The following is a 57,671-nucleotide window of genomic DNA, read 5'->3' as shown; positions in this document are numbered from 1 at the left end:
CGAGTCGCTCATCGAGCGGGAGCTGTTCGGCCACGTGAAGGGCGCCTTCTCGGGGGCGGGGACGGACCGGCCCGGACTCGTGGAGGCCGCGGATGGCGGCACGCTCTTCCTGGATGAGATCGGCGACATGCCGCTGCCGCTCCAGTCCCGCCTGTTGCGTGTGGTGCAGGAGCGCGAGGTGACCCGGCTGGGGGAGAACCATCCGCGCAAGGTGGACATGCGCGTGGTCTCGGCCACGCACCGTCCCCTCAAGATCCTGGTGGAGGAGGGCCGCTTCCGGGGAGATCTGCTCTACCGCCTGGACGAGGTTCGCGTGGAGGTGCCGCCCCTGCGCGAGCGCGGTGACGACGTGCTGCTCATCGCCCACCACGTGCTGAGCCGCGAGGGCGGGCGCGCGAAGGGCTTCACCCAGAAGGCCACGGAGGCCCTGCGCGGCCATCCCTTCCCCGGCAACGTGCGCGAGCTGGTGTCCCGGGTGCGGCGCGCGGCGATCCTCGCCACCGGAGAGCTCATCGGCCCCGAGGACCTGGAGCTGGGCGCGGACTCGGCACCGCTGGTGCCGCTGGAGGAGGCACGCGAGGCCTTCGTGCAGCGCTACGTGCGCGAGGCCATCGCCCGGAGCGGCGGCAGCAAGAAGGACGCGGCGCAGGCGCTCGGCATCGGGCTACGGTCGATCTTCCGCTACCTCGGCGAGGAGTCCTGAGCGAGCCCTGTCCTTTCGTGCGCGGCCTGGAGTATTGCTGAGCTCCGCATGCACCGACTCGTCCGACTCCTCGCGCCGCTCGCCCTGGTGACCGTGCTGGGATGCCCCCTCGACATCGAGGTCCGCGAGCAGGACAACCCCGATGCGGGGCCGCTGGCGTGCGTGAAGGACCAGGAGTGTCCGGAAGGACAGCGCTGCGGCGATGCCAGCCGGAACAACCACTGTGAGCCGGGCCCCCGGGTCACCCAACCGTGTAGCGGCTACGGCACGTGCTCCTACGCGGCCTTCTGCCAGGACGGCCTTTGCTCCCTGGACTGCGTGGGGGGCCCCTGCCGGCTCGGCTACCAGTGCGCTCCGGATTACGAGTGCGTCGAGGCCTGCACCGAAGGGCCTCCCACGAAGATCGGCGTCTTCTGTAACAGCTCCACCGAATGCGGCCGCTGTAGCGTCTGCGTGCCCTCGGGCAGCAGTGGCGAGAAGCGATGCCATCAACCGTGTAGCGCCGACGCCGAGTGCCCCGGAGCCGCACCGGGGGTGTGCGAGAAAGTACCGGGCAGGCCGGGGCGCGTCTGTCACCTGCCGTGACGCCGGAGTGATTGCCCGGGTAGGAGGGGCTCCCTAGGATGGGCGGCGATGACGGACGAATTGCTGGCCGGCCGCTACCAGTTGGAGCAGGAACTGGGACGAGGCGGCATGGCCACGGTCTTCCTGGCCCGGGACACACGGCTGGCGCGCCGGGTGGCGGTCAAGGTGATGCATCCGAGCGAGGATGGGCGCCGCGCCGAGCGCTTCCGCCGTGAGGCCGAGCTGGCCGCCTCCATCAAGCACCCCCACGTGCTGGAGATTCACGACTTCGGAGAGGACGCCCGCCGTGGGCCCTTCCTGGTGTGCGAGTGGGTGCAGGGCGAGGACCTGCGCGCGCTGGCCCGGCGGCTCGCGCCCGTGCCGCCCATGGTGGCGGCCGTGCTGGGCTGGACGCTGGCGCAGGCGCTGGGTGAGGCCCACGCGCACGGCGTGGTGCACCGGGACGTGAAGCCGGACAACGTGCTCGTGTCCCGGAGCGGGACGTTGAAGCTGGCGGACTTCGGCCTCGCCGCGCTGGCGGACGACGAGCGCCTGACGAGCACCGGTACCGTCACCGGTTCGCTCGCGTACACGGCCCCCGAGCGCCTGGATACGGGCGCCTTCTCCCCCGCTTCGGACGTCTACGCGCTGGGCGTGCTCGTCTTCGAGTTGTGCGCCGGGACGACACCGCACGCGGGCAAGGGCAGCGCGCAGCTGGTGACCGCGGTGATGACGCGGGACGCACCGCGGCTCGGGGAGGTGGTGCCCGGCACGCCCGAGCCGCTGAGCGAGCTGGTGGCCCGCTGCCTCGCCCGGGACGTGAGGGATCGGCCGAAGGACGGCGCTGAGCTGGCCGCGCTCCTGGAGGACGTGGTGGGCCGCATCGCCGGCTCTCCCGCCGAGGTCTCCCGGCGCTTCTTCCAGGAGCCGGAGGCGGAGACCGCGAGGTGGCGCGACCTCCACTTCCAACGGTTGCTCGAGGAAGGCGGCGCGTTGCTCGCCAGGGGACAGGGGGCACGGGCCGCGAAGCTGCTCAATGCCGCGCTGTTGCTCCGTCCGGACTCCACCGAGGTGCGCGAGTTGCTGCGCGCACGTCCGCCGGCGCATCGCACGAAGGCCCTCGTGGGAGGCACCGTGCTGGCGGCCCTTCTCGTGGCCCTGGGCGTCTGGGCCTGGGCGCGACACCCGGGAGCACCGGAGCCCGTGGCGACGGCTCCCGTCCTTCCGGCGAGCGCGCCCTCCGCGGCGCCTCCATCGCAGCCGGTTCCCGAGTCGAAGCCCGTTCCCGAGCCCGCCCCCAAGACGTCCGCGCCGGTGGCCACGAAGCCTGCCCTCCGCCATGTCCCGTCGAAGCGGACGGAGCCCCCTCCCCGGCCCAACAATCCACCTCCGGAGGAGCCGCGTCCCGTCGCCGAAGCGCCTGCGCCGCGGCCCCAGACGCCCGAGTCTCAGGTGCCCGAGTCCCGGGAGCCCGCGACGTTGCACGTGGTGGCGCGCCCCTGGGCCGAGGTGTTCGTGGACGGGCAGAGCCGGGGCTACACGCCCCGCGTGCGTGAGGTGCGCCTGTCGCCGGGCACGCACCGGCTGCGCTTCGACAACCCGATGTGTGAGCCCCTCGTGGAGGTCCTCCAGGTGGCCCCGGGCGAAGTGGTGTCGCGCGACATCACCCTGCGGGTGAGCAAAGCCGAGGTGCGCATCGTCGCGCTCGAGGGCTCGCCGGTCTTCGTCGATGGGACCCAGCTGGGCGTGGCGCCCCTGCCAGGACCGGTGATGGTGCAGCACGGAAGGCACGTGTTCTCGGCGCGGGTCCAGGGAGGAGGCTTCTTGCGGCGCGAGGTGAACGTGGAGGCGGGAGCAAGGACCGAGGTGGTGTTGAGGAGCTCGCCATGATGGAGCTCGTGGTGGCGCTGATGCTGTCGTCCTCGCCGGCGCTGGAGCCCGCTCGCGAGGCGTACCAGACCGGAGAGCTGGCGAAGGCCCGCGCCGAGCTGGAAGCGCTCCTCTACCCCCTGCGGCTGAGCGACGCCGCCGAGGAGGCCGAGGCCCACCTGCTGCTGGCCGCCACGTACCACGCCCAGGAGGATCCGGGCCGGGCGGAGCGCGAAGTGGTGGAGGGACTCGCGGCGAGCCCCGGTGCGAAGCTGGATCCCCTGCTGTATCCACCGGACTTCAGCGCCTTCGTGGAGCGGGTGCGCACCCAGGACGCGGCGAGCATCTCCGCGAAGGCCGAGCAGCGCCGCCGCCCCGTGCTCGTGCCTCGGGAGCCCCCCCCGCCCTCGGAGGTGAAGCTGGCGCTCCAGCCACGCCCCGAGCCCTCGCGAGGCTGGTACCTGGTGCCCTTTGGCGTGGGCCACTTCGTGCACCAGAGGAACACGAAGGGCACCGTGCTGGCGGTGACGCAGGGCACCACCTTCGTCGTGTCGGCGGCCTCGCTCGGCGCGGCGCTGGCGCTGCGAGGCCCCGACGGCAAATACACCCCCGAGGACGCGGTGACGGCTCGGGGGCTCAACGTCTCCTACCTGGTGGGGGCGTATGCCTTCGCGGCGCTCTACGCCTATGGCGTACTGGACGGGCTCGTCTTCACGCCCGGGGAGCAGGTGCCGCGAGGCGCCCCATGAAGCGCGCTACCGCCGGTTCCAGTTGAGGTGCCAGCCGCGCTCGTTCGCCAGGGAGGGCGTGAGGTTGCTGCCCGGGTAGCGGACGTAGATGCGGAAGCCCGTCGGCGTCGGCGAGTAGATGGAGGTCGCACCCATCAGCCCCCATTGCTCGCTCGTGCCTCCGATGGAGGTGACCGGCTCCCCCGTGGCCGCGCAGCCCGAGGTGCTCACGTCGACGTAGAGAGTGTCCGACAAGTACTGCTGCCAGTTGGTGGACCCCTGCGTGGTCCGCCCGGTGCAGTTCCAGGACTGCCGGAGGCCGTCCGGCTGGGCCCTCCAGTTGAGGTACCAGCCGAGCTGGTTCGCGAGCGCGGGGGTGAGGGAGTTGCCCCTGTACCAGACGTAGACGCGGAAGCCGGTCGCCGTGGGCAGGTAGATGGAGGTCGCGCCCGTGGTCTTCCAGTGATTGTCCAACCCGCCCAGGGACGTGAAGTACAGGGGCGCGGCGGAGTAGCCACAGGCCGTCGTGTCCACGTCGAGGTAGAGGCCATCCGAGCCGTACTGCTGCCAGCTCGTGGCCCCCGGCGCCGTCTGCCCGGTGCAGAGCGAAGGCTGCCGGACGCTGTTCGGCATGGCCTCCCAGTTGAGGTGCCAGCCGAACTGGCTCGCGAACGCGGGCGTCACGCTGCTCGGGGAGCGGACGATGACGCGGAAGCCCGTGGCCGTCGGCGAGATGATGGAGGTCGCACCGGTGGTCTGCCAGTGGTAGCCGGTGCCACCGATGGACGCGAAGTACAGCGGGGTCTCGGAGAAACCGCAGCTCGACGTGTCCACGTCGAGGGAGAGGCTATCGTAGGTGTACTGCTGCCAGTGGGCGCCCGGGGCCGTCTGGCCCTTGCAGACGGGAGCGTCGCGGTACTCGAGGTGGAGCGGGTCTCCCCCCGTCTGGTTGAAGGGGTTGTAGGCGGGAGCCCAGCTGTTCCAACCGCAGTAGCCGCCGCCCGTCAGGCTCACCACGCGCCCGTCGGCGCTGGAGGTGGTGGTGCCGGCCGGGCTGTTGCCGCCGAGCGAGAAGTCATTGGGGGCGACCGCGAAGGGCGTGCCGCTCAGGTCGATGCTGGCCATGCCCGAGGCCGTGCTATCGCAGGACATGGCCACGCCGTAGGGCATGGAGGTGACGAGCGTTCCGCCGTGATCCAACGAGCCGGTGGACTGGGCGAAGGTCTGATCGGCGACGGAGACCCGCAGGGTGACGGGATCGATGCGCACCTTCGCGTAATCCGTGCGCACGCTCGTGCCCGTGGCGTAGCCGCCCGCGGTGTATTGCGAGTAATTGGTCCCGCTCGGGAGCGAGAGGTACTCCCGGGGTGTGCCGGCCATGTCGTGGCACCACGCCGTCCAGGGCTTCTTCGCATCGCCCCCGACGTAGAGGGTGTACTCGCCATCGATGGCCGTGGGGTCGGCGGTTCGAATCTCCTGGCAGGTGGCCGCGAGCGAGGTGAGCCCCTGCCCCTTTGCGTCCGCGGGCCGGGCCTGGAGCGCGGTACCGGGCTCTCCGCAGCCCGTCGAGAGCGCGACGCCCAGCAGGAGCATTCCCAGGGGAGCACGGGAAGCACCCGTGTGGCGGACGGGCTGGAGAGTGTTCGAGACATCGTTGGACAAAGCAGTAGCGTCGAGGTTCTTCATGATTCCTCTGGAGACAGCATGGGGTGTACGGGTTGCCACGCATCGGCACTCGCCGCTGCGGACGGGAACACCCCAGGGCAAGCGAGGTGCCAGGAGCCCTAGCAGGGGGAATGCGCCCTGATTCCAGGGAGTTGCGCGCGAGGCGCTCCGGGAAGGCGCTCGAGGGCGGAGGGGAACGTGCCAGGGTTGGCACGCGCCTGCGCCTCCCCTGGGGTCACGCATGTCATAGCGGTGCCCGAACCCGCTCCATGCCAGAGGCCGCGGCCTTCACCGTCATCAGCGTCAAGCACCCACAGTCACCTGCAAGCCCACGCCCCTGCTGCCTGCCGCCTGGGTGGGCCTCTGGCTTATTTCTTTTGCGGCTGGGCGTTCAAGAAATCGTTGACCATGGGGACAATGACATCCGCTTTTTCCATCAACGTGACGTGTGTCGTGTTGGGCAGGATCGCGAGCCTCGAATCCGAGCGCGGCCGCATGTCGCCAAAAATCTCGTCGCCTTTCAAACGGAACATTTCCGAGATGTGGTCGAGCCGCACGCCATCGGCATCGCCGTGGATGAAGAGCATCGGCGCTTTCGTGGCTTTGAGTTTCCCGGCGCCGAAGTCGTATGGCTTGATATCCATCTGAATGACGCGCTTTACGAACGTGCCGAATTTGTCCGGTGTGGGACTCAACTTCTTGTACTCGGTCTCGAGCGGCGAACCCTTGAACATTCCGGCTTCCATCTTGGGGAACGCATCGAGGGCTTCTTTCACCCAGCCATCGTGGCGGAAGACAGCCGAGACGCTGACCACTTTCCTGACTTTTTCCGGATGGCGGATCGCAACCTGCATGGCGACGCCACCACCCATGCTGTACCCCAGCACGTCCGCTCGTTCGATTTTCAGGTAGTCGAGCAGGGCCGCTACGTCGTCGGCGAGATTCTCATAACTGAAATCGCGATTGATATCGGCGGTGCGACCATGCCCTTGCATCTCGACGGCGATGACTCGCCGGCTTTTTGCAAGCTGCGGCATCATGCCCGTCCAGTTGTTCGTGATGGTCATGAATGAACCGTGCAGCAGGACGATAGGGTCACCCTTGCCGTGAATTTCGTAATACATCTTCAGGCCGTTTACGGGCGCATAGCCCGTCGTCGGCGTTTGCGCCAACACCACGGCTGGCACCAAGAGGGTGAGGATCAACGCTATCGTCTCCATGTGTCGCGTCCCTTCTGTGCAACGGCGTTTCCGTGAGCCTCGACCAGGCAGGTCGATTGTAGCGGTCGAGTCGCGAACACACTGGCAGGCATCGGTTCAATGTCTCGTGTCGGCCATTGCCTGAATGGAGGCACGACCTCGCGAGTTGTCCCTCATGGGAGGTGCAGCATGAGCCATGGGTTCGCCACGGCCGTCTACACCGGGATGCGCTGGTGGAGGGCTACAACCCCGTCTGTCGGCGCAAGGGCTGCGGCTACAGGGCGAGGAAGCGTCACGGGGTGCCCGAGCCCTGCCCCCGCCGCGGCATGAAGCCGTGGCCACGGGCGCTCCCTCGCCCGCTGCGCTTCCACGACCTGCGGCACACCACGGCCACCCTGCTGCTCGAGGCAGGAGTCCCGCTGGCCACCGTGCAGCGCACTGCTCGTTTGCCGCTGGCCTCCTGGCCCCGGAAAGACGAAGGGCGCGGACCCGAGGATTTCTCCAAGGATTCCGCGCCCTTCTGATGGTCGGGGAGACAGGATTTGAACCTGCGACCCCTTGGTCCCGAACCAAGTGCTCTACCAGGCTGAGCCACTCCCCGATATGTCCCTTCGCCGGAACTGCTCTCGGGCCGTCGAAGTGGGCGGTCATGTACAAGAGCCGTCCGGCCTAGTCAACGTCCCTGGATCATCTTTTCATTCCTCGGCCTCCTCCCCCGGGTCCTCCATGACCCAGGAGGCCTGGAAAACCCGGGTTACATGCCTGTAACCCATGCATTTTCCGAGAGGTACCCATCAGGAACACTGCTTGCTTGGACTCCCATCGAACACCCAGCTCAGCCACCCCCGGGGTCCCATGCTCTCTCCGGTCGTCCTCATCTCCGATGATGAGCCGCTCGTCGTGTCCGCGCTCACCCGGGAGGCCCGCCGTTCCGGCCTCGCCTCGGTGGCGGACACCACGTCCCAGAAGGTCCTCGAGCTGGCTCGGAAGCACCGGCCAGCCGTCATCATCCTCGACATCCACCAGAGCCAGGATGGACGCGACCTGCTCGCCCGCCTCAAGCAGGACCCCGAGACGCGCGACTGCAAGGTCATCATCCTCAGTGGCGTGGAGGACCAGTTCACCCGCCACGTCTGCTTCGAGCTCGGCGCCGATGCCTACGAGGTGAAGCCCTTCGACCACACCTTCATGACCCGGGTGGCTCGCATGGCCGGGGTGAAGGAACTCCTCGACGCCTGACGGTGTGTCAGGGGCGCAGCGAGCGGATGGCCGCCGCGTAGTCCTTCGAGCCGAACACGTACGAGCCCGCCACCAGCACCGTGGCCCCGGCTTCCACCACCCGCCGGGCCGTCTCGGCGTTGATGCCCCCGTCCACCTGGATGTCCGTGGACAGCCCCCGCGCATCCATCATGGCGCGCAGCCGGCGCACCCTGTCCACCGTCCGCTCGATGAAGACCTGACCCCCGAAGCCGGGGTTCACGCTCATCAGCAGCACCATCTCCACCTCGTCCAACACCTCCTCCACCGCCGACAGCGGCGTGGCCGGGTTGAGCACCACCGCCGGCTTCGCCCCCGCGTGGCGGATCTGCTGCAGCACCCGGTGCAGGTGCGTACACGCCTCCACGTGCACCGTGAGGATGTCCGCCCCCGCCTCCGCGAACGCGTCCACGTACTTCTCGGGCTCGACGATCATCAGGTGCACGTCCAGCGGCCGGGTAGCCGAGCGTCTGATCGCCTGCACCACCACCGGACCCAGCGTGATGTTGGGCACGAAACGCCCGTCCATCACGTCCACGTGGATCCAATCCGCCCCAGCGGCCTCCACGGCCCGCACCTCCTCGGACAACCGGCCGAAATCAGAGGACAGCAGCGACGGAGAGACGAGCACGCGGCGATTCATGGGGCCGCTTCATACCCACTTCCGCCCGGGGGTGGTACCGCCTGATTGAGCGCAAGGCGGGCTTCCCGACTGTCGTCCTGTCCATGGACGCGGTCTCCGTGGACCCCCCTGGGGGCGGCGCCTCCACCTCCCGTGCTAAGAAGATGCCTCCCAGCCGTGCGCCGTACATCGACGGAGCCACTCCCGGTGCTTCCACAGACCCAGCTGTCCGAACCTCCAGACCTCAACCGGCGCCTCAAGAAGCTCACGTCCATCCTGGACGTCACCAAGGCCATGAGCGCCGAGCGCGACCTGGACCTGCTGCTGCCCCTCATCCTCTACGAGGCCAGCAAGGTGGTGGAGGCGGACCGCTGCTCCCTCTTCGTCCTCGACCGCGAGCGCAACGAGCTGTGGAGCAAGGTGGCCCAGGGCTCCAAGAGTGAGATCCGTCTCCCCGTGGGCAGCGGCATCGCCGGACAGGTCGCCCAGACCGGTGAGGTCATCAACCTCCCGGACGCCTACGCCGACGAGCGCTTCAACCGCACCTTCGACACCCTCAGCGGCTACCGCACCCAGAGCGTCCTGTGCGTCCCCATGCGCGACGCCAACGGCGATGTCACCGGCGTCATCCAGGCCCTCAACAAGCTGAGCGGAAACCCCTTCGACTCCGAGGACGAGGAGCTGCTCCTCGCCCTGGGCGCCCAGGCCGCCGGCGCCATCGAGAACGCCCTCCTCCACGAGGAGATCAACAAGCTCTTCGAGGGCTTCGTCTCCGCCTCCGTGGTGGCCATCGAGTCGAGAGATCCCTCCACCGCCGGTCACTCCGGCCGCGTGGCCGACCTCACCGTGGCCATGGCCCGCGCCCTCGAGCACGTGCACACCGGCCTGTACGCCCACACCCGCTTCAGCGCCACCGAGATGCAGGAGCTGCGCTACGCCTCGCTCCTGCACGACTTCGGCAAGGTGGGCGTCCGCGAGCCCGTGCTCGTCAAGGCCGAGAAGCTCTACCCCCATGAGATGGAGGGACTCCGCGCCCGCTTCCAGCTGGCTCGCAAGGACCTGCAGCTCCAGAGCTACCGCCGCCGCCTCGCCGCCGCGAAGCTGCGCGGCACCCACCACCTGGCGGAGATCGACGCCGAGGAGGACGAGCGGCTCGCCCGGGAGCTCAAGCAGCTCGACGAGGTGCTGGAGTTCGTCCTCACCTGCAACCGCCCCACCGTGCTCGCCCAGGGGAACTTCGAACGGCTCCACGAGCTGCGGCATCTGCGCTTCCAGGACTCCTTCGACCAGGAGCGCCCCCTGCTGCTCGACCGGGAGATTCAATCCCTCTCCATCGCCAAGGGCACCCTCTCCGAGGAGGAGCGCCGGGAGATCGAGAGCCACGTCGAGCACACCTACCGCTTCCTCTCCCAGATTCCGTGGACGCGCACCCTCCGTCGTGTCCCGGAGATCGCCTACGCCCACCACGAGAAGCTCGACGGCACTGGATACCCCCGCGCCATCCCCGAGCCCACCATCCCCGTGCAGTCCCGGATGATGTCCATCGCGGATATCTACGACGCGCTCACCGCCAGCGATCGGCCCTACAAGAAGGCCGTGCCGCATCAGCTCGCGCTCGACATCCTCAAGCGCGAGGCGCTGAGCGGCCAGCTCGATGTCGAGCTGTACCGCATCTTCGTCGAGGCCGAGATTCCCAAGCGCGCCCTGCCGGACTTCCGCGGGTAGGAGCGCGGTAGACCCTCACCCTAGCCCTCTCCCAGAGGGAGAGGGGACCTACACAGTCAGGAACCAGGTCTGGCCCTCTCCCTCTGGGAGAGGGTCGGGGTGAGGGTTTTCCTCCTGTTCCTCAGCCGCCGATGATGTGCAGCCGCAGGCTGTTGATCTTGCCCGGCTGTCCCACCGGCGCTCCGTACACGATGACCACACGGTCACCCTTGCGCGCCAGGCCCCTCGACACCAGCTCCTCTTCCACGCGGTGCACCATCGCCTCCGTCTCCTGGATGGGCTCCAGCACCCGCGGCACCACGCCCCACAGCAGCGCCAGCCGGCGGCGCACCTCCTGGTTCGGGCTGAACGCCACGATCGGCACCGGCGGCCGGTAGTGCGCCAACAGCCGCGCCGTCACGCCCGACAGCGTGAACGCGGCAATCAGTGATGCCCCCGCCTGCTTCGCCGCGTAGCACGCGCTCGCGGCGATCACGTCCGGGAAGTGTGTCGGCAAACCCACCGGCGACTGCTGCGGCGCCAGCAGACCCTGCGCCCTCGCCGTGGACTCGGCCGCCAGCACGATGCGCTCCATCATCTGCACCGACTCGATGGGGAACTTGCCGCTCGCCGTCTCGCCCGACAGCATCACCGCGTCCGCCCCGTCGAACACCGCGTTGGCCACGTCGCTGGCCTCCGCTCGCGTGGGCCGCGGGTTGTCGATCATCGAGTTGAGCATCTGCGTCGCCACGATGACCGGCAGGCCCCTCATGTTGCACCGGCGCACGATGTCCTTCTGCACCGACGGCACCTCCTCGGGCGGAATCTCCACGCCCAGGTCGCCGCGCGCCACCATCACGCCGTCCGTCTTGTCCAGGATGGCGTCCAGCCGGGCAATCGCCTCCGGCTTCTCCAGCTTCGCGATGATGGGCACCGTCCGGCCCACCTCCGCCATCGCCGCGCGCGCCATGTCCAGGTCCGCCGGCTGGCGCACGAAGGACAGGGCGATGAAGTCCACCCCCGCCTTGATGCCGAACACCAGGTCCTCCCGGTCCTTCGGCGTCAGCGCGTCCGCGCGCACCGCCACTCCCGGCAGGTTGATGCCCTTGTTGTTCTTCAGGATGCCGCCGTGGATGACCTTCGTGCGGATCAGCTGCTTCTTGTCCGTCTCCAGGACCCGCAGCTCCAGCAGGCCGTCATCCAGGAGGATCCGGTCCCCCGGGTTCACGTCCGCCGCCAGGTGCGGGTACGTGGTGGACACGATCTCATCCGTGCCCTTCACGCTCTCGTCCGTGGTGATGTGGAACTCGCCACCTTCCTTCAGATCCGTGCTGCCGGTGATGAAGCGGCCGGTGCGGATCTTCGGGCCCTGGAGGTCTCCCAGGATACCCACCGCCTTGCGGACCTTCAGCGAGGCCGCTCGCAGTTTGGCGATGTTCTCGGCGTGCTGCTCGTGGCTGCCGTGAGAGAAGTTGAGCCGGGCCACATCCATCCCGGCTTCGATCAGGGCCTCCAGCATTTCCTGGCTCTGACTGGCCGGACCAAGGGTGCAAACAATCTTCGCGCGTCGCATGGGCAAAGGAGAATTGGGTCGAGGCACGCGCAGGGTCAAGCAACGTCCGCACGAGGCCGTCGATCGGTAAATTGGTAAAGCAGCGGGCAGCGGGCCGAACTCAGCCTCGCAGCAACAGGTTCAGGTTCTCGCGCTCCCAACGCAGTGCGGCAGCGTAGAGCGGAAAGGCCTTCTCCCGGTCTCGGAATGCCCTCGGGTGGTGCACACGGCGGCCGTTGCCATTCGAGCTGGGGAAGAGCTGGTGGAGCATCTCGTGAAAGATGATGAACTCCACGAAGTAGGAAGGAACTTCCGGCCTGTCCAACCCGGGGTGGATGCGGATCTCCCTCGTCTGGTGATCGTAGACCCCCAAACGAATGGACTTGCGCCGCCGCCGGGGAGGCATGCGGCCCCAGCCGATGCGCGCCTGGATGCCCCCCTGAAAGTAGATGCGGTTGATCTGATCGAAGAGGACCTGCAGGTCGAAGCAGCGGCCCCGGGGCTCGAGGTCCGCCTCCGCCGCGTGGCGCTCCTGGCGGATGCGCGGCTGCTGGCCCCGGATGTAGTCGTCCAGCACTCCGCCCGCCAGGCGGTTCCCCCGCCCCGCGTAGTCCGCCACCGCGCGCACCACCGGCTCCGGCGCGTCGAGGAACATGTGGTGCAACCGCAGCTGCAGCACGTTGGCGCTGCGCCGGAAGGACACCATGGTGGAGCGGTTGTCCGTCACCGCCAGACGAACCGGCAGCCGGAGCTCCGCCGACAGCCGGAAGGCGAGCGCCTCGGCGCGGGCCCACAGCTCCTCCCGGGTCGCCACCGAGACGTGGGAGTGCATGTCCCGCGCGGCGGCATCCTGGTGGAAGTTCTCCGCGACCGGTACCTCCTCCTCACGGAGGGCGGTGGACAGGCGGTTGGAGGACTCCGGCACCCGGCTGCGCACGGGCAGGGAGGCAGCACCCTCGCGAGTGGGCGCGCGAGGGAACAGGTAGAGCTGATGTGACGGAAGGGACGGCACGCGGGGGGCATCGTACCCGCCAGCCCGGGGGACTCAAGGCCGGCGGAACCCGCTCGCCTGCCCACCGTCTGCCCGTCAACCCCGACCGTGAGCCCTCGCCTCCTCCGCCAGCTGATCCCCGAGCCGCTCCACCGTCTCCCGGTTCGTCCCGAAGGCCACCAGCACCTCCTCCATCCCCTCGGACTCCTCCACCGCGAGACACGCCCCTCCGCCCGCCCGGGCCTCGGCCAGGTCACCGTAACGTCCCATCTGCACGCTCCAGTTCCCGTCGGGCCAGCGCTCGAAGGGGTAGAGCCGGCAGGCCACCGGCCGCACGTCCGCGGGCAGGCCACACCCCCGGCCCTTCTCGTGGAAGACGCACGCCCCCGCGCGTGTGGCCAGCGTCAGCCGCACCGGGCTCCGGCGGAAGTAACCACGGTATAGAGGACGGCGCGCCTCGTAGTCCGCCGCTTCTCCCTCGGTGAGGTACTCCTCGGCCAGGAAGCGCCGGGGCGCGAGCCCCGTGTGCTCGGCGATGCGCTCCGCGTCCGCCCGGGTGAGGGTGGCCAGGTGCTCGCCCTCCTTCACCTCGCAGCACGAGGTGCCCAGCACCACCGGACAGCGGGCACACACCGGGCCCTGGGGGGACGGTCCACTCATGTGCCGGGCGGCGCCTCGCCCCCACGCGTCTTCAACAGCCGCTCCAACCGCTCCGGCTCCACGCGCACCACCAGCGTCTTCTCCCGGGTGTAGAGCACCTGGCCGTGCGCCCCACCCTTCACCTTCTTCACGAACTTCACCGGCACCCAGCTCACCTCGCCGCGCGGCTCGCCCTTGGCTCCCGAGTGGTGCAGCGCCAGGTGCGCCGCGTCCAATAGCACCTCCTGCGCCACCTCCGCGCCCTTCTCCAGGGGAACCACCACATGGCTGCCCGGCAGCCCCCGCGCGTGCAGCCACAGGTGGTAGGGCCTCGCCACCTTGAAGGTGAGCGTGTCGTTGTCCTCGCCCCCCTTCCCCACCCAGATGCGGTGGCCCCCATGCCCCACGTACTCCTTGAAGGGCCGGGCCTCCGGCGGGCCCTCCTCTCCGGCCGCCAGGTGCAGCACCTCCGCCTGCGCCAGCAGCGAGGCCTCGTCCAACGCCTCGAGCTGCTTCAGCGCCGCCTCCGCGTGCCCCACCTCCCGCGCCAGCTCCGCCTCGCGCTGCCTCGCGTGCTCCACACCCCTCAGCAGGCGCCGGTACTGGTGGAAGTGCCAGTCCGCCTCCTCCTTCGGCGTCCGCTTCGGGTCCAGCTTCACCTGAACCTCCTCCATGCCCGACTCGGTGTACGCGGTGAGCGTCACCTCGGTGGCGCCCCGCTTCAGGCGGTAGAGGTTCTGGGTGAGCAGCTCGCCCAGCTGCCGGTGCTTCTCGGCCTCCGGGCCCCGCGCCGCCTCCGCGCGCACCTTCTCCAGCGTGCGCCCCGAGCGCTTGAGGCGTGCCCGGTACGGCAGCGCCAGCCTCCGGCGGATGGCCTCCGCGCGGCTCGTCTTGTCCTTCGGTCCCAGGACGCGCTCGGCGGCCTCCGCGTAGGGAGCGAAGTCGCTGGGAAGGGGCGAGAGGCGCGAGGGAGCGGCCTTCGCCCGGAGGAGCGCTTCGGCGGGTAGCGGCTCCGGCGGCGCCCACTGCGCCCCCGGGTGCAGCGATCGCCGCTGCGCCAGCCCCTCGCCGGAGAGCATCAGCACCCGGCCGTTCTCCGTCAGCAGCAGGAGCCCCCCCGGCGCGCCCAGCTCCAGCACCAGCCGCCGCCGGGTGTCCTCGCTCTGGAAGTCCAGAGCCACCACGCGCTCCGCCTCCGCCCACGAGGCGCCGGCCAGCTTCAGGCCCACCAGTTCCTGCCGCAGCCAGCGCTGGAAGGGCGCCGGCTCTCCGGGCGTGGGGAAGCGCTCCTCGGCCACCGAGAGCCGGGCGAGTTCCCCCTCCGCGCACAGGCACAGGAGGAAGGATCTCCCGGGCACCCGCATCTCCAGGTAGGCGAGGCGCGGCAACGGGCACCAGGCCTTCTGCACCACCGCGCCCGCCAGCCGCGAGCCCACCTCCGCCACCACCTGCTCCAACTCCGAGGGACGCAGAGACACGCTGTCCTCCTGGACGAAAAAAAGAAAACGGCCCGGCGGAAGTCCGCCGAGCCGTTCAAACTGCTCGAAGTTCCAGGCTTACGTCTAGCCCTCGGTGGGGGCGGCCTCGGAGGTCTTCGCCGCGCTCTTGCGACGGCTGGTCTTCTTGGCGGCGGTCTTCTTGCCAGCGGCCTTCTTCGCCGTGGCCTTCTTCGCCGTCCGAGGAGCAGCGGCCTTGCGGGTGGTCTTCTTCGCAGCGGTCTTCTTCGTCGCGGCCTTCTTCGCGGTCTTCTTCTTCGCGGCCATCTAAAGCCTCCGTTGGTTCGACTCCACCACCACTCCATCCGAGTGGGGCCTGCACTCGCATGAGGAGTGCTTGTCATGAATGGTAGAGATGCCGTGCCAGTGTGTCAACGCATGGTGATGTAGTGCAACGCGTGGCGCGCCGATTTTTCGGCATCGCGCGCGTTCGGCACCGCGAAAACGCACCCCACTCGCACCTCAGCAGCCACCTGACCACCATGCGCGGAGGCCGATTTTCCGGCCTCCGCCGCGTTTCCACCGTTCGGATGCGGGCGCGATTGTCGGCTCGCGCGCACTCGACACCCGCCCGGCACACGCACGGAGCGCTTTGCGCGCGCCACCTCAGCGCCTACCTTGCGCGCCCGCGATGAGTGCTCACGAGACGACCTTCCCGCCGGACTTCACCTTCGGGGTGGCCACGGCCGCGTACCAGGTGGAGGGTGGCATCGAGAACGACTGGGCCGAGTGGGAGCGCGCGGGGAAGCTGAAGGACCCGCACATGCGCTGCGCCCGGGCGGTGGACCACTGGAACCGCTACGAGGAGGACTACGGCCTGGCGCTGGACGTGGGGGCCACCGCCTTCCGCATGTCGCTCGAGTGGGCGCGCATCGAGCCGGAGCGAGGGCGCGTGGACGGCGCGGTGCTCGAGGCCTACCGCGAGCGGCTGCTGCGGATGAAGGCGCGCGGCCTGCGCCCCGTGGTGACGCTGCACCACTTCACCCACCCCACCTGGTTCCACCGCGACACGCCCTGGCACCGGCCCGGGAGCGTGGAGGCCTTCCGCGCCTACGTGCGTGCCTGCGCCCCTCTTCTCAAGGGGTTGGATGCACTCGTCATCTCCCTGAACGAGCCCATGGTGCTGCTGCTGGGCGGCTACCTCCAGGGCCTCATTCCCCCCGGAATCGCGGACGGACCGAAGACGATGGCCGCCATGGAGAACCTGGTGCGTGCCCACGTGGCCGCGCGCGAGGAGCTGCTCGCGGTGCTCGGCCGGGTGGAGCTGGGCATCTCGCAGAACATGCTGGCCTTCGCGCCAGACCGGTGGTGGCACCCGCTGGACCGGGCGCTCGCACGTCTGGGTGCCCAGGCCTACAACCACGCCTTCCACGAGGCCCTGGTGTCCGGCCGGCTCCGGGTGAACATGCCTGGCATCGGCTCCACCCGGGTGGACGTCCCCGGCGCGCGCGACTCGTGCGAGTTCATCGGGATGAACTATTACACCCGCGCCCACCTGCGCTTCATCCCGCGCCCCCCCTTCATCGACTTCAAGTACCGGGACACGCGGGGCCGGGGCCTCACCGACATCGGCTGGGAGCTGTGGCCCGAGGGCTTCGGCCAGATTCTCGGCGAGCTCGGGCGCTACGGGCTGCCCATCTGGGTGACGGAGAACGGCGTCGACGACCGCGACGGGCAGCGGAGGCCCGCCTACGTCCACACCCACCTGCAACAGGTGCTCGCCGCGCGGGCCCGGGGCCTGGACGTGCGCGGCTACCTCTATTGGAGCCTCCTGGACAACTTCGAGTGGCTGGAGGGCTGGGGGCCGCGCTTCGGCCTCTACCACGTCGACTTCGAGACCCTGGAGCGCCGCCCCACTCCGGCCTGCCGCTACTTCAAGGAGATCGCCACCACCCGGCGGCTCGTCCCACCCGAGGCCGTGCTCTCCGGCCCCGAGGCCCCACCCCCACCCGCCGTGGCTCAGCCGAGCGCCGCGCGGTAGTCGACATCCTGCTCCTCCTCCGGGGCATTCGGGTCGAACCCGGCGGAGACGAAGAAGCGCCGCACCGAGTCGCGCACCGCCTCGGGGGAGTCGAGCAGGTTGACCTCGGAGCGGAAGGTGGCGGCCCCGCGCAGGCCGTGGGCGTACCAGGCCAGGTGCTTGCGGAAGGAGCGCACCGCGCCGAGCGCATCGCCCACGAACTCCATGTGCGCGGCGAGGTGCTCGAGCACCAGCTCGCAGCGCTCCTCTGGAGTGGGGGGCGGACCCCCGTGCAGCTCGCGGAAGATCCACGGGTTGCCCAGCGCGCCGCGGCCGATCATCACGAAGTCGCACCCGGTGGTCTCCAGCATCCGGCGCGCGTCGGCGGGCGTCTTCACGTCGCCGTTGCCGATGATGGGCCTGTCCGGGAAGTGACGCTTGAGGTCGGCGATGACGCTCCAGTCCGCCTTGCCCGAGTAGCCCTGGGCGCGGGTGCGCGGGTGGATGGCGAGCGCGGCGCAGCCGGCCTCGAAGAGCTTCCCGGCCACCTGGAGGTAGTTGCGGGTGTGCTCGTCCCAGCCCGAGCGGATTTTACAGGTGACGGGCAGACCGGTGGCCGCGTGGATCTCCCGCACGAGGGCCGCGCCCCGGTCCGGCTCGCACAGCAGGGCGCTGCCGGCGCCGTTCTTGGTCACCTTCTTCACCGGGCAGCCCATGTTGATGTCGATCATCTGCGCCCCGTACTGCTTGCCGATGACGGCGGCGCGCGCCATGGACTCCGGGTCCCCACCGAAAATCTGGAGGCAGTAGGGCCGCTCCACCTCGGGATCGAAGCGCAGGTACTTGAGGGTGCGCTGGTTGGTGCGCATGAGGCCCTGGGAGCTCACCAGCTCGGTGGGGCAGAGCGCGGCCCCCATGCGGAAGGCGATGACGCGGAAGGGCCGCTCGCTCACCCCGGCCATGGGGGCGAGGATGAAGGGGTTGGGCAGCGTGTAGGGACCGATGCGAAGCATGGAGGCGGGGGAACCTAGCGGATTAGAGGGATTGTTCCAGGGCATGGGCGATGGCCTGCGCGCCCGCCCTCCTTTGGTTAAGGTCGGCCCCATGCTGCGCTTCCGGCTCGGGGGCATCCCCGTCGACGTCCACCTCTCGCACCTGCTCTTCTCCGCCCTGCTGGGCGTCCTGATGGTGCGGGACATGCCGGCGCTGGACCCGAGAACGTTGGATCCGAGCACCTGGATGCTGGACCCGACCGTCTGGCCCTACCACCAGCTCCAGTCCCCTGGCCCCGACTATGGCCGTACGGCGATGTGGGTCGCCCTCTCGTGGATGTTCATCATCTTCGTGTCGGCGCTCGTCCATGAGGCGGGCCACGCGCTGGCGCTCCGGGTGTTCGGCTACCGGCCGAGCATCGAGCTGGTCTGGCTGGGCGGCGCCACCCGGCCCAACGCCTCCGCCCCCATCCCCTGGAACAGGCTGGTGCTCATCACCGCGGCGGGGCCCCTGTCCGGGCTGGCGCTGGGCCTGGCGGCGCTGCTCCTGCGGCAATACGGGCTGTCCCCGGACGCCCAGGTGCCGCGCTTCCTGCTCGCCTGGTTCTTCGTGGCCAACCTCTTCTGGACGCTCTTCAACCTCATCCCCGTCCCTACATTGGATGGCGGCACCATCGTGAGCACCCTGGCCACCCGGCTCCTCGGGAAGACGGGCTTCATGGGGGCGCAGCTGCTGGCCCTCGTGGTGTGCGTCGCGGTGGTGGCCTTCGCCGTGGTCCAGCCGGCCCCCGTGCTCGGCCTCCTCTTCGGTATCTATGGATACCAGGCGCTGCGGCTGTTGATGGCCACCTCGCGAGGAGAGCTCAAGGTGTCCTCGGGCGTGGCGCCGGAGCCGCTGGTGCGGGAGCTGCAACAGGCCCAGGTGGCCCTGGCCCAGGGACGGCTGGACGAGGCGCGCCAGCACGGCCTCTCCGTGCTGGACGCGGAGGACTGCACCCCGGACCTGGCCTCGCGCGCCCACCACCTGCTGGGCTGGGTGGCCCTCAAGAATGGACAGGGCCGCACGGCGCTGGACCACTTCTCCCAGGTGCATCGCCGTCCGGTGGAGACCCACGCCCTGGCCGCGGCCTTCTCCCTGCTGGGTGACGAGCTCCGAGCGCTCTCCCTGTGGGAGCTGGCCTGGCAGGAGACGCGGGACAGGACCGTCCTGCACGAGTACGCGGGCGCGCTCATCCGCGCCGGCCGCGTGCAGCACGCGCTGCGGTTGCCGGGCGTGGACCCGGAGGCGGCCTTCACCTGCGCCGGGCGGACCCTCTTCATCCGGGGGGCCTACTCGGAGGCGGCTCGCATCGCCGAGGAGGGCCTCACCCACGCGCCCGTCGCCCGCCTGGCCTACGACGCGGCGTGCGCCCATGCCCGGGCGCGTCACAAGGATGACGCAATGCGCATGCTGCATCGCGCCACCTCGCTCGGCTTCCAGGATGCCGACTACGCGGCCTCCGACGAGGACCTCGCTCCTCTGCACGGCCACCTGGATTTCGAGCAGTGGTTGATGGGGCTCCAGAAATCCGCGTCCGCCTGACACTGCCATGACATGGGGGGGTGTTGATGCGGGGCGAGGCTGAGCAACTTCCCGCTCGGTCTGCTTCCAGCCCGAGGCCCCCGTGAACGCACCCACCACCGCGCCCGCTCAAGACGAGAAGATCAACTGGCTCGCCTCCCTCCCGTTCATCGGCGTGCACCTGATGTGCCTCTTCGTGTTCTACACGGGGGCCAGGCCGGTGGATGTCGCCGTATGCGTGGGCCTGTACGTCTTCCGGATGTGGGGCATCACCGCCGGCTACCACCGCTACTTCAGCCACCGCGCCTTCAAGGCGGGCCGTGGCTTCCAGTTCTTCCTGGCGCTGGCCGGCACCCTGGCGACGCAGAAGGGTGTCCTCTGGTGGGCGGCGCACCACCGGCACCACCACCGCTACTCGGACCATGAGCAGGACATCCACTCGCCCCTGCAGAAGGGCTTCTGGTGGAGCCACGCCGGGTGGATCCTCTGCGACAAGTACGGTGCGACGCGCTACGACAGCATCAAGGACTTCGCGCGCTTCCCGGAGCTGGTGTGGCTCAACCGGCTCTTCATCGTGCCGCCCGTGCTGCTGGCCGTGGCCCTCTTCTTCATCGGCGGCTTCTCCATGCTGGTGTGGGGCTTCTTCGTGAGCACCGTGCTGCTGTGGCACGGCACCTTCACCATCAACTCGCTCAGCCACGTGTTCGGCAAGCGCCGCTACAAGACGACGGACACCAGCAAGAACAACTGGCTGCTGGCGCTCATCACCCTGGGCGAGGGCTGGCACAACAACCACCACTTCCACCAGAACACCGCCAACCAGGGCTGGTTCTGGTGGGAGGTGGACCTGAGCTACTACTCGCTCAAGGTGCTCTCCTGGGTGGGCCTGGTGAGCGACCTGCGCACCCCGTCCGAGCAGACGAAGTACTCCTACCTGAAGTACACGGCGGAGGAGCGCGCGGCGCTCAACGCCCCGGTGCGCATCCCCTGGTTCGCCCCCGTGGCCGCCCGGAAGAAGGCCGCCGAGGAGAAGATGAAGGCCGCCGAGGAGAAGGTGCGCGAGGCGCTGGCCGCCGCGGCCGACAGCCTGCCCTCCTCCGCGCCGTCCCCCCAGGCGCTCCTCAAGCGCCAGTAGTCGTCGTCACCGGGGTGGCCGGGAAGCATCCAGGGTGGAGTAGAGTTCCCCTTCCCCGGACGAACCCGTGCCACCCCCTCCGTTGAAACCCGTTACCGCCCCCGCGCGTACCGCTGATGAACCGGCGCCCCTTCCGGCCGCCGGTGAGTCGGACGAGGTATTGATGACGCGGTTCTCCCAGGGCGACGCACGGGCCTTCGATGCCCTCTTCCAGCGCTACGCGAGGCCGATCCACGGCTACCTGGCGCGGCTGACGGGCAGCACCGCCGCGGCGGAGGACCTGTCCCAGCAGACGTTCCTGTCCCTGGTGAGGGCGCGAGGGCGCTTCCAGGAGGGCTCGCGGGTGAAGCCGTGGCTGTACGCCATCGCCACCAACGCGGCCCGGGACTGGCAGCGGCGCAAGCGGCCCGAGGACCTGACGGAAGAAGGCGAGCTGCCGGCCAGCGTGCCCGTGGAGGAGCCGGCCCCCCGTGACGCGGGGCTCGAGCGCACGGTGCAGCGGGCCCTGGCGGAGCTGCCCGAGGGCCAGCGCGTCCCCATCGTCCTGCACCGCTTCGAGGGGATGAGCTTCGCGGAGATCGCCGAGTCGATGGGACTGACGGAGTCGGCGGTGAAGGTGCGGGCCCACCGGGGCTACGCGCGGCTGCGCGAGCTGCTGACCGCCCTGCGCGAGGAGACGAGCGGATGACCCCCGAGTGCACACGCGTCCTGGACAGCCTGGGGCAGCCGCTTCCGCCGGAGCTGGCCGCCCATGTGAGCACGTGCGCCGAGTGCCGCGCGCTACAGGAGGGCTTCGGCGCGTTGGAGGGCATGCCGCCCCCCACCCCGGCGGCTCCGGCGCTGGAGTCGACACGTACCCAGGTCCTGGAGGAGCTGAAGGCCCATCCCAGGGCGACCCCCTGGTGGCACGAGGTGCTGGTGCTGGTGGGCGTGTACGGAGGGGTGACGGTGCTCGGAGCCCTGGGGCTCAGCCGGGTGGGCCTGTTCCTCAACACGGCCGCCTCCTGGGTGGTGGCGGGGCTGGCCGCGCTCCTGCTGCTGATGATGGTGGGAGGAGCGGTGGTGGCGCTGGCGCCGGCGCGGCGGGTGGCCTGGGGCCTGGTGGGGACGAGCGCGGCGGTGGTGGCGCTGTCGGTGGTGCTGGGCGGCTCGGGACTCGCGGTGAAGGGCTTCCTCGCGGGGAGCATCGGGTGCATGCGGATGCACCTGCTGCTGTCGGCGCTACCGCTGGTGGCGGCCCTGGTGATGCTGCGGCGCTCGGCCTACCACCCGGCCCGGTCGGTGGCCGCGGGACTCTCCGCCGGAGCGGTGGGCCTGCTGCTGCTGCACGTGCACTGTCCGGACGGGAGCGCGCGGCACCTGGCGGCCTCGCACGTGGGGCCCTGGCTGCTGCTGGGAGTCCTCGCCCTGCTGGTGCGAGCCCGCCTCCCCAACCAGAATCACGCCCCCTGACCTGCCTGCCACGGAGGCCTTGAAACCCCAAGGCAGGAGGCGCTTAGTATGGGCTCCAATGAGTGGCGAGCCCCCGCTTCGGCGCCTGGTGCAGGTCTCCCTACAAGCCTTCAATCGGATCCACCTCCCAGGCCCCTCGGTACTCCCGGTGGCCGGGGCGGTGGTGGGCCTCTACAGCGGGCTGGCGGCGGGCATCTTCTCCAACCTCATCGGGGTGGTGAGCGGCATCTCCTTCAGCATCGCGCGCATCGGCAACCCGCGGCACGCGGGCTCGCACCCACTGGCCAACGTGTGGGACGCGCTGGCCCGGACGAACTGGCACCTCGAGCACGCCATCACCGGCGCCCCGCTGGCCCTGGGCGCGCTGCTGCTCGCGCGCGTCATCGAGCCCGGCGGCCCCCGTGACGAGGTGAAACGCCGGCTGCGCCTGCTGGCCCTGCTGGTGCTGGGCGCGCTCGCCCTCTACTACCCGCTGGTGGCGCTCACCGCGCTCAACCGTGCCCTGGGCCACGCCCACAGCCTCACCGAGACCCTGCCCCACCTGCCCTGGTGGCTCTTCCTCGTGGCCCCGCCGCTGGGTGGCCTGGTGGTGGGACGGCTGCTGCGCGACTACCCGGACATCCATGGCCACGGCGTGCCCGAGGTGGTGCGCGCGGTGAAGAGCAACCAGGAGCTGTCCGGAGAGCGGGGCCTGCTCAAGCTGATCGCCAGCGCCATCACCATCGGCAGTGGAGGCTCGGCCGGGCGCGAGGGCCCCATCGTCTATGGAGGCGCGGCCTTCGCCGGAACCGTGGGCCACACCCTGGGCTTCTCCCGGCGCGAGCTGGCCATCCTGCTGGCGTGCGGCGCGGGCGCGGGCATCTCCGCCTCCTTCAACGCCCCCATCGCCGGAGCCGTCTTCGCGATGGAGATCATCCTGCGCGAGTTCGAGCTGAAGGTCTTCTCGCCCATCATCCTCGCCAGCGTGGCGGGCACGCTGGTGAGCCGGGGCACCATGGGGGCGGCGCCGATGATCAACCGGCTCGGCTACCAGCTGGTGAGCGGCGGCGAGGTCATCTTCTACGCGGGGCTGGGGCTCATCTGCGGGCTCATCGCGTACGCCTTCGTGCGGCTGCTGCACCACACGGAGGACTTCTTCGGCGGGCGGGTGGAAGGGAAGCTGTCGGCGTGGCTGGGGCGGCGCCCGCTGCCGCAGCGCGCGGCCCTCGGCGGGTTGTGCGCGGGCGTGCTCGCCTTCCTCAGCCCCACCGTGTGGGGCAGCGGGCACGACTACATCAACCTGGCCGCCATCGGGCAGTTGAGCTTCATCTTCCTCGTCACCGCGTGCGGGGTGAAGCTGGTGGCCACCGCCATCACCCTGGGCTCGGGCGGCTCGGGCGGCACCTTCTTCCCCTCGGCGGTGATGGGCGCCATGGCCGGCGGCGCCTTCGGCACCCTGGTGCACTACTTCTTCCCCCACGGCACCGGGCCCAGCGGCGCCTACGCCATGGTGGGCATGGGCGGAGCCATGGCCGCGCTCACCCGTGGGCCCCTCACCGGGATGATGATGCTCTACGAGCTGAGCGGCAATCACGCCATCATCCTGCCGCTCATGGTGACGTGCACCATCGCCTCGGCGCTCTGCCACTACCTCTCCGAGCGCAAGGCGCCCAAGGTGCAGACGGACGCGGAGCTGCTGGCCACCACCCCGGTGCGCGCGTTGATGCGCGAGATGGAGCCCGTGCCAGCCGACATGCACCTGCGCCCCCTGATGGACCAGGTGCTCACCACCGAGAGCGGCGTGCTGCCCGTGCTCGATGGAGACGGGAAGCTGTACGGCATCGTCCAGGTGGACCAGTTCCGGGAGATCTGGCGCGACGAGGCCCTGCACCCGGCGCTCGTCGCCAGCGATGTCGCGCGCAAGGTGCCCCTGCTCACGCCGGACACGGACCTGGCCCAGGCGCTCCACCTGATGGACCTGGAGGACGTGGACGCCCTGCCCGTGCAGGGACCTCCGGGGAGCCAGACCCACGGGCTGCTGACGCGCGCGCTCGTGCGCCGGTTCCTCTCCGCGCGCCACGCGAACCAGCACGCCCGCGGCGAGCACATCGTGGCGCCCACCGAGGCCACGAACTGAGTCCGGCCCACCGGGCTCGAGAGCGGAGAGGCCGGGCAAGAACTGGCGGGCAAGAGATGGCCCGTGGCCGGGGAAGAGGCAAGATGTTGCCGTCCGCGGCGACTCCGCCTCCCGGGGTCCGCGGCTGGTACGGGCGTTGCTGTCCGCAGGGGCACCCACAAGGAGCCCACGGACATGCCCATCACACTGGATGACATCGAGCAATTGTTGCCTCAGCTACGCACGTCGGCGGGGTTGGACTGGTGCGCCTACGAATGTCTGGCGAATGACCCGACCTACACCAAGCCGGACGCCGAGAAGCAGTTCATCCTCTGGGAGGCCGAGGAGCGGGAGCGCGGGACCTTCGAGGTCCAGATGATCGACGGGTTGAAGGACGACCACCCGTGGCTCCTCGCGTTCTTCCTGCCCGAACCCACACAGGAGGGGTACCTGCGCGTGCGCTTCCCCTTCAACTCGGGAGACAGCGAGCTGGGCTCGAGCCTCTCTCCCAACCTCGTGGACGGCACCCGGGTGAAGATCAAAACGGATGCGTTCTGGAAGATGCGCCGCTGGAGCACGGCCTCGCGCAGCTCCCTGGCGCTCGTGCCCAATGGGGACCCCCAGCCACAGCAGGATCCGAAGTGGGAGAACCAGCGCAGTCCCACCGCCAACATCAACCAGGCGTGTGTGAATCAAGACGAGTGGACCGACCCCGCCCCCAACAACAACCGCTTCTACACCATCATCGGACCGGACCTCGGCAAGTTCACCAGCGCCAATGGCCAGCAGGCGAATGGAGACAACGTCGCGTCGAGGCTCTACTCCATCAAGACGGGCGTGTCCTACGTCGGCAGCAAGTTCGAGGCACCCGCCGGGAAGAACCGGCTCGAGGTCAACAGCTCGCTGGCGATCACCCGCTCCACCATCATCAAGCGGGTGGAGGCACTGCGAAAGCCGGACGAGAACAACTTCGTCGATGACACCTTCCGCACGCAGCTCGAGCTCCTGACGGTCACGGCGCCCATCGTCGATAGCGACGATTACGATGGGTTCCAGGTGAGAGATCTCTCCTGCATGCGCGACGGCGAGGTCTACCTCCCCGGGCTCTGCGTGCCGTACAGTGAGAAGGTGTTCTCGCAGAGCGATGACGTCCAGGAGGACTTCGCGTTCTGGGTGACCAACTTCGCCAGACCCGTCGGAAGGGCCAAGGCGAAGCTGTTCCTCGAGTACGGGCTGATCCACGAGTCGGCCAATGCCCAGAACTTCCTCCTCGTCTTCGACCAGAACAAGCTCACGCGCCTCAAGTCGATCATCCTGCGCGACATCGGGGATACCTACTGGCACAACGGCTACGTCGAGGGGACGCTCGGCAATCAGTACCCGTCCATCTACCAGGACAACAAAGGGGGCATCCTGGCCGCCGAGAGGAGGAGCCGTCACTACCTCCTGCTGCACGAGAACAGTGGTGGCAGCTACCCGCCCCCGCACCTGGTGCGGATCGCCGCGCACTCGGTCATCACCCACGGCTTCGACGATGCGCTGGTGAAGCTGCGCACCTGGACGGAGCAGCAGGTGCTCCAGCTCGCGCAGGGCCTCCTGGACGGGTACCGGGACTTCTTCTCCACGACGCTCGCGAAGTTCCATCCGCAGGATCCCGACTTCTCCTATGACTCACAGGGGGACATGGACGTCTCCGCCGACCTGGTGGAGGAGATCGGGAAGAAGTTCAGCTACCCACGCGGGGCCTATACGCGGCAGGAGGCCGAGGCCTTCCAGAAGAAGTACCAAGGCAAGGAGCTGATGCTCGCGGCGTCCATCCGCAAGCAGAGCACGGCTCTCCTCGGCGCGGCCGATGACAAGGCGAAGATGATCCAGTGGCTCATCAACGCGGAGGAGATGGCGCTCTGCTCGGCGTTCGAGGTGTACCTCCCGATGCAGCAGAAGCCGATCCTCCCGAAGGTGGTCGGCTGAGCCCCGGCAGGATCCTGCCATCCTCCCAGCCGCGAGCAATTCATTGCCAGCCACTCCTTGCTCCGGCTCGAACGTCAATCCCTCTCATCCCAGTGGAAGCCACCCGAGCGGGCCCCTGGCACCACGATTGCTAAATACCAGAACAACGAGCCCGACCCCTCGGGCACGCCAACCAGGAGCAACACATGCCGCAGGTCGTCAACCTCAAGCTCTACAACCAGTCCAATGACAAGAACAACTCGCAGATCGTCATCTTCCAGAAGAACGTGGCGACGGACTTCGACGAGCTGTCCATCGCGTGGCGGGTGATCCAGAACCTCGGGCGCGGCAACTACCACCCGTTCACGTACTCGCTGGCGCTGGACGTGTCCGCCAACGACAGCTGGAACAACTTCACCCCGACCTTCGACGCGTCCCCCGGCGAGCTCTGGGACATGTCGCTCACCTCCTCCGGCAACGAGCTCCAGCTCTCCACCTCGCCGGCCACCAGCCCCGAGGAGGTTCAGGTGCGCAACGCCCTTCCCCAGGGCGCCATCGACGCCAACGTCTTCCGCGACAACCTGCTGCTCGCCACCAAGACCTCCATCGCGCCGGGCCAGAAGGCCGTGTTCAAGTTCAAGCCGACCATCTTCATCGGCGTGGCCTCGCAGATTCAGCAGGGCAAGGTGATGGACTCGGCGATCATCTCCGACATCAACACGGAGATTTCGCTGCTGGGCATCAAGAGCGCGGACATCGTGATGTCGGGCGGTGGCCCCGGCACCGGCTCCACGCCGTTCCACTTCACGCTCCAGAACGTGACGCGGTTGTAGTCCGTCGCCGTGCACCGCCAGGGGGTGAGCGCCCCCGCCATCCCAGGTGCGCTCGCCCCCTTGGCGCTCCGCCTCCGGGCGCCAGGAGATTCCAGGAGCCACGTATGCGGTCCATCCCTCCCAAGCACTTCCACCTCGAGGTGTCCGACCTCGAGAGGCGCCGCTGGCGTCTCGGCTTCATCTTCGAGTTCACCATAGGCCCGGACAGGCAGCTCGCGTCGTGGAAGATGACGCTTCAGCCCTCCTCCCGGGGCCAGCCCGTCCAACCCGCCTACGAGCGCGAGAGTGGGGAGCCACCGGACGTCATCGCCTTCGAGACCTCCTTTCCCTGTGGGCTCAAGGTCATTGGGAAGTTGCGCTGCCAGCACGACGGCCGTGTGTGGCTCGTCTGGGCCGAGGAGCTCGACTACGGCTTCTCCCATGAGGTCCGCCAGTACGCCGGTGGGATGGTCGAGTTCACGAGCCCGGCTCCGACGCCGTCGTGGCCCGACCCACCACCGCCTCCTCCGCCGCCCCCCTCCCCGGCTCCCTCCGAGGAGCCCCCCGCCGTCATCATCACGCCAGCCACGCGCGGCGGAGAGCTCTTCCCCTACGTGTACATGCGCACGTGGCCGGAGCCCTCCTCCTCGGAGCTGGCGCTCCACTTCGTCCGCTACCCCTACCCGCTGGATCAGCCGCCCTCTGGCGAGTTCCTCATCCAGCTGTGCGCCATCCGCGACCAGGGCGGCGTGGACGCGCGAGAGCGCATGGAACGGCTCGCCGTCTCGTACATCGAGGGCGGTGTTGGCTCCACCTTCGTGTCGAGGCCAGGGGAGCTCGGCGCTCCTTTCGACATGTACCCGGCGCTCGCCGAGCTGCTCCACGCCGCGCGCGAGCTGCCCCCCGCGGAGACGATGGCCCTCCTCTGGAAGCTGCTGAAGACGACGCCCGAGCAACTGCGCGCTCAGCTCGACTCCGCGGCCTACACCCCGGTCCTGGTCAACCTCTGGCAGAGCTACTTCGCCCTCGTCATCGAGCTCGGCTACCAGCCGCACCTGCGCGACACACTGGCGAAGTACCTCCTGGTGGACCACCTGCTGCGCTGGCTCCTCGAGCAACCCCAGACGCCAACGCGGCGGGAGCTGGACGCCCTCGCCAACGCCTCGCCCGTCCTGCCCGCCCGGCTCTTTCCCCTCCCGCCCGCGGCTGCCTCGCCCGTGGAGAGCCCGCCCCGGGAGGGCTCGCGCATCATCGCCTACGCCATCGGGGACCTGCAGATGGTGCGGCAGGAGCTCGTCGGCTACGCGCTGGGCGACCTGGCCTACGTGGAGAGCCTCATGGCCGGCGAGCGGCGCGAGTCGGTGCGCCGCAAGACGAGCCAGGAGACGCAGACCTCCACCCGGCTCCTCTCCGACGAGAACACCAACGGACGCGAGGCGCTCGGCGGGTCGACCTCCCTGACGAGCGAGGTGAAGAGCACCGTCGCGGACATCCTCGAGAAGACCTCGTACAACGACTTCAGCACCAACTATGGCCCGCCCACCACCGCCACGCTGAACGGAAGCTGGAGCGTCGAGACCGCGCCGGGCAGCGGAGGCCCGGGGCGCAGCGACCTGCAGCGCTTCGCCAAGAGCGTCCTCGAGAAGGCCAGCGAGCGCATCACCCTCCAGGTGCTGGAGGCCCGGCGCACCAGCACCACCCGCGAGAGCGTGGAGGCCACCACCAGCGTCCTCGACAACACGGGCAATGCCCACGGCCGCCACGGCGTCTACCGCTGGCTCAACGAGGTCCACCGCGCCTGCGTGGTCAACTACGGCAACCGCATGGTGCTGGAGTTCCTCGTCCCCTCGCCCGCCGAGCACTACCTCGCCGAGGAGGATGATCTCCCCGGCAACTCGACGCCTCCCGTGCCCCCCGCGGCGCTCGGCATCGAGTCCTTCGAGGACATCACTCCCCTGGGCTTCCCGATGCTGGCCGCGCGCTACCCGAGCGAGGACCTGCGCATGCCTCCGGACCCGAGGCACGTGGTGACGGGGCTCGTCCGGAGCGGGCAGGTGCTCGCGCTCTCGCTGCCCAAGGGGTACCAGGCCACCACGGCCCGGGTCGGCTACGTGCTGCCGCCGGGCCAGGACCCGTTCCAGCTCGAGGGGCTCGTCGGACAGGCCCGCGTCTCCCTCCAGGCCACCTCCACCGACCTGGTGACGGTGAAGATGAACCAGGACGAGGGGACGGTGCAGGTGCTCCTCATCACCTCCGGGCCGCTCGCCTCGCCACCGGTGGACCTCGAGCCCGCCCAGCTCACGGTGGAGCTGGAGGCGGCTCCGAGCCGCGGGCTGATGGACGAGTGGCGCCTGGAGACGTTCCGCGCCATCCACCAGTCCTACGCCGCGCAGCTCTCCGCCTACGAGGGGCTGCCTCGCGGTGGCATGCCCCCCGAGGAGGCGCCCCACCCGCGCCAGAACTACCGCACCACCGAGCGCAAGGAGCTCAAGCGCAAGTCGTTCGATCTCCTGTTCCAGACCCTCCAGGAGCACGTCGGCGAGCCCGGCGGCTCCCCACCGCCAGGTGTCCCGAGCGAGCTGGACATCGCCTATCCCCGCTACCTCCAGTTCTTCGAGCGGGCCTTCGAGTGGGACGAGAGCAGCTACAGCTTCATCATGTCCCCCCGGGGACGAGGGGCACGGCGCACCCGGACCGCGCTGATGTCCGCGGGAGACGAGCGCTTCCTCGACTTCCTCGAGGCCGCCTACGCGCGCCTGCTCATCCCCGTCACACCGCCCGAGGCCCTCTCCGTCCTGTTCTTCCTCGCCTCGGGGATGCTCTGGGAAGGACGCGCGGATCGGGTGGCGGTGCACGAGTCCGACCTCGCGCTCGCCAACGAGCTCAAGAAGCTCGGCCCGGGTGCGAGCGAGGTGCGCCCCATGAGCGAGCCCTGGGAGTTCACCGTCCCGACCACCATCACCGTCCTCCAGGAGTTCCCCATCGAGGGGCTGCGGAGGCTCGAGCCCACCCACGCATCCAGGCAGATTCAGGGCTCCTCGAACAAGGAGCCATGACATGCGTCCTCCCCGTCCGCCGATTCCCCCCATTCCCGGCCCCATGCCCCTGGCGGTCCCGGGCCTGCCGGTGGGGAGCGTGGTGTCCTTCGCCGGGGCCGTGGTGCCCTTCCCCGGGGATACGGGGGGAGACCCTCCGGAGCACGCCACGCTCCTGTGGAGACAGGGCTGGCTGGTCTGCGACGGGCGCGAGCTGAAGGTCTCCGAGTACCCCGAGCTGTTCGCGGCGATCGGCTACCTCTACTCGAAGACCTCGAGCGGAGACACCTTCCTGCTCCCCGACCTGCGCGGCTACTTCCTGCGCGGAGTCGACTCGGGCTCCGGGAAGGATCCCGATGCCGGCACGCGGAAGCTGACCAACGGAGACACCGCCCCCGGCGTCGGCTCCCTCCAGGACTGCGCGCTGCAGCTCCACGAGCACGACTACACGAAGCCCGTGGCCAGTCCCGCCGGGGCGGGCCCCACGGCGGAAGCGGCCAGTCTCGTCGAGACCGTGACGGCGCCCACGGACAGCGTCGTCCAGGAGCCGGGCTCCCAGCAGCCGCTCTTCACCTCCCCGGCCGAGACGCGCCCCATGAACATCGCCATGTACTTCATCATCCGGTTCACGAACTTCGTCAGGGTGTGAGATGGACGCGACACCCTCGTGCCCCCGCATGGAGGATGAACCCCCGCTGGTGAGCTGCGTGATGATCACCTCCCGGCGGGCGCGCTTCGTCGAGCAGTCCATCCGCTACTTCCTGGCGCAGGACGTCGCGCGGAAGGAGCTCATCATCATTCATGAGGAGGAGGGAGACCTGCCTCCCACCCTCCCGGAGGGAGCCGGCATCCGCGTGGAGCGCGTCCCGCGCGGCCTGTCTCTTGGCGAGAAGCGCAATGCCGGCGTGGCCCTGGCGCGGGGCGGCATCATCGCGCAGTGGGACGATGACGACTGGTACGGCCCCCAGCGCCTGAGCCGCCAGCTCGCGCCCCTGCTCGAGGGGACCGCCGACATCACGGCGCTCCAGGGGGCGCTGGTCTTCGAGCTCGACGCCTGGAACTTCTGGGCGTGCAGCCCCCGGCTCCACGCGCGCATGTTCCTGAAGGACGTGATTGGCGGCACACTCGTCTACCGCCGCGACCTCTGGCGGGAGGGCGTGCGCTACCCTCCGGCCAATCTCCGCGAGGACGCGGACTTCCTGGTCGCGGCCATGCAACGAGGGGCCCGCCTCGCCAGGCTCTCCGCGAGGGACCTCTTCCTCTACGTGCGCCACGGGCGCAACACCTGGCGGTTCGCACCCGGTCACCTCCTGGACCCCGGGGAGTGGTGGAAGGTGCTGGAGCCCGCGAGCCTCGGAGCGGACCGGGCGTTCTACCTCGCGCAGCGCAACCGGCCCTCCACCCCGGACGTGGCCGTGAGCCCCCCGGCGCGCTCCCGGGTCTCGTGCATCATGCCGACCTTCGACCGGGAAGAGTTCGTGCCCCGGGCGATCCGGCACTTCCTGCGGCAGGGCCATCCCGACACCGAGCTCATCATCGTGGACGATGGCTCGCGTCCCGTGGAGGAGCTGATTCCGGACGACGCCCGCATCCACTACCTGCGCGAAGGGAGACGGAGCTCCATCGGCCACAAGCGCAACCTGGCCTGCGAGCGCGCGACCGGGGAAATCATCCTGCACTGGGATGACGACGACTGGATGGCGTCGGACTGGATCGAGCTGCAGGCCCGCGTCCTTCTCGGCGAGCTCGCGGACGTGTGCGGGCTGAGCAGGCCCCTGTTCTACAACCCGGTGCGCCGGGAGGCCTGGCGCTACGAGTACCCGCGGCACGAGCGGCCCTGGGTCCATGGCGGCACGCTCTGCTACACCCGCTCGCTCTGGCGGCGGAACCCGTTCCCCGATACGAGCCACGGCGAGGACGTGCTCTTCCTCCAGGGCCCCGAGCCGAAGAAGCTCGTCGCCCACTCCCACTGGGACAAGTACGTCGCCTACCTGCACACGAAGAACACGAGCGCCAGGCCGCGCATGGGCTCGAGGTGGCGCCCCATCCCCGTCACCGAGGTGGAGCGGTTGATGCTGGCCGACGGCCGGCCTCACCGCCCGGGTTTGCTGAGCCCCAACACCTTCATCCGGTAGGCCAGCGTCCGCACGGGAATGCCCAGCCGCTTCGCGGCCTCGGTCCGGTTCCAGCCAACGCCCTCCAGCGCCTCGCTCAGGAGCTGCACCTCGTACTGCTGGAGGCGCTCCCGGGCGCCCTCGCCCCTGGCGATGGGCGGCGGGGTCACCGCGGGCATCAGACCCGACCCCAGCGAGGGCTCCCGCGAGCTCCCCGCCTGGAAGAGCCGGACGCGCTCCGGCAGATCTCCAGGGCAGATCATCGTGCCCCGCGCCATCACGACGGCCCGCTCGATGGCGTTCTTGAGCTCGCGCACGTTCCCCGGCCAGGGGTAGGCCCGCAGCAGCGCGAGCGCCTCGGGAGCGAGCCCCTGGACGCTCCGGCCATTGGACTTGTTGGCGAGCTCGAGGAAGTGCCGCGCGAAGAGGTCTATTTCATCCAGCCGCTCGCGCAGCGGGGGAATCTCCACCACGATGGTGCTCAGGCGGTAGTAGAGGTCGGCGCGAAAGGTGCCCGCCTCGACCATGGACTCGAGATGCTTGTGCGTGGCGGCGATGAGCCGCACGTCGACGGCGATCTCCCGGCTCGAACCGACGCGGCAGAAGGTCCCCGTCTCGAGCACGCGCAGCAGCGAGGCCTGGGCGGCCAGGGGAAGCTCGCCCAGCTCGTCGAGGAAGAGCGTGCTCCCATCGGCGTCTTCGAAGACGCCCTTCTGCTGCTGGATGGCACCGGTGAAGGCGCCCCGCTCGTGGCCGAAGAAGGTGCTCTCGATGAGCTCCTTCGGAATGGCGCCGCAGTTGACCTGCGTCATGCGCTTGTCGCGCCGGGGGCTGTGCTGGTGGATGAACCACGCCAGCACCTCCTTTCCGGTGCCGGTCTCCCCATGCAAGACGACCGGGACACGGGCGTCCGCCACACAGCGGGCCGCCTCCAGTGCCTCACGCATCTTCACGCCAGCGACGAGCCCCTGCTCATCGCCCACTTCACGCTGGCTCCCGCCGGGCACGGCCTGGCCAGCAGTTCCGCTCGAGACAACCTCTGACTCCGCGAGCCCCTCTGAAGGAGAGCCGCTTCTCGCGATGCCGCGCGGAGCTTTGCGGTCGACCTGATGCTGGGAGTCCATGGGAGGGATTTTCAAAGGTGCTCAGTGTCACTCATTCAACAGGGCCTACCGTAACAACCCGGACTGACATGACAGCCCTGGCTCAGGATCAGACTCGTTGACGCTCGCTCCCCCTCGAGTCGCTCGGACACTCGACCATTTGGATCACACGCGGCGCCTCTGCTGCGCGGATCGGCTGGTTCCTCCCACACACGCCCTGGAAGATTCTCGTGCCACCAGAATCACGGAGCCGCGAGTCGCGCGTGGCGGAGCTGGGTGCGAGCCCGTTCGATGCGCTTGCGCACGTTGACCTGGCTCAGGCCCAGCTGATCCGCGATCACCGCGTAGGGCAGCTCCTCCACGAAGTGGAGCTCCGCCACCTGCCGCAGCCCGGGAGACAGGGCCTGGAGGTGCTCGCGGGTCTCGCCCCACAACTCGCGCCCGAGGAGCACCTGCTCGGGGGTGCGCGTACAGGAGGTGAGGGCCCCGTCCTCGTTCTCCAGCTCCTCCAGCTCCATGAGCCAGTCCCCGGAGCGCCTGCCACGCCGCAGATCGATGCAGACGTTGAGCGCCATCCGCCGCAGCCACCCCTTGGGGTGGATGAGGGCCTCCGGCCAGGGCAGCTTCCGCCACAGCTTCATGGCCAGCTCGCTCATGGCCTCCTCCGCTTCCGTGGCGCTGCCCAGGTGTCTGCGGCAGAGCCCGTGGAGGTACTCGCGGTGTTGTTCCCAGAGCGCCAGAAAGAGGGCGCGCTTCTTCCCTTCGGCCTCCACCAGTCCCGTGGGGAGAAGGAATCGGCCTTCCCTCTCTTGGAGAGGCATTGCTTGAGCGAGGTTCGATGGCACGAACCACTGTCAAGCAATGGACATGCCCGCCCCACCGGGCAGGGGCCCCCACTCGGAGAAGACAGACATCGCACCGCGGCAAGGCCTTCGTTGGCAGGAATCTACCGGCAAGATCCTGCCGATTCGCGTGTCAGGCCACGAACTCCCGGATGGCGCTGGAGCGCGACGTGTAACCGAGGGCCTGCTCCACCCGCACCGCGCGGTGTGCGTACGTGTGCTCGGCCAGCACGCGCCGGCGCGCCGCGGCCCCCAGCTCACGCACCCCGTCATCCGTGAGGCACAGCACCGCCTCGGCCACCTCCAGACCGTCCTGCGCCACCAGACACTCGCGGCCCGGCTCCAGGAAGAGCTCGATGCCCTCCCACGCGTCGGTGATGAGGCAGGCCCCCGCGCTGGCGGCCTCGAAGAGACGCGGGGCCGGCGAGAAACCGAAGCGCGCCATGCCGTCCCGGCTCACGTCGAGCACCGCGCGCGCCGTGCTGCGCACGACGTTGCGCTCCCCCGGGGCCAGGTGGCCCACGTACCGGATGTTGGAGGGCCGCTGCCGCTCGCTCCACCCATCGCCCCCGAGCAGGAATTGCTTGTCGGGGAGCAGATCCGCCGCGCGCAGGAAGAAGGACTCCACGCGCCGCTCGAGGTCCGGCAGCCGCTCGTCCAGGAAGGCCAGGTCACAGTCGAAGCGCACGTCCGGCGGCACCGGGTGGTGCACGTCCGGATCCACCGCGCTGTACACGGGAATGCAGTCGCGGGCCCCGAGGTCGCGGTAGGCCAGCACCACCGGATCTCCCCCACCCTGGGTGAGGATGCGGTCGTAGCGCGGGATGAGCGCCCGGAAGGGGTCTTCCGGGTTGCGCGTCACCCGCTCCAGCGTCACCGGAGCGTCCAGGTCCCAGAAGACGACCTGGATGTGGCCGGACTTGAGCTCCAGCACCCGCGCCTCCAGCAGTTCGTCGAAGACGCCCACGCCGCTGGCCTTCACCACCACGTCCGCGCCCCGGGCCTCCTCCAGACACCGCTCCAGCCCGTCGGTGCCCTCGACGGGGTACACCACCACGCGCGCCCACTCCGGAGCGGCCGGCAGGTCGCGGTGCCCCTGGGAACCGGGCAGGTCCGGCTCATAGAAGGTGACGCGGTGACCCCGCGCGTGGAGCGCGCGGAGGATGCCCCGGTAGTACATGGCCGCCCCGTTCCACCAGGCCGAGACGAGGCTCGAGCCGAAGAAGGCGATCCGAAGTCCGTGGCTGCTCATGACTCACCCTTTCCTTGCGACCGGCCCCAGCCATCCGGTCCCGACGCCCAGTTCCCTCGAGGATGCGCATCGTTCAGAAGTCCCGGTCACGTCGCCCGCGCCAGCTGGGGATGGGCGGGAGGCGCCAACGCGGACGCGCGGTCCAGGTCGGCGTAGACCGCAAGGTAGGCATCCACCATGCGCTCTGGGGAGAACTCCAACGCACGCGTCCGTGCAAGGGTTGACATCCGGTTGCGCAGAACGGGCTCGGAAGCGAGTCTGCTCAACGCTCGCGCGAGCACGTCGATGTCATCCGGTGGAACGAAGACTGCCGCGCCCTCCCACACCTCGCGCAGGGAGGGGATGTCTCCCAACACCAGCGCACACCCGGCGAGCGCGGCCTCCAACACGGGCAGGCCGAAGGGCGAGTAGCGCGCGGGCAGCGTGAAGATGGAGGCGCGGCCCATGTACCTGGCGAGCTCCTTCGGCGGCAGCTTCCCCAGGGAGCGCACGTAGCGCGCGCGCACCTCGCCTCCGTCGGGATGCCGACAGTCGCCGGCGACGAACACCGGCCAGTCCAACCTGGGAGCCACCGTCTCCAGTACCTCCAGGTTTCTCGCCTCGTCCCACAGGCGGCCCGTGGAGAGGATGAAGGGCTCGCGCACGGAGCTGGGGAGGAAGTCCTCGCACCGGCGCGCATGGGGGATGACGGTGGCCCGGGGCAGCGGCCCGTAGTGGCGCTCCAGTCCCTCCAGCATGGAGGCGGTGGGGGTGACCACGTGACCGGCGGCGCGCAGGCCCCGAGTCACCTCCCAGCGATGGCGCACATCCCGCTCCAGGGCCGGCTCGCCCGTCACCGCCTCCGACCACGCGAGGGGGCACCCATGGCCCACCACCAACGGCCTGCGCCGCCACGGCAGCGCGCCGTGGCAATAACCATTGAGGTGCACCGCATCCGGCCGGAGACGCGACTCCAGCTCCAGCAACCACCGCCCCGCCGCCGCCACGTCCTCCCAGCAGTCCTCCGTCCCTTCCTCCTTCCAGGTGCTCTGCTCGACGGAGAGCCCCGGCACGGCGTGGACCTCGGTCCACTGAGCCGCGGTGAGGGGCTCGCCCTGGGTGGCCAGTGTCACCGCCACGCCCCGGCGGCCCAGGGCCCGGCTGAGCTCCAATGCGTAGGTCCACACGCCGCCAGCGTTGGCGGTGCCCGCTGTCATCAGCACGCGACGCACCTTCCCGGGCGCGCTCAGGCGCGCGGGCACGGAGGGAGGAGGTGAGGTGAGATCGCGCATGGATAGGCGGTAACACACGCCTGTCTCCGCGACAGATCCACCCACCCCATGAGCAGTGATTGGTGAACGGAGCAGGGCCTCCAGTATGGGATTGTCAACGCGAGCAATACCTGGAACCAGACATCGGACGGCGGGCCCTGAAAACGACCTTGTCAGCCCTCGTCACGTCTCGGGGGGGCCGCGGGTGGAGAATTCGAATCACACCGTCCATCGCGCGCCAGGGAACCGCCACCTTGACGAGGGCGTGATGGCCTGATGAGAAGCGGCGCGAAACGTCAACGGAGCCGGGCAGCAACGGACCTCTCCGGCCTTCCCCTTCGAGGAGGTGGAGATGGACCATGCACGCTGAGGCCTGGCCAGGAAGATGGGCGGCGCTGCTGCTGGGGGCCGTCCTGTTCACCACGGGGTGTGTCACGCTGGCAACGCCCACCTCTGTCTCCTTCATGGAGGTGGACGCGCAGGAGCGGCTGCACCTCGGATGGAGCGCCCGAGGACCAGGCTGGGACGAGGCGGCCCTGCGCGAGGTGGCCAGTGGGGGAACCGCCCCCTGGGCCCCTCTCACCTGCGGAGGCCGGGCCGTGCCCCGGGGCTGGCCTGACTTCTCCTCCGGCGCGGAGGCGCTCCTCGCTCCCTTTCTCTCGTGCACCTCGCCCGCCGAGTTCGTCGCCTTGCAGCAGCGCGTGGACATGCCCCGGTTGGTAGCGTCCCTGGATGACTGGAGCGCGGTGCGGCTGGGTGCCCTGGGGCCCGTGCGCGAGGACGCCGCCCATCTCCTCCAGCGCAAGCGCGCCGCCTTCCTTCTCAGCGCCACCGAGCGCTACGGCCTCTTCCATGCCGAGGTGTTCGCCCTCTTCGTGCTGCATTCGGCCTACGACGACGAGGTGGACGAGGTGTCGCGGCTGCTGGCCCAGGACAAACAGCTGGGGCAGACGCTGGCCCTCATGCCGGCCGTGCGCGAGGAGTTGGACGCACGGGGCCTGCCGCTCTCGGACTACCCGGACCGGGCCGAGCGGGCCGCCGACTTGCGGCGGGGTCTGGGCCGCGCCGCCAGGGACGCTCTCTCCACCAGCCTGGGCAGCGACGGCTCCCGGTACACGGAGCTGTCCGCGCGGCGGGCGCAGTTGCCGCCACCGTACCAGCAAGCTCTGCACGAGGTGGAACGGGCGCTGGCGCTGCGGCACTTCTCCGCGGGCAACGTGGCGGTGGGCACCTTCGACGCGATGACGTTTGGCGTGCCGCTGGGCTTCTATTATCTGGCGGCCGGCACGGGCCAAGGGGCGTACTCTCTTTCTCAGGGCCACTACGAGCAGGCCACGCGCGAGCTGACACCCGCGTTGCTGCTGGGAACCCTCTATGCCGGAGGCAAGGGCCTGCGTGCCCTGTCCGAGGCCCGAGGTGCAACGGGTGTCGGGGCGCACCGACTCAACGGGCTCCAGGCAATGGAGTTGCGGTTGAGGGTGCTCGAGGGGATGGCGCGGCAGTTGGAGGCGCAGTTGGGCGTGGACCGTCTGCGTGAGCTGGCCCGGAACATACGCGCCCGCCGGGAGGTAGGCCGCTTCGTGGCCGTTGGGGGAGTGGACGCAGTCCTGGCGCTACGCGAGGCCCGGGGCAATGTGGCCAGGGCGCAGGCGCTCATGTCCAAGGCCAGGCCCGGAGCCACGGGCTCCTCGGCGGCGAGGAGAGGGGCGGACATGGGCCCTGGTGAGCTGACCACCGGAGCGGATGACGCCGCGCGTCCCGCCCTCACGAGAGCCGGAGTCACGGAACGCGCCGGAGGACTGGCCTCGCTGGTGGACGAGCAGGCAGGCCTCACCCGGGAGGTGGTGGAGGCCAGACTGGCGCTGGTGGAGTTCGAGTCCACGGGCCCGCGTCTGCCCAGGAACGTGGCGGTGCTGGAGAAGCAACGTCCCTCCGTGGAGGCACCGCCGCCCGGAGCCGAGAGCAATCCACGTTGGCCTGAGTACGTCGCCTACTACGAGAAGCGCTTGGAACAAGTCAGACAGGGCACGGCAGTCAAAGGGCCTCTGCGCTGGGCGCCCTACGAGCTGATGCGGGGGTGGTTCGCCCGGGGAATGGCCTTCGAGCGCCTCATGGTGGAGTTGCTACGAGCCGACGCGAAACTTCCTCGGGCAGAGCGCCGCTTCCTCGGGGCCTTCCACAAGCCTCGCATTGAAAGATACGTGGGCGTGAAAAAGCCGGGTACCAACCTGCACTACGCGGATGTGCTCATCATCGAAGAAGACGAGCTCATCGGACGGCCACCTCGCGTCGAGACATACAGCTTCAAAAGCCGCGACCTCTCGAGCGCGGAGAGAGAAGCATTGAAGGCTCAGATGATTGAGGACGCGAGTGAAGCGCTGCGAAAATATGGCGGGACACTGGACATCCGCCGAGACTCCCTCCACCCCCTCCTCCGCGGGGCTAGCGAAGTGCCAGTCTCGAAAGTCCGCCTCATCTACGAGGGTGGCCAACTCAACCCCAAGAATGTAGATGCGCTGAAGGAAGCCGTGCGAGAAACCCAGAAGGAGGTCAAGGGAGTGGAGGTGTTCTTTCAATGAAGGTGCTGGGCCTGCGTGATTTGAAGCCGGAGGACAGTCTTCTTCTCACCTTCGAGGGTGCCTACGACCCGCAAGCTGCACTGGAGAGCGAGTTGGAGCCCTTTCTCGAGGTGCTGAAAGAGCACGCAAGCGACTGGATGCCGGATGTCGTCAGCGGCAAGCGGCGACGCAAATACACCCGTCCCTCTTTCTGGAAGGCCCTTGAGGAGCGGCGCAGCGAAAGAAGCACAGGGCTCTGGTTCTATCGCACGGAGTGGCCCGCGCTAGACATGTCGCTCTCGCTCTCGTTCCCACCTCTCGCTCCTGAATTGCGCATCTTGCTCGAGGTGAAGCCGCTCTCCTTCTTCGCGGAGGCGGAGCGCTGCAGAAAATTCGTGGACATGGTGCGTGCCTGGGCCGCTCGCTACCCGGTCACGCATGCCGCAGCCCACAGCGTGGCGGATAGGGGGTTGGCGGATTCGCCCCTCTTTGGCCGCGATATGCAGACCTCCATTCAGGACGGATTCGACAAAATCTACGAGGTGTTCTGGCTCAACGTCTTCGGGCCGAAGCTGGTGGAGACCGTCGGCCGCGAGCGCATGTTGTCCACACCGGCCCACCGGGTCGAGGCGCTCCCCAACGGCTCCATCCTCCTGGTGACGTGGCCCATCGCCGCGGACTTCGCCAGCGACGAGGCGCGCCAGGCCCAGGCCCGTGCCCACGTCCACCTCCGTCCGGACCTGGACTTCGACACCGTGCTGCGCACCCTGCGCCAGCGCAGTGCCACACTCGCCCCCGTGGAGCCCCATTTCCACCCGGACGTGTCCCCGCTCCTCTCGCGCGTGGTGGACAGCGTCGCCATTCACGAGCGCCAGCGGAAGATCGCCGAGCTCAACGACTGGAGCCCCCCCGAGCCCGAGGAGTGGCGCCCCGCCGACGCCGCCCTTCCGTCCGACGTGCAGGACCCGCGGCGCGCTCTGGAGCATTACAGCCTCCTGGCCGAGCACCTGGTGGCACTGCTGCACTCGAAGGTGCCCTCCGTCTTCGAGGCGACCCCCGAGTCACTCACGGATGTCGACTACCAGTTCTGGCACGAGGACTTCCCGCGAGTCTTCGACCGGCAGAACATCGACGCGCACGCGGTGCCCGCCATTGGCGCGTACCTGGGCCAGGTGCTGGTGCGTCACCTGGGTGGCCAGTGGATACCTCGCCAGAAGCTCGAGGAGACACAGGTACTCGTGGGCACTCGCGTCTGGTTTCCCTTTGCCCGGGCCTGGCACTACATGCGTTCGTGCCAATCGCTGTTGGACTGCTCTCTGACGCAGCTCTACCGCGAGGCAGCGCGGCACCGGGGCTGACCGTGGTAGACTCCGCACGTGACCATGCTCGGAAAGCTGCGCCCCGTGCTGTACGCGGCATTGCCCGTGGTGCTCTACATCGCCTCACGGCGGATACCGGCTCCTTGGTACCAGGGGGGCTGCATGGACGCCCTTCCCTTGATCACGGGGTCTGTCTCGTCGAGCGCACTCCTGGGGGCCATCGTCCTCGCCGTATGTCTGGCGCGGCTCGGAACCGGGAGAGCAATCCCCATCGTTCCCATCCTTCTCGCGGGGTGTGCGCCCTGGTTCGCGGTGATCGGCACCGGGCTCGGGCTCTGGACGCGCATCTTGAATACATACAACCTGGGGTCTGGTACGAAATTGGACCCCTTCCTGGTTCTTTCCGCGGAGCTCCAAAGTGCCCGACTGACCGCGGTGCTCTATACGGCCAGTCTGATGTCGGCCACGGTGCTGGTGCTGCTGGTGGAGACGTTCATCGAGCGCTGGAGGTCGAGCCCCGAACCGGTGAGGCCCGGTCGCTGGCACCCGAAGACAGCCGCCGTGATTGCCGCCTCTGCCCTCTGTGCCTGCCTCCTGGCAATGCTCGACGCGTGGTGGACCCTCGATCCTTTCGCGATGCTCGCGAATCGTACGTCCAGTCCGGATTTCCTGCTGATCGAACAGCAGGTGCCCGGGTGGCTCCTGGCGCACAGGCTCTACGTGGTGGGCACAGGCGTAGCCGCGCTGGGCGCTCTCATGCTGGGGGCTCGTGCTTTCATGGACGCGCGAGCCCAGCGTCCCGTGGTGCTCTGGCCAACCGTCCTGGCGGTCTGCGCGGCCGCCACGTTGCTGCTCGACGCACGGCTCCTCGAGCATACGTTCCGGAACATCCCCCAGCCTGCCCAGGCGGCTCTGGACAACTCACACATGGCGGACTGGATGCCCATCGAGGGTTCCGCCAACGGTTCTCATGACGAGCCAGTGCTGCTCGCGACTCCAGAAGGGCTGCGCCACCCCGGTGGCCTGCTTCCCTGGGAGATGGGAAATGCACACATGGCCCTCGTGCTCCTCGAAGAGGCCAAACGGGCTGTACGCCCAGCCCCCTACGAGGTCAAACCCGATACGGTCACCGTGGCGATGCACGCCAGGCTCGAGACGGTGCACTTGCGGCGTCTTTTCGAGGTGGCGGCGCATTCGCGCCTGCGGAAGTTGGTGCTCGTCGGCAAGCCGACGTACCCACTGTCCGAGCCGACACGCGAGGCATTGAGCTCCATCCATCCCTTGCTGGAAGGCGTGGCATCGACGCCTCCTCCAACGGTGAGCCTGTTGCTGGATTCCAGCGATTCTTCTTCATGCGCCGAGGCCCTGGATGCCTGGTGGACCGCGGACATCGGACCCTCCCACCGGGTCACACTCACACGCTTCCCCTCGGGGGCTGTGGAGAGCCTGGATCTGCGGCACGACGCCCATCGTCTCGACGAGGCGGGCCCGCGGTTCCTGCGCGTCTCGGAGGGGGCCGATGTAGCGGATGTGATCGAGCTCCTCCGTCGTGGGGAGGGCCTTGCCCGCCCCCTGCATCTGAGCATCTGAGCCCGGTCGTCCTCCAGGGAGGCAGGGGCGGCATCCGAGAGGAGGCTCATGGCCCGTCACGGGGTACGCACATCCCGCTGAATCTTCCTCCTCCGTCCAGGGGCCGTGTCTATGTTCGAGTCGCACCCGGAGGACTCGAATCCATGAAGACCCCTGACCCCTCGACAGCCCACCTGCGGAAAGTGGAGCGCGACCTGGACTTCCTCCTCGACTGCTTCCGGGAGGTGCTCGAGGAGCTGGGCGAGCAGGAGGTTGCCCGGAGCCTCCCCAGTCGCGGCGGGGCGCGGGCCGCGCCGGCGCACCTCCCCGCGCGCATGGTTCAGGCGTACTCCATGGCCTTCCATCTGCTCAACATGGCCGAGGAGAACACGGCTGCCCAGCAGCGCAGGGTGCGCGAGTCCACCGAGGGAGTGACGGCCGAGCCAGGACTTTGGGGCCACGTGCTGCGCCATGTGAAGGAGCTGGGCCTGGAGGCGCGGCAGCTGTCCGAGGTGCTTCCCCAGGTGCGTGTCGAACCGGTGCTCACCGCCCACCCCACCGAGGCGAGGCGTGCCAGCGTGCTGGAGCACCAACGCGCCCTCTACTTGCTGCTCGTCAAGCGCGAGAACCAGATGTGGACGCCGCTGGAGCAGCAGGCCATCCGCCAGGACTGCAAGCGGGTGTTGGAGCTGCTGTGGCGTACCGGGGAGATCTTCCTCGAGAAGCCAGACGTGGCCTCCGAGCTGCGCAATGTCATCCACTACCTGCGCAACGTCTTCCCCGAGGCACTGCCCATGCTGGACCGGCGGCTGCAGCAGGCCTGGGAGGCGGTGGGCTTCGACCCCGAGCCGCTGAGGAACCCACGCAACCTGCCACGCCTGTCCTTTGGTGATTGGGTGGGTGGAGATCGGGACGGACACCCGTTCGTCACCGCGCAGGTGACCCACCACACGCTCGGCGAGCTGCGGCTCAACGCGCTCGCGGTGCTCCATCAACGGCTGATCGGCTTGAGCGCCCGGCTGAGCCTCTCCAACCGGCTGCAGCCCGTGCCCCCCGCGCTCACGGCCCGTATCACCGAGATGGCGGAGCCGCTGGGTGAACGTGGCCGGCGGGCCGTCCAGCGCAACCCGGACGAGCCCTGGCGGCAGTTCCTCAACCTGATGGTGGCGCGGCTGCCGCTGGACATGAGCCGCACCGAGGCCGCGCGGCTCGAGGACGAGCCCGGCCGCTACCGGGAGGCCTCCGAGCTGGCCGCGGACCTGGACCTGCTGCGCGAGTCACTGATAGCCATTGGCGCGGGCCGGCTGGCCGGGAGCGAGGTGCAGCCCCTCCTGCGCACGGTGCGGACCTTTGGTTTCCATCTGGCGGCCCTGGACATCCGGCAGAACAGCCACTTCCACGACCTGGCCGTGGGGGAGCTGCTCGCCGCGGCCGGCCTGGAGGGGGCGGACTTCGTCGATTGGGACGAGGCACGGCGTCTGGCCTTCCTCGAGCGGGAGCTGGCCTCGCCCCGCCCGTTCGCGCTCACGGGAGCGTCCATCGGCCCCCATGCGGACGCGGTGCTGGAGTGCTACCGCGTCCTGGCCGGACACCTGAAGGCCTATGGCCCCGCCGGACTGGGCTCGTTGATCGTCAGCATGACGCGCAGCCTGTCGGACCTGCTCGTCGTCTACCTGCTGGCGCGCGAGGCCGGGCTCGTCGTCCACACGCCCAAGGGACTGGTGTGCCACCTGCAGGTGGTGCCCCTCTTCGAGACCATTGACGACCTGAAGCGCAGCCCGGAGATCCTCTCCTCCTTCCTGGAGCACCCGCTGACGAAGCGCAGCCTGGCCTGGCAGAAGAAGGCTGCGGGCGAGGGGCAGCCGGTGCAGCAGGTGATGATCGGCTACAGCGACAGCAACAAGGACGGCGGCATCCTGGCCAGCCAGTGGGGCCTCTACCGCGCGCAGGAAGCATTGGCCGCGGAGGGCCAGCGCAATGGGGTCCGCCTCCGCTTCTTCCATGGCCGAGGCGGCACCATCAGCCGTGGCGCTGGCCCCACCCACCGCTTCCTCAGCGCGCTGCCGCCCTCCTCGTTCCAGGGCGACCTGCGCATGACCGAGCAGGGAGAGACGATCTCCCAGAAGTACGCCAACCTCATCAGCGCCGTGTACAACCTGGAGCTGCTCCTGGCGGGCACGACCGAGGCCACGCTCCTGGCCCGGCATGGCGCGCGGAAGGCCCACCCGCTCGAGCCCCTCATGGATGGGTTGGCGGAGACGAGCCGCCACGCCTACGAGGCGCTGGTGCAGGGCGAGGGTTTCATTGGCTTCTTCGCCCAGGCGACCCCCATCGATGTCATCGAATCCAGCAAGATCGGCTCACGCCCGGCGCGGCGCACCGGCAAGCGCACCCTGGCGGACCTGCGGGCCATCCCCTGGGTCTTCAGCTGGAGCCAGGCCCGCTTCTTCCTCTCCGGCTGGTATGGCGTGGGCAGTGCCCTGGAGGCCCTGCGGAGCGCTCAGCCCGAGGCCTTCGCCCTGCTGAAGGAGCAGGCCCTGGACTGGTACCCGAGCAAGTATGTGTTCACCAACGTCAGTACGACGATCCTCTCGGCGGACGTGGAGGTGATGCGGGAGTACGCGGCCCTGGTCGAGGATGGGGCCGTCCGCGAGCGGGTGATGGGGATGATCCAGGACGAGTACGCGCGGACGCGGCGCATGCTGGAGGCCATCTGGGGCGGCCCCCTGGAGGAGTGCCGGCCCCACATCTACCAGACCTTACGCATGCGCCAGCCGTGGCTGGGTGTGCTGCACCAGCAGCAGCGGGAGCTGTTGCGCACGTGGCGGGAGCTGCGGAAAGGAGAGAAGCAGGCCGAAGCCGAGCACCTGCTCCCGCAGCTGCTGCTCACGGTCAACGCCATCGCTGGCGGCTTGCGGACGACCGGGTAGAGGCTACTTCTTCTGGGGCTGGGCCTGTTTCGCGCCCGCGTCCCTGGCCGTGTCGGCCTTCTGCTTGCGCATCGGGCAGGAGGCAATCGCCCCGGCCGGGTCGATGGCGTCCTTGCCGGACTCCACCTTCAGGACCTTGCCGTCCTCGCCAATCACGAACGTGAAGCGGTTGGCGAACTTCATCCCCGGCGCCCGCGCCTCGTCGGACGTCTTCACGTCGTAGAGGCTCGCCAGCTTTCCTTCCGGATCCGGGATGAACGCGAACGGCGCCTTCAGCGACTCCTTGAACTTCGTCAGCGTCTCCTTGTCGTCCATGCTGACGGCGAGCACCTGCCCGCTGAGCTTCTCGATCTCCGCGTACCGCTCGCGGTACGCCGTGAGTTCCCGCGTGCACCCGCTGGTGAAGGCCTTGGGGAAGAAGGCCAGGATGACCGGCCCGTTCTTCACCATCTGGGACAGCGTGTACGTCTTGCCGGTGGTGTCCTCCACCGTGAACTCAGGAGCGACTTCTCCGACCTGGGGCGTGGCTCCCGCGAGGAGGCCCGCCACGAGCATGGGGATGAGCATGCACGCGGCTTATCACTTCTGGCCCATGCGCGCCCAGACGGCCGCGGCGGCCTCGCGCGCCTGCTCCGCCACCACCGAGGGGTTCACCGACAGGGGCCGGCGCGCCCAGACGCGCCACACGCCGTCCACCATCACCGACTCCACATGGCGCGAGCCCAGGCCGAACACCACGTGCCAGGCCAGGTTCTCCGCCGTCAGCGGCGTGGCGGGCTGGTAGTCCATGAGGAGCAGGTCCGCCACCGAGCCCTCGCGCATCAGTCCCATCTGCGAGCCGAACACCTGCGAGGCCAGGCGCTGCCCGTTGGCCAGGTAGCGCAGCACGTCGATGGGCTGCCCCGCGTCGCGCGAGCGCAGCCAGGCCGCCTGGGCCTCGGCGAACATGTCCGCGCTCACCCCGTCCGCGCCCAGCGTGGCCCGGTGGCCGAACTTGAGCGCCGGTGCGTACCCCACCTCGCTCTCCATGTTGGAGCGCGGCGTGTGCGCCAGCCACGCGCCCGAGGGCAGCAGTTGTGCAAGCTCCGGCCAGGACAGGTGCCCCACGTACGCCAGCAGCGCTTGCGGAGAGAGCATCCCGCCCTCCACCAGCCGCGTCACTGGCGAGGAGCCATAGCGCTCCACCGACAGCTTCTCGTCCAGTGGGTCCTCCGCCAGTGGCACGTGCAGTCCGGTGTTGGTGCTCCGCACCGCCTCGCCCAGCCCCTCCATGGCCTCATTGCTGACGGTGAAGAGCGGTGCCGCGCCCACCTGCCCCCGCAGCCGCCCGCGCGCCTTGCGCGTGAAGGACACCGTCTCCTCCAGTCCCTCCTCGCGCCCCACCGCGCCCTTGCGGTCCGTCACCGCGTAGGCGAGCACCCCGCGCACACCCACCTCGTGCAGCCCCCGCCCCAGCCGCAGCAGCGAGCCTTGGATCGCCTGGGGTGAGGAGTGCAGGTCGAAGAGCGTGGTGGTGCCGCACTGGAGCGCCTCGAGGCCGCCCGCGGTCGCGGCCACCTGCACCGCGTCCAGATCGAGCGCATCCTCGTAGCGCCAGCGCACCTGCTCCAGCAGGTCCTGGTAGCCGTCCAGCTTCGGCCGGGGCATGCCGCGCCCCAGGCTCGCGTGGAGCCGCTGGTGCGCGCTCACCAGGCCTGGGAAGACCAGCTTGCCCGAAAGCGCGATGACCTCGTCGTCCGGCGCCGCCGGCAGATCGGGGCCCCGGGCCACGATGCGCTCGCCCTCGATACGCAGGTCGACCCGCTCGACACATGCGGGTTCGAGCTCGACGACGATTCCACCTTTCAGGAGCGTGCCCACCGTCCCTCCGGTTGTCCGAGTTCGCGTCACCAATCGACGTCAGCGCGCCCCGCCCCCGGGCGCCGACCGGGGGCACGTTAGCACTCCCCTCGCCTCATGGCGCGCCACAGCATCTCAGCGGATGAGAAATCCTTCCACCGAGTCCGATCCACGACGCGGCGCGACACGGGCGTGTGACGCGCCGGTCCCACCCGGAGAACCACGGGATTCACCCCGGGTGGGTGGAGGTGGTGCCGGGCGGCGCGCCCCGTAGACTCGCCCCATCGTGATTCGCGACAGCGCCTCACCTCCGAGGCCCACTCCTTGATGCGCCTGCTCCTGGTGACGGCGGGCCTGCTGCTGGCCGCGTGCGCGACGGACGGAGGGCGGGTCGCTACGCGCTCCATCCCCGCACGAGACCCTCTCAGCCACATCCAGTTACACCTGGAAACGGAAGAAGGCCGCTCGCGCACCTTCATCCCCGCGCGCAGGGCCCCGGTGGAGCTCACCCAGGCGCAGTTCGACGCCGCCATGGCCCGGCTGGTGGTCCGGCTGGACCTGCCCACCTCTCCCCGGCAACGGCTGGCAATCCTCTCCTGGGGACAGCCTGGGCAGGAGGACGAGCGTGCGGCGATGACGCACGGTTATTACCGCTGGTGCGAGCGCCGAAGCACTCCAGGCGACTGCCTGTCGCTGCTGGACAAGGACCTCTACCTGGGGCTCGAGGCGCGGCGCACCCTGGCGCTGACCCTCTCCCTGGGCTCGGTATGGGAGGGCGCGGTCGGGGTGTGGATGGGTATGGTGGACCCGGTCGCCCTGCAGTCGATGGTGATGTCCGCGATGGCCGGCTACCTGGCGATGTTGGTGTTTCCCAATCCCATCACCCAGGCCGCGGCCATCTCCTTCTCCTGCCTCATGGTGGCCTACCTGGGACTGGACACGGTGTGGAGCCTGCTGGAGGGCTGGGCACGGCTGGAGCGGGAGACGGAACAGGCGCGTACCTTCGCCGAGGTACGTGAGGCCGGAGAGCGCTTCGGCCGGGTGATGGGAGCACAGACGGGCCGCCTGCTGGTGATGCTGGCGACGCTGGCCCTGGGCTCGACGGCGAACCAGATGATGGGGCCACCAGGACTGCCGGGCGCCGCACAGGCGGGCGTCACGGCCGAGTTGCAGCTGGGCGTGCGGCTGGCGGCGATCGGCCAGGTGCGGCAGGTGGCGGTGGGACAGGCCAGCCTCACCCTGTCGCTGGCCCCGGGTGCCCTGGCCATGGCATCCCAGGGGACGAACGGAGGCGAAAACAGCTCCACCCCTGGCGAATCGGCCCAGGACAGCACTCCAGGCAAGTACCGACTGAAGTTCATCGAATCTTGGCGGAAGCCCACGCTCACAGCGGACGGGAAGATCCTTCCCTATAAGGGAACGAGAAACCCACCCATCCCCATCTCGAACCTGGGCCGTAACCGGGCCGGACAGACCGTCACGAATGGCGAGAACACCATCCACTTCGACAAAGATGGATTCCCCAGGTTCGAAGCAAAGTTCGAGACGACTCTAGATGACAGCCATATCGGGAGTGGGAACCGATTCGCGCACTACAAGGCTGCAAACCAGAAGCTCTTCCAGGCAATCAAGCAAGCGCCCGGACTGGCCAGGGAACTCGGGCTCAATCGCGAACTGGTTGAGGAATTACCGTCGTCCATGATTCCACCAAGAGGGTACTCCTGGCATCATCACCAGGATGTGGGTCGAATGCAGCTCATCATCCTTGGAGAGCATAAGCTCGCGGCCCCGCACACAGGAGGAATGGCCATCTGGGGAGGAGGCCAATGAAACAAGAGCTCCGATGGAAGCCCTATGTCTGGGATGCACCTCGCCCAACGACTCCGCGGGAGATCGCCCTCCTGGAGCAGGAATGGGGCGTGGAGCTTCCCACGGAGTACAAGAAGCTCGTTTCGACGCATCAAGGGATGACTCCCACCCCGTGCATCTTCGCCTCTGGCAAGATCAAGGACGTGATGAGCGTTCTCCTGACCATCATCACGGACCCAGACAAGAGAGCATACGCAGTCCGGGACTCGTACGGCATTTTGCAACCACACATCCCTTCCCGTATCTACCCATTCGCGATGACACCCGGCAGCGAGCACCTGTGCTTCGATTACAGGGCGTCACCGGGCGAACCCAGGATCGTCCTGGTAACGGTGGAGATGGACATCTACCCCGTCGCTGACAACTTCAGCGATTTCCTTGCCGGTTTGCACGACGCCTAGCTCCTCGTACACTGCGGACATCGTGGTTCCCGACAGCAATCCCTCCTGGTTCGGCCGCTACCGCCTGAGCTCGCGCATCGCGACGGGCGGCATGGCCGAGGTGTATCTCGGACGTCGCATCGAAGAAGACGGTTCGCGTGGTCCCGCGGTGGCCGTGAAGCGGCTGCTGCCCCACATGCTCACCGACCGGCGCGTGGTGCAGATGTTCCTCAACGAGGCGCGCATCACCGCCCAGATCCAACACCCCAACGTCATCTCCATCCTGGAGCTCGGAGTCGAGGGCCCCGAGCCCTTCATCGCCATGGAGCTGCTCGAGGGCCGCTCCTTCGCCGAGGTGCGTCAGGGGGCCGCCGACCGCGGCCAGCACGTCCCCCTGGGCATCACCCTGCGCATCCTCGTGGACGCGTGCCGCGGGCTCGACGCCGCCCATCGCGCCATGGACGAGGAGGGCCGCCCGCTGCGCATCGTCCACCGCGACTTCACCCCCGACAACATCCATGTGGGCGTCAGCGGCACGGTGAAGGTCATCGACTTCGGCATCGCCCGCGCCGAGTCCATCGGCTCCGGCACCGAGCCCGGCACCCTCAAGGGCAAGTTCTTCTACATGTCCCCGGAGATGATCATCGGCCAGGCCGTGGACCACCGCGCCGACATCTTCGCCGCCGGGGTGATGCTCTACGAGCAGCTCTGTGGCCGCCGGCCCTTCTCCGGCCCCAGCACCGAGGTCGTCCTCCACCGCATCGCCACGGAGCACCCCCGTCCCCCCACCGAGCTCGACCCGTCCGTTCCTCCCGCCCTGGAGCACATCTGCCTCAAGGCGCTCGCGCGCGAACCCGATGAGCGCTTCGAGAGCCTCCAGCTCTTCATCGAGGCCATCGAGCGCGTGGGCGGCTCCGCCGAGCTGGCCCCCCCCGAGCAGGTCGCCAGCTATCTGGAGTCGCTCTTCCCGCTCGACAGTGACCCGAAGCGGCAGGCCCTCCGCCGCGCCCGGCTCGCCGATCCGTCCCAGCCCTCATCCACCCGCCTCAAGGCCGTAGCCCCCGTGAGCCTCCCGGTGAGCGAGCCCGCGCCTCAAGAGGCGACCTCCGTGCAGGCGGCCCCCACACCGCCTCCCGCGCGCAAGCGGAGGCTCGTCCCCGTGGTGTCGTTGCTCGGAGGGTTGCTCGTCCTCGGGCTCGGGGCCACCCTGGTCCTGCGTCAGGGCCCGGCCCCCGCGGAGAGGCTCGCCAAGGCCGAGGCCACCCCGGCTCCCGAGGCCCGCGTCTCCACCCTCAAGGGATTCGGTGGGGACGAGCGCGCCACCCCGGCCCAGCTCGCCCGGGCCGGCGCACTGCTGCTCGCCGCGGGCGCGCCCTCCGAGGCGCTCGACGTCGCCGAGTCCTTCGTGGCGCGCTTCCCCCAGGACGTGGAGGCCCACCTGCTCGCCGCGCGTGCCAGCACCGAGCTGCGCATGGGCCGCCGCGCCGAGCGGGCCGTCGAACAGGCCACCGCGCTCGCCCCCAAGGACGTCCGCCCGCTCCTGGCCCTCGCCGAGCTGCGTGAGCGCCAGGGAGACGTGTCCGGAGCCATCACGGCCCTCGCCGAGGCGTACGAGAAGCACCCGCGGGACGCCCGGGTGGCACCCCGCTACGGCCTGCTGCTGTCGCACAGCGGGCAGCTCGACCAGGCGGCGGAGGTACTGGTGGCCTGGACGCGCCGCACCGAGGACGCTCGGGCGCTCGCGGAGCTGGGCTTCGTTCGCTACCGCCAGGACAAGCTGGACGAGGCCGCCACCCTGCTGCGGCGCGCGCTGCGCATGGAGCCGGAGCTGGCGCTCGCCCACTCCTACCTGGGGGCCGTCCTCTTCCGTCAGGCCAACATCTCCGGCGCCGAGCGCTCCTACCGCGAGGCGGACCGGCTCGCGCCCAAGGACCCGCGCGCCCTCGTCGCCCTCTGTCAGGTGCTCGCCCATACGGGCCGGGTGAACGATGTGGAGGAGGTCAAGCGTTCACTGGAGGCCCGCTTCCCGGAGCAGGCGAAGACGCTCGTGACCGGGTGCGAACCGGCCCGCTGATCCTCCTCGGCCCCGAGGCTACTTCCGGCGGGTGGAATGGAGTACGCATGACGTCGCATTCCCGAGCCCAGGAGCCTCGCCGTGCCCGAGCGCGCCCTCATCATCAACGCCGATGACCTGGGATACGACCCGGCCATCACCCGCGGCATCCTCCGCTCCATGCACGAGGGCATCGTCTCCTCGGCCACCTTCATGGTGAACACGCCCTACGCGGAGACGGCCGCCGACGAGGCCCGGGGCCTGTCCATCGGCCTGCACCTCAACCTCGCCCGGGGCCTGCCCGTGTGGGCCGCATTCCCCAGTGAATACCTCCAGCTCGGCGCCTTCTCGGAGGCGCGCGTCCAGCACCTGTCACCGGATGTGGTGGAGGCGGAGACACTCGCCCAGCTGGAGCGGTTGGACCTGTTGCTCGGCGAGCCCGCCACGCACGTGGACGTGCACAAGCACCTGCACCAGCACCCCGGCGTCTTCGAGGGCCTGGTGCGCGCCGCCCATGTGGCCCGCCTGCCAGTGCGTTCCATCCACGCGAACATGCGCCGTGCGCTGCGGGCCCACGGCGTGGCCACCAACGACCACTTCCTCGGAGCCACGGGTACAGAGGCGTACTGGACGCTGGAGCGCCTGGAGCAGCACCTCGCCACCCTGCCCGAGCAGGGCGTCATCGAGCTCATGTGCCACCCGGGCTACACCCCCGAGGCGGTGAAGAGCGGCTACTCGCAACAGCGCGAGGTGGAGCTGGCCACCTTCCTCCACCCGCGGGCACACATGGCCCTCGCGCACCTGAGGTTGAAGCCCACCGGCTTCCGCGTCCTCACGGGAAAAAACGCCGGCGTGTAACCCTTCTCGCCGCACGGCGTATTAAAACCCGTTCCACACTCCAACACCCACACTTCACCCGGAGGAACCTCCATGAACGTCAAGACCCTGGCCGCTCTCGTTGGCACCCTGTCCCTCGGCTCGCTCGTCACCGGCTGCGCCACCACTTCCTCCGCCGCCCCTACCGCCGAGAAGGGCGCGCAGGGCTCCTGTGGCGCCTCGAAGTCCCAGGAGGCCCAGCCCTCCGGTGACACCAAGGCCACCAGCACCCCGGAGAAGGGTGGCAACGCGGGCTGCGGCGCGGCCGGCTGCGGTGCCGCGGGCTGCGGCGGCGCCTCCAACCCCAAGTAGCCGCCACGGCGCGCTCCCCGCCTCAGGCTGGTGACGGGCTTCCGGACTCCAGGCCCACACCGGAATGGCGCGCGGGGAGCCTGCCTCCAGTGGTGGTGGCGGACTCCGCCTCGGGCCCGTAGCGCAGGAGCGCGAGGAGCTGCTCGGTGGAGAGCGCCGCCGCCCCGTCCGCCTCGGACAGCAGGCTGCTGGCCAGGTCCCGCTTCTCCTCGTGCAGCGCGAGGATGGCCTCCTCGATGGTCCCCTCGGAGATGAGGCGTGTCACCGTGACGGGCTTCGTCTGTCCGATGCGGTGCGCCCGGTCCGTGGCCTGGTCCTCCGCCGCTGGATTCCACCACGGATCCAGGTGCAGGACGTGGTCCGCCGCGGTGAGGTTGAGGCCCGTGCCTCCCGCCTTCAACGAGATGAGGAAGACGTCCCCCTCGCCCCGCTGGAAGGCCGCCACCCGCGTCTCGCGCTCGGCCGCGGGCGTCTGCCCGTCCAGGTACTGCATCGACACGCCCCGCGCCTCCAGGGCCTCGCGCACCAGCGCCAGGTGCTTGACGAACTGGCTGAAGACGAGCGCCCGGCTCCCCTCGGCCCGCAGGGTGTCCACCACCTCCAGCAGGCGCTCCAGCTTCGAGGACGACAAGGGCGAGTCCGAGTCCACCAGCCTCGGGTGACAGGCCGCCAGCCGCAGCCGCGTCAGCGCCGCCAGCACCTCGAAGCGCTTGCGCGGGCCCTCCGCGTCCTGCAGCCGTGCCAGCGCCGCCAGCCGCGTGTCCTCGTACAGCCGGCGCTCGCTCTCGGAGAGGGTGATGGGCACCACCGTCTCCAGACGCGGCGGCAACTCACGCGCCACCTCCCTCTTGGTGCGCCGCAACATGAAGGGCCGCACCACCCGCGCCAGCGCCGCGCGGGCCGCCGGGTCCTTCATGCGCTCGATGGGCGCGGCGAAGCGCTCACGGAAGGACTCGCGGCTGCCCAGCAGCCCCGGGAAGACGAGCCGGAAGAGGCTCCACAATTCCGACAGCCGGTTCTCCACCGGCGTGCCCGAGAGGGCCATGCGCGCCTCGGCCTTCAGGGCCCGCACCGCCTTCGCCCGCGCGGTGTCCGGGTTCTTCACCGCCTGGGCCTCGTCCAGCACCAGCGTGGCGAAGGACACCTCGGAGAAGCGCGCGACGTCGCGCGTGAGCAGCGTGTAGCTCACCACCACCACGTCCCTGGCGCCCAGGCCGGAGAGCAGCGACTCCCGCTCCGCCTCCCGGTAGGCGTGCACCTTCAGCGAGGGGGCGAAACGCGCCGCCTCGCGCACCCAGTTGAAGCACACCGAGGTGGGTGCCACCACCAGCGCCGGGCCCGCCTTCGCGCGGTGCAGCAGCAGCGCGAGCGCCTGCAGCGTCTTGCCCAACCCCATGTCGTCCGCCAGGCACCCGCCCCCGCCCCATTCCGCCAGCCGGGCCATCCACTGATAGCCCTCGCGCTGGTAGTCGCGCAGCTCGGCCTTCAGCCCCGCGGGCACCGGCACCTTCATCCGCTGCGCCTCGCGGATGCGCCCGGCCAGCCGGAGCCAGTCCGGTGGAGCCGCCACCTCCGCACCCGCCTCGGACAACCCGTCCAGCACGGGCGCCGCCGCCGCGCTCACCTCCCATTTGCCGTGGGAGGCGTGAGCCAGATCCGCCAGCGGAGCGAGCTGCTCGCGCAGCTGCTCGGTGAGCCTCATCCACCGGCCCGGCGCCAGAGGCACGTAGCGGTGCCCGCGCCGCAGCGCGTCCAGCAGCACGGCCAGCTCCACCCGCTCCCCCTCCACCTGGACGCCCCCCTCCACGCCAAACCAGTCCCGCTCGTGGCGCACCGCCACCTGGAGGCCCTTCGCATCCGGCGAGTGCACCACGCGCCAGGGCCGCTCCTCCCACTCCACGCGCAGACCAGGGCCCGTCAGGGGCTCCAACCTCTCGAGGAAGCCGAGCGCCGCCTCCGGCCCCTCCAGGGTGAAGTGCCCGTGCTCCTCCAGCGGCAGCCCCAGCCGCTCCAGCAGCGAGGCCGCCTCGGCGCGCTCGGCCTCCAACGCCCTCCGCACCCGCACCCGCTCGCCCCCCCGCACGCCGCGGACGATCTCCGCGCCCTCCCCGGGCACCAGCGGCGGGGCCTCGGGGAGCGGCCGCACGAGCAGTGAGCCCTCCAGGGACTCCGCTCCCGTGGGCCGCAACCGCAACAGCAGTCCGGGCTCGGCGGGCACCTCGCGCGCCTCCAGCGACGGCGGCAGGGACACCGGGAAGGCCGACTCCACCCCTCCGAGCCTCCGCAACACCTCCGCGCGCGCCGGAGCGGGCAGCCGCCCTCCGTACTCCACCACCGAGTCCAACACGGCCAGCGCCTCGGGCGGGACGGACACCAGGGACACCCGCGGCACCTCGCGCTCCACGTACAACCAGGGCCGAGGGGCATTGCGGTGCAGCTGCCCCCGCCAGACCCAGGGCGGCACCGGAGTGCCCGCCACGGAGGGCCGCACCCGCAGCCCGGCCTCCCCCTCCTCCATCTCCTCGAAGGTGAAGCCGAGCGTCGCGGAGCGCACCCGCAGCGGAACGTCGAGCCTGGACTCGAGGACGAGCCGGGAGCTGTGCGCGAGCAGCTTCAACGCATGCACCAACATCCGGTGGCGCGAGCCCGCGTCGTGCTGCTGGGTGATGAGCCGGCACAGCTCGAGGGCCTCCACCTCCTCGGGAGACACGAGGGTGGCGAGCGCCTCGGCTTCGTCACGCGGCGCCACCGGCGTCCCCTTGGACAGCCCTCCCCGTTTCAGCGGCCTGTGGAGATACGCCCGCAGATGGAGCGCCCCCTGCGCCAGGCCCTCCAGCCGGAAGCTGACCTGGAGGGGCGACCGGGTCTCCTGGCGGGTCCGCGCCAGGAGGCTGGCCTTGTCCAGCGCCGAGAGCAGTTGCCGGCCCGGAGCCTCGAAGAGCCGCTCGGCCAGCAACGCGTTCTCCTTCACCCTCCGCGAGTCGCCCAGTGACACGAGCAGCAGGTCCAACGCGGTCAGGGCATGGAGACAGAGCGCGGGGGGGACCGGAGCGCAGACCGAACAGGTGACGGCGTCCTCGCCCTCGAGCAGCGGGAGCAGATCCACCTGAACGCATCGCCGGTGCATGGACGCATCGAGCAGGGCGCGCGACCCGAACAGGTACACGGGCTCGTGGACGTGGGCGACCAGGGGCTTGTCCGAGAAGCTGAGCTCACAGCGGACCGAGCTCAACAAGCGCGGGACGGCGTGCGCTCGCACCTTCGCGCGAACCTGCTGGAGCGCCTGACCCAGAGGCACCAGCCGCTTGTCCGTCGGAGGTGGAGGCTCGGGGTGCTGGCGCTCGTATTCGATGCCCTGGCGTACGATGTGGGCCTCGCTCTCGGCCCGGGTCCAGGCGGCCTGCACGAGCAGGGCCTGGGCCTTGGCCGAAAAGTTGGGGGGCAACTCCAGCGACCCATCCAGCAGCGAGGTGAGGGGCTCCTCGGCGATCCAATACAGCCCGTGGGTGGCACCAAATCCCTTGGGAAGGAGGGACTCCAGCGCCAGGAGGGGAACGCGCCGCAGATGGGTGACCTGGTGCGCCTCCAGCCACTGCGCCACCCCCTCCGGGGTCCGCGGCCTGTCCACATCCGTGGACGGTGGCCGGGATACGTCCTCCTGGGATTCCACGGCCGCGAGCCAGACCAACCCGAGCGCCACCACGTGCTCGCAGACGCCCTCCTGGTGGTAGCGGGAACACTGGCACTCGGCCTCCAGGCTGTCTTCCTCCGCCACGAGCCGCACCTCATGGCGAACACCGGTCCGCCCTCGCACCAGACCACTGAGGGTGTTGGCCTCCACGCCCCAGGTCAGCACGCGGCCCTTCCTCACCAGGGCCTCCCCCTTGGCATGCACATGCGCGCCCGCCATCTCGAGGAGCTCGGGGCGGGTGAGCCACTTCGCCAACCACTGACTGGCATGTGGAGATGACTTCTGCGGTCGTTCCTTCGACATGACCTGGAAGATAACCCCCAGGCACGCACTTGTCCGCATCTCCGCGCGGCTCTCGCACGGAGCAGGCTTCCGGTCGAGCGGGTGTCCTCCCGGACTGGGGAGGGAAAACCTGGGAGGGAGTCCCGTCTGGTGGACGGGGAAGGACGCGGCGGGTCCGGGAGACGACAGGCGCTCGACCGGACCCGCGCGCTGGAGACGGCAACGGCTAGCCGGCCACCTTCTTCCACGAAGGCCGGGTGCTGATGCGCTGCCACCACGACTTCACGTGCGGACGCTCGGTGATGAGGGTGCCGTGGGGCGTGGCCGAGAGGTACTGCAGGTACGGCAGCCAGGAGATGTCCGCGAGCGAGAACGTGTCGCCCGCGAGGTAGGCCTGCGCCATGAGGGCGCGGTCGACGGTATCGAGTGCCTTGGCGCTCTCATCCCGGGCCTTGCTCACCTTGTCCATGTCCGGCTTGCCGCCGCCGCGCATGGCCTTGAAGACCAGCTCCGCGACGATGGCCATGCAGTGCGGGGTGAAATAGGACTGCTCGACGCTGATCCACTGCTCCATGCGGCCGAGCGAGGCGGTATCGCCCGGGGTGAGCTTGGGACCCGGCAGCTTCGCGTCGAGGTAGCGGATGATGGCGCGGGACTCGTACATGGTGAAGCCGTCATCCTCGAGCAGGGGGATGACACCAAAGGGGTGCTTCGCCATGTACGCGGGCGACTTCTGCTGACCCTTCATGAGGTCCACCAGCTCGAACTGGGCCTCGTGACCCTTCTCGGCGAGGGTGGTGAGGACCTTCCGGGTACAGGTGCTCATCGGGTGACCGTAGACCTTCATGCGCGATTCCTCCCAGTGGGGGTTTGGAGCGGCGCGAGGGTATAAGAGCGGCCCCGGGGTTGCGCCAGCCTTCCACGCCATGGATCGGAAGCGCACAGTCGGGACCGGGGCGGGACTCGTCCCGTCCTACCCCGCGTCCGGTCCGAACGCGGCGAGCCACCCCGCGAGATAGGCGCGCACCTCCTCGCGGCAGACGTGCTCGGTGACCTCGATGCCCGCGGCGCGCAGCTGGGCGATGCCCTGGCCGTTGACGCGCGGGTGGGGGTCCCGGATGCCGACGACGACACGGGCCAGTCCCCGGTCGATGATGGCCTGTGCGCAGGGAGGCGTGCGTCCGAAGAAGCAGCAGGGCTCGACGGTCGTATACAGGGTTCCTCCCCGCACCTCATGACCGCGGCGCTCCGCGTCCAGGAAAGCGGAGGCCTCGGCATGCGGCTGATAGGGAGGCTGCGTGTACCCGGAACCCACGACGCGCCCGTCCACGACGATGACGCACCCCACATAGGGATTGTCACCCGTATGTCCCCTGGCCTGTTCGCCGAGCTCGATGGCGAGTCGCATCCAGGCCTCGTCCTGGGCGGACAGGGCCGCCCCGGATGCGGGG

45 protein-coding genes and 1 tRNA gene (2 of these 46 running past the window's edge) are annotated in these 57,671 nt (G+C 69.4%); 27 read left to right on the top strand and 19 right to left on the bottom strand.

Translation table 11 applies throughout. From position 1 onward, the window contains the following. The 4 genes in view from NR810_RS04610 to NR810_RS04595 are tightly spaced (at most 48 nt apart) and all read left to right on the top strand, a layout consistent with a single transcriptional unit that may run on beyond the window. Positions 1-703, top strand: the 3' end of a protein-coding gene (locus NR810_RS04610) for a sigma 54-interacting transcriptional regulator (protein WP_257448309.1). It extends 1,034 nt beyond the left edge of the window; the window shows 703 of its 1,737 coding nt (coding positions 1,035-1,737); the start codon falls outside the window, past its left edge; its stop codon occupies positions 701-703. Positions 704-751: 48 nt separating this feature from the next. Then, entirely contained in the window at positions 752-1,288 is a 537-nt protein-coding gene (locus tag NR810_RS04605) for a latent transforming growth factor beta-binding protein (protein WP_257448307.1), read from the top strand. Positions 1,289-1,336: 48 nt separating this feature from the next. Continuing rightward, positions 1,337-3,157, top strand: coding sequence for a serine/threonine-protein kinase (locus NR810_RS04600; protein WP_257448305.1), 1,821 nt, complete (start codon positions 1,337-1,339; stop codon positions 3,155-3,157). Continuing rightward, positions 3,154-3,885, top strand: coding sequence for a tetratricopeptide repeat protein (locus NR810_RS04595; RefSeq protein WP_257448303.1), 732 nt, complete (start codon positions 3,154-3,156; stop codon positions 3,883-3,885). The genes NR810_RS04600 and NR810_RS04595 overlap by 4 nt, the downstream gene beginning before the upstream one ends. A 6-nt stretch (positions 3,886-3,891) precedes the next feature. On the opposite strand, the gene NR810_RS04590 is transcribed toward NR810_RS04595, so the two are convergent. Continuing rightward, on the bottom strand, positions 3,892-5,550 hold the full coding sequence (locus NR810_RS04590) for a GON domain-containing protein (RefSeq protein ID WP_257448301.1): 1,659 nt from the start codon (positions 5,548-5,550) through the stop codon (positions 3,892-3,894). A gap of 347 nt (positions 5,551-5,897) precedes the next feature. Further along, positions 5,898-6,749: an alpha/beta fold hydrolase gene (locus tag NR810_RS04585; RefSeq protein ID WP_257448299.1), complete on the bottom strand. Its 852-nt coding sequence runs from the start codon at positions 6,747-6,749 to the stop codon at positions 5,898-5,900. A gap of 212 nt (positions 6,750-6,961) precedes the next feature. On the opposite strand from NR810_RS04585, the gene NR810_RS04580 reads away from it, so the two are divergent. Next, the gene (locus NR810_RS04580) at positions 6,962-7,252 is read left to right on the top strand and encodes a site-specific integrase (RefSeq protein ID WP_257448297.1); all 291 of its coding nucleotides are present in this window, start codon (positions 6,962-6,964) and stop codon (positions 7,250-7,252) included. Here NR810_RS04580 and NR810_RS04575 read toward each other — a convergent pair. Beyond that, positions 7,253-7,329: transfer RNA gene (locus NR810_RS04575), tRNA-Pro, on the bottom strand. It lies immediately after the preceding gene. A 254-nt stretch (positions 7,330-7,583) separates the two neighbouring features. Between NR810_RS04575 and NR810_RS04570 the strand changes: the two genes are divergently transcribed. Then, on the top strand, positions 7,584-7,967 hold the full coding sequence (locus NR810_RS04570) for a response regulator (protein ID WP_257449295.1): 384 nt from the start codon (positions 7,584-7,586) through the stop codon (positions 7,965-7,967). Between the two features lie 7 nt (positions 7,968-7,974). Here the strand turns inward: NR810_RS04570 and rpe are convergent, their stop codons facing one another. Then, positions 7,975-8,628 (bottom strand): ribulose-phosphate 3-epimerase, encoded by a 654-nt coding sequence (gene rpe, locus NR810_RS04565; RefSeq protein ID WP_257448295.1) that lies wholly within the window; start codon positions 8,626-8,628, stop codon positions 7,975-7,977. Between the two features lie 186 nt (positions 8,629-8,814). Here rpe and NR810_RS04560 point away from each other — a divergent pair, with 186 nt between their 5' ends. After that, positions 8,815-10,332, top strand: a complete 1,518-nt coding sequence (locus tag NR810_RS04560) for an HD domain-containing phosphohydrolase (protein ID WP_257448293.1) — start codon at positions 8,815-8,817, stop codon at positions 10,330-10,332. Between the two features lie 121 nt (positions 10,333-10,453). On the opposite strand, the gene pyk is transcribed toward NR810_RS04560, so the two are convergent. From pyk to NR810_RS04535, 5 genes are all read right to left on the bottom strand, one after another. Continuing rightward, on the bottom strand, positions 10,454-11,884 hold the full coding sequence (pyk, locus tag NR810_RS04555; RefSeq protein ID WP_257448291.1) for a pyruvate kinase: 1,431 nt from the start codon (positions 11,882-11,884) through the stop codon (positions 10,454-10,456). 100 nt (positions 11,885-11,984) lie between these two features. Next, positions 11,985-12,875, bottom strand: coding sequence for a hypothetical protein (locus tag NR810_RS04550; protein ID WP_257448289.1), 891 nt, complete (start codon positions 12,873-12,875; stop codon positions 11,985-11,987). Between the two features lie 75 nt (positions 12,876-12,950). After that, on the bottom strand, positions 12,951-13,514 hold the full coding sequence (locus NR810_RS04545) for a YkgJ family cysteine cluster protein (RefSeq protein ID WP_257448287.1): 564 nt from the start codon (positions 13,512-13,514) through the stop codon (positions 12,951-12,953). Then, complete coding sequence (locus NR810_RS04540; protein WP_257448285.1) at positions 13,511-14,971, bottom strand: NFACT RNA binding domain-containing protein; 1,461 nt, start codon at positions 14,969-14,971, stop codon at positions 13,511-13,513. The genes NR810_RS04545 and NR810_RS04540 overlap by 4 nt, the downstream gene beginning before the upstream one ends. A gap of 84 nt (positions 14,972-15,055) precedes the next feature. Next, a complete protein-coding gene (locus NR810_RS04535; protein WP_257448283.1) occupies positions 15,056-15,256 on the bottom strand; it encodes a hypothetical protein in 201 nt (66 codons plus the stop codon). 364 nt (positions 15,257-15,620) lie between these two features. On the opposite strand from NR810_RS04535, the gene NR810_RS04530 reads away from it, so the two are divergent. Further along, positions 15,621-16,970 carry a glycoside hydrolase family 1 protein gene (locus NR810_RS04530; RefSeq protein ID WP_257448281.1) on the top strand — a complete coding sequence of 450 codons (1,350 nt, stop codon included), beginning with the start codon at positions 15,621-15,623 and terminating at the stop codon, positions 16,968-16,970. Here the strand turns inward: NR810_RS04530 and dusB are convergent. After that, a complete protein-coding gene (gene dusB / locus NR810_RS04525; RefSeq protein WP_257448279.1) occupies positions 16,949-17,962 on the bottom strand; it encodes a tRNA dihydrouridine synthase DusB in 1,014 nt (337 codons plus the stop codon). The two genes, NR810_RS04530 and dusB, sit on opposite strands and share 22 nt — an antisense overlap. A gap of 91 nt (positions 17,963-18,053) precedes the next feature. Here dusB and NR810_RS04520 point away from each other — a divergent pair, with 91 nt between their 5' ends. The 10 genes from NR810_RS04520 (at position 18,054) to NR810_RS04475 (ending at position 32,116) form a co-directional block, all read left to right on the top strand. Continuing rightward, positions 18,054-19,523: a site-2 protease family protein gene (locus NR810_RS04520; protein ID WP_257448277.1), complete on the top strand. Its 1,470-nt coding sequence runs from the start codon at positions 18,054-18,056 to the stop codon at positions 19,521-19,523. A 163-nt stretch (positions 19,524-19,686) separates the two neighbouring features. After that, complete coding sequence (locus NR810_RS04515) at positions 19,687-20,637, top strand: acyl-CoA desaturase (protein ID WP_306817927.1); 951 nt, start codon at positions 19,687-19,689, stop codon at positions 20,635-20,637. A gap of 163 nt (positions 20,638-20,800) precedes the next feature. Next, positions 20,801-21,325: an RNA polymerase sigma factor gene (locus tag NR810_RS04510; protein WP_257448273.1), complete on the top strand. Its 525-nt coding sequence runs from the start codon at positions 20,801-20,803 to the stop codon at positions 21,323-21,325. Further along, positions 21,322-22,089: a DUF1109 domain-containing protein gene (locus NR810_RS04505; protein WP_257448271.1), complete on the top strand. Its 768-nt coding sequence runs from the start codon at positions 21,322-21,324 to the stop codon at positions 22,087-22,089. Before NR810_RS04510 ends, NR810_RS04505 begins: the two co-directional genes overlap by 4 nt. 58 nt (positions 22,090-22,147) lie before the next feature. Then, positions 22,148-24,205, top strand: a complete 2,058-nt coding sequence (locus NR810_RS04500) for a chloride channel protein (protein WP_257448269.1) — start codon at positions 22,148-22,150, stop codon at positions 24,203-24,205. A 174-nt stretch (positions 24,206-24,379) separates the two neighbouring features. Then, entirely contained in the window at positions 24,380-26,155 is a 1,776-nt protein-coding gene (locus NR810_RS04495; RefSeq protein ID WP_257448267.1) for a hypothetical protein, read from the top strand. Positions 26,156-26,340: 185 nt separating this feature from the next. After that, positions 26,341-26,967, top strand: coding sequence for a hypothetical protein (locus NR810_RS04490; protein WP_257448266.1), 627 nt, complete (start codon positions 26,341-26,343; stop codon positions 26,965-26,967). Positions 26,968-27,071: 104 nt separating this feature from the next. After that, complete coding sequence (locus tag NR810_RS04485; protein ID WP_257448263.1) at positions 27,072-30,002, top strand: hypothetical protein; 2,931 nt, start codon at positions 27,072-27,074, stop codon at positions 30,000-30,002. A 1-nt stretch (position 30,003) separates the two neighbouring features. Next, entirely contained in the window at positions 30,004-30,630 is a 627-nt protein-coding gene (locus NR810_RS04480) for a phage tail protein (protein WP_257448261.1), read from the top strand. A 28-nt stretch (positions 30,631-30,658) separates the two neighbouring features. Next, on the top strand, positions 30,659-32,116 hold the full coding sequence (locus NR810_RS04475) for a glycosyltransferase family 2 protein (protein WP_257448260.1): 1,458 nt from the start codon (positions 30,659-30,661) through the stop codon (positions 32,114-32,116). On the opposite strand, the gene NR810_RS04470 is transcribed toward NR810_RS04475, so the two are convergent. The 4 genes from NR810_RS04470 to NR810_RS04455 all read right to left on the bottom strand — a co-directional run bounded on the left by NR810_RS04470 (position 32,074) and on the right by NR810_RS04455 (position 36,581). Next, positions 32,074-33,078 (bottom strand): sigma-54 interaction domain-containing protein, encoded by a 1,005-nt coding sequence (locus tag NR810_RS04470; RefSeq protein ID WP_257448258.1) that lies wholly within the window; start codon positions 33,076-33,078, stop codon positions 32,074-32,076. The genes NR810_RS04475 and NR810_RS04470 overlap by 43 nt on opposite strands. A 362-nt stretch (positions 33,079-33,440) precedes the next feature. Further along, entirely contained in the window at positions 33,441-34,019 is a 579-nt protein-coding gene (locus tag NR810_RS04465; protein WP_257448256.1) for an RNA polymerase sigma factor, read from the bottom strand. Between the two features lie 154 nt (positions 34,020-34,173). Beyond that, positions 34,174-35,292, bottom strand: coding sequence for a CgeB family protein (locus NR810_RS04460; protein ID WP_257448254.1), 1,119 nt, complete (start codon positions 35,290-35,292; stop codon positions 34,174-34,176). A gap of 86 nt (positions 35,293-35,378) precedes the next feature. Further along, positions 35,379-36,581, bottom strand: a complete 1,203-nt coding sequence (locus NR810_RS04455) for a glycosyltransferase family 4 protein (protein WP_257448252.1) — start codon at positions 36,579-36,581, stop codon at positions 35,379-35,381. A 320-nt stretch (positions 36,582-36,901) separates the two neighbouring features. On the opposite strand from NR810_RS04455, the gene NR810_RS04450 reads away from it, so the two are divergent. From NR810_RS04450 to NR810_RS04435, 4 genes are all read left to right on the top strand, one after another. Continuing rightward, entirely contained in the window at positions 36,902-39,121 is a 2,220-nt protein-coding gene (locus NR810_RS04450) for a hypothetical protein (protein ID WP_257448249.1), read from the top strand. Further along, positions 39,118-40,458: a hypothetical protein gene (locus NR810_RS04445; protein WP_257448246.1), complete on the top strand. Its 1,341-nt coding sequence runs from the start codon at positions 39,118-39,120 to the stop codon at positions 40,456-40,458. Before NR810_RS04450 ends, NR810_RS04445 begins: the two co-directional genes overlap by 4 nt. Positions 40,459-40,731: 273 nt before the next feature. Beyond that, entirely contained in the window at positions 40,732-42,009 is a 1,278-nt protein-coding gene (locus tag NR810_RS04440) for a hypothetical protein (protein ID WP_257448242.1), read from the top strand. A gap of 143 nt (positions 42,010-42,152) precedes the next feature. Continuing rightward, entirely contained in the window at positions 42,153-44,918 is a 2,766-nt protein-coding gene (locus NR810_RS04435) for a phosphoenolpyruvate carboxylase (protein WP_257448239.1), read from the top strand. A 3-nt stretch (positions 44,919-44,921) separates the two neighbouring features. On the opposite strand, the gene NR810_RS04430 is transcribed toward NR810_RS04435, so the two are convergent. Together NR810_RS04430 and NR810_RS04425 are read right to left on the bottom strand one after the other, a co-directional pair. After that, positions 44,922-45,485 carry a peroxiredoxin gene (locus NR810_RS04430; protein ID WP_257448236.1) on the bottom strand — a complete coding sequence of 188 codons (564 nt, stop codon included), beginning with the start codon at positions 45,483-45,485 and terminating at the stop codon, positions 44,922-44,924. A gap of 12 nt (positions 45,486-45,497) precedes the next feature. Continuing rightward, positions 45,498-46,778: an amidohydrolase family protein gene (locus NR810_RS04425; protein WP_257448232.1), complete on the bottom strand. Its 1,281-nt coding sequence runs from the start codon at positions 46,776-46,778 to the stop codon at positions 45,498-45,500. A 306-nt stretch (positions 46,779-47,084) separates the two neighbouring features. Here NR810_RS04425 and NR810_RS04420 point away from each other — a divergent pair, with 306 nt between their 5' ends. The 5 genes from NR810_RS04420 (at position 47,085) to NR810_RS04400 (ending at position 52,247) form a co-directional block, all read left to right on the top strand. Next, positions 47,085-48,587, top strand: a complete 1,503-nt coding sequence (locus NR810_RS04420; RefSeq protein WP_257449293.1) for an HNH endonuclease — start codon at positions 47,085-47,087, stop codon at positions 48,585-48,587. Continuing rightward, positions 48,584-49,027: an SMI1/KNR4 family protein gene (locus NR810_RS04415; RefSeq protein ID WP_257448228.1), complete on the top strand. Its 444-nt coding sequence runs from the start codon at positions 48,584-48,586 to the stop codon at positions 49,025-49,027. Before NR810_RS04420 ends, NR810_RS04415 begins: the two co-directional genes overlap by 4 nt. Before the next feature lie 22 nt (positions 49,028-49,049). Then, positions 49,050-51,080, top strand: a complete 2,031-nt coding sequence (locus tag NR810_RS04410) for a serine/threonine-protein kinase (protein WP_257448224.1) — start codon at positions 49,050-49,052, stop codon at positions 51,078-51,080. A gap of 81 nt (positions 51,081-51,161) precedes the next feature. Further along, positions 51,162-51,917 (top strand): carbohydrate deacetylase, encoded by a 756-nt coding sequence (locus NR810_RS04405; RefSeq protein ID WP_257448221.1) that lies wholly within the window; start codon positions 51,162-51,164, stop codon positions 51,915-51,917. A gap of 72 nt (positions 51,918-51,989) precedes the next feature. Further along, positions 51,990-52,247 (top strand): hypothetical protein, encoded by a 258-nt coding sequence (locus NR810_RS04400; protein WP_257448218.1) that lies wholly within the window; start codon positions 51,990-51,992, stop codon positions 52,245-52,247. Positions 52,248-52,269: 22 nt separating this feature from the next. Here NR810_RS04400 and NR810_RS52015 read toward each other — a convergent pair whose 3' ends face one another. The 3 genes from NR810_RS52015 to NR810_RS04385 form a co-directional block, all read right to left on the bottom strand. Beyond that, on the bottom strand, positions 52,270-56,241 hold the full coding sequence (locus NR810_RS52015; RefSeq protein ID WP_306817880.1) for a DEAD/DEAH box helicase: 3,972 nt from the start codon (positions 56,239-56,241) through the stop codon (positions 52,270-52,272). 205 nt (positions 56,242-56,446) lie between these two features. After that, entirely contained in the window at positions 56,447-57,067 is a 621-nt protein-coding gene (locus NR810_RS04390; protein WP_257448215.1) for a glutathione S-transferase family protein, read from the bottom strand. Between the two features lie 126 nt (positions 57,068-57,193). Then, positions 57,194-57,671, bottom strand: partial view of a bifunctional diaminohydroxyphosphoribosylaminopyrimidine deaminase/5-amino-6-(5-phosphoribosylamino)uracil reductase RibD gene (locus NR810_RS04385; protein WP_257448213.1) — the 3' portion only. It continues 41 nt past the right edge of the window; 478 of the gene's 519 nt are visible here — the last part of the coding sequence; its start codon lies beyond the right edge, outside the window; its stop codon occupies positions 57,194-57,196.

The sequence above is a fragment of the Archangium lipolyticum genome (assembly GCF_024623785.1).
GTDB classification, from domain to species: Bacteria; Myxococcota; Myxococcia; order Myxococcales; family Myxococcaceae; genus Archangium; species Archangium lipolyticum.
This window is presented reverse-complemented; position numbering and strand designations above follow the sequence as displayed.

What these genes read in the sequence shown, in the direction of transcription:
- NR810_RS04420 (WP_257449293.1), top strand. Translation starts at nt 47,085, where the DNA reads ATGCGCCTGCTCCTGGTGACGGCGGGCCTGCTGCTGGCCGCGTGCGCG.
- NR810_RS04545 (WP_257448287.1), bottom strand. Translation starts at nt 13,514, where the DNA reads ATGAGTGGACCGTCCCCCCAGGGCCCGGTGTGTGCCCGCTGTCCGGTG.
- NR810_RS04485 (WP_257448263.1), top strand. Translation starts at nt 27,072, where the DNA reads ATGCGGTCCATCCCTCCCAAGCACTTCCACCTCGAGGTGTCCGACCTC.
- NR810_RS04535 (WP_257448283.1), bottom strand. Translation starts at nt 15,256, where the DNA reads ATGGCCGCGAAGAAGAAGACCGCGAAGAAGGCCGCGACGAAGAAGACC.
- NR810_RS04450 (WP_257448249.1), top strand. Translation starts at nt 36,902, where the DNA reads ATGCACGCTGAGGCCTGGCCAGGAAGATGGGCGGCGCTGCTGCTGGGG.
- NR810_RS04435 (WP_257448239.1), top strand. Translation starts at nt 42,153, where the DNA reads ATGAAGACCCCTGACCCCTCGACAGCCCACCTGCGGAAAGTGGAGCGC.
- NR810_RS04520 (WP_257448277.1), top strand. Translation starts at nt 18,054, where the DNA reads ATGCTGCGCTTCCGGCTCGGGGGCATCCCCGTCGACGTCCACCTCTCG.
- NR810_RS04585 (WP_257448299.1), bottom strand. Translation starts at nt 6,749, where the DNA reads ATGGAGACGATAGCGTTGATCCTCACCCTCTTGGTGCCAGCCGTGGTG.
- NR810_RS04495 (WP_257448267.1), top strand. Translation starts at nt 24,380, where the DNA reads ATGCCCATCACACTGGATGACATCGAGCAATTGTTGCCTCAGCTACGC.
- NR810_RS04480 (WP_257448261.1), top strand. Translation starts at nt 30,004, where the DNA reads ATGCGTCCTCCCCGTCCGCCGATTCCCCCCATTCCCGGCCCCATGCCC.
- NR810_RS04445 (WP_257448246.1), top strand. Translation starts at nt 39,118, where the DNA reads ATGAAGGTGCTGGGCCTGCGTGATTTGAAGCCGGAGGACAGTCTTCTT.
- NR810_RS04515 (WP_306817927.1), top strand. Translation starts at nt 19,687, where the DNA reads ATGTGCCTCTTCGTGTTCTACACGGGGGCCAGGCCGGTGGATGTCGCC.
- NR810_RS04595 (WP_257448303.1), top strand. Translation starts at nt 3,154, where the DNA reads ATGATGGAGCTCGTGGTGGCGCTGATGCTGTCGTCCTCGCCGGCGCTG.
- NR810_RS04390 (WP_257448215.1), bottom strand. Translation starts at nt 57,067, where the DNA reads ATGAAGGTCTACGGTCACCCGATGAGCACCTGTACCCGGAAGGTCCTC.
- NR810_RS04415 (WP_257448228.1), top strand. Translation starts at nt 48,584, where the DNA reads ATGAAACAAGAGCTCCGATGGAAGCCCTATGTCTGGGATGCACCTCGC.
- NR810_RS04600 (WP_257448305.1), top strand. Translation starts at nt 1,337, where the DNA reads ATGACGGACGAATTGCTGGCCGGCCGCTACCAGTTGGAGCAGGAACTG.
- rpe (WP_257448295.1), bottom strand. Translation starts at nt 8,628, where the DNA reads ATGAATCGCCGCGTGCTCGTCTCTCCGTCGCTGCTGTCCTCTGATTTC.
- NR810_RS04530 (WP_257448281.1), top strand. Translation starts at nt 15,621, where the DNA reads ATGAGTGCTCACGAGACGACCTTCCCGCCGGACTTCACCTTCGGGGTG.
- pyk (WP_257448291.1), bottom strand. Translation starts at nt 11,884, where the DNA reads ATGCGACGCGCGAAGATTGTTTGCACCCTTGGTCCGGCCAGTCAGAGC.
- NR810_RS04465 (WP_257448256.1), bottom strand. Translation starts at nt 34,019, where the DNA reads ATGCCTCTCCAAGAGAGGGAAGGCCGATTCCTTCTCCCCACGGGACTG.
- NR810_RS04570 (WP_257449295.1), top strand. Translation starts at nt 7,584, where the DNA reads ATGCTCTCTCCGGTCGTCCTCATCTCCGATGATGAGCCGCTCGTCGTG.
- NR810_RS52015 (WP_306817880.1), bottom strand. Translation starts at nt 56,241, where the DNA reads ATGTCGAAGGAACGACCGCAGAAGTCATCTCCACATGCCAGTCAGTGG.
- NR810_RS04475 (WP_257448260.1), top strand. Translation starts at nt 30,659, where the DNA reads ATGGAGGATGAACCCCCGCTGGTGAGCTGCGTGATGATCACCTCCCGG.
- NR810_RS04605 (WP_257448307.1), top strand. Translation starts at nt 752, where the DNA reads ATGCACCGACTCGTCCGACTCCTCGCGCCGCTCGCCCTGGTGACCGTG.
- NR810_RS04400 (WP_257448218.1), top strand. Translation starts at nt 51,990, where the DNA reads ATGAACGTCAAGACCCTGGCCGCTCTCGTTGGCACCCTGTCCCTCGGC.
- dusB (WP_257448279.1), bottom strand. Translation starts at nt 17,962, where the DNA reads ATGCTTCGCATCGGTCCCTACACGCTGCCCAACCCCTTCATCCTCGCC.
- NR810_RS04505 (WP_257448271.1), top strand. Translation starts at nt 21,322, where the DNA reads ATGACCCCCGAGTGCACACGCGTCCTGGACAGCCTGGGGCAGCCGCTT.
- NR810_RS04490 (WP_257448266.1), top strand. Translation starts at nt 26,341, where the DNA reads ATGCCGCAGGTCGTCAACCTCAAGCTCTACAACCAGTCCAATGACAAG.
- NR810_RS04430 (WP_257448236.1), bottom strand. Translation starts at nt 45,485, where the DNA reads ATGCTCATCCCCATGCTCGTGGCGGGCCTCCTCGCGGGAGCCACGCCC.
- NR810_RS04510 (WP_257448273.1), top strand. Translation starts at nt 20,801, where the DNA reads ATGACGCGGTTCTCCCAGGGCGACGCACGGGCCTTCGATGCCCTCTTC.
- NR810_RS04460 (WP_257448254.1), bottom strand. Translation starts at nt 35,292, where the DNA reads ATGAGCAGCCACGGACTTCGGATCGCCTTCTTCGGCTCGAGCCTCGTC.
- NR810_RS04590 (WP_257448301.1), bottom strand. Translation starts at nt 5,550, where the DNA reads ATGAAGAACCTCGACGCTACTGCTTTGTCCAACGATGTCTCGAACACT.
- NR810_RS04500 (WP_257448269.1), top strand. Translation starts at nt 22,148, where the DNA reads ATGAGTGGCGAGCCCCCGCTTCGGCGCCTGGTGCAGGTCTCCCTACAA.